This is a genomic window from Xanthomonas sp. LF06-19, from assembly GCF_034105425.1.
Taxonomy (GTDB): domain Bacteria; phylum Pseudomonadota; class Gammaproteobacteria; order Xanthomonadales; family Xanthomonadaceae; genus Xanthomonas_A; species Xanthomonas_A sontii.
On record NZ_JAXGGH010000002.1, the window covers coordinates 451,905 to 507,545 of the forward strand.

Annotated in this window: 51 protein-coding genes (2 of these 51 running past the window's edge); 20 read left to right on the forward strand and 31 right to left on the reverse strand. The window is 69.9% G+C overall.

The genetic code is table 11. The features are described 5' to 3' along the window. The 3 genes in view from SLW55_RS06005 to SLW55_RS06015 are tightly spaced (each overlapping or abutting the next) and all read left to right on the forward strand, a layout consistent with a single transcriptional unit that may run on beyond the window. Positions 1 to 924, forward strand: the 3' portion of a protein-coding gene (locus tag SLW55_RS06005; RefSeq protein ID WP_320744815.1) for an NAD(P)/FAD-dependent oxidoreductase. The gene continues 435 nt to the left of window position 1, outside the view; only the last 924 of its 1,359 coding nucleotides appear in the window; its start codon lies off the left edge, out of view; it ends in the stop codon at positions 922 to 924. After that, positions 921 to 1,937 carry a pteridine-dependent deoxygenase gene (locus SLW55_RS06010; RefSeq protein WP_017908313.1) on the forward strand — a complete coding sequence of 339 codons (1,017 nt, stop codon included), beginning with the start codon at positions 921 to 923 and terminating at the stop codon, positions 1,935 to 1,937. Before SLW55_RS06005 ends, SLW55_RS06010 begins: the two co-directional genes overlap by 4 nt. Further along, a complete protein-coding gene (locus tag SLW55_RS06015; protein WP_320744816.1) occupies positions 1,930 to 2,463 on the forward strand; it encodes an AAA family ATPase in 534 nt (177 codons plus the stop codon). Before SLW55_RS06010 ends, SLW55_RS06015 begins: the two co-directional genes overlap by 8 nt. A 235-nt stretch (positions 2,464 to 2,698) precedes the next feature. On the opposite strand, the gene SLW55_RS06020 is transcribed toward SLW55_RS06015, so the two are convergent. The 6 genes from SLW55_RS06020 to SLW55_RS06045 all read right to left on the reverse strand — a co-directional run bounded on the left by SLW55_RS06020 (position 2,699) and on the right by SLW55_RS06045 (position 9,491). Continuing rightward, positions 2,699 to 4,195, reverse strand: a complete 1,497-nt coding sequence (locus tag SLW55_RS06020; RefSeq protein ID WP_320744817.1) for an XVIPCD domain-containing protein — start codon at positions 4,193 to 4,195, stop codon at positions 2,699 to 2,701. 15 nt (positions 4,196 to 4,210) lie between these two features. Next, positions 4,211 to 4,780: a hypothetical protein gene (locus SLW55_RS06025; protein WP_295957773.1), complete on the reverse strand. Its 570-nt coding sequence runs from the start codon at positions 4,778 to 4,780 to the stop codon at positions 4,211 to 4,213. A 286-nt stretch (positions 4,781 to 5,066) separates the two neighbouring features. Next, entirely contained in the window at positions 5,067 to 6,431 is a 1,365-nt protein-coding gene (locus SLW55_RS06030; RefSeq protein WP_320744818.1) for an AMP-binding protein, read from the reverse strand. A 103-nt stretch (positions 6,432 to 6,534) separates the two neighbouring features. After that, positions 6,535 to 7,551 (reverse strand): cytochrome d ubiquinol oxidase subunit II, encoded by a 1,017-nt coding sequence (cydB, locus tag SLW55_RS06035; protein ID WP_320744819.1) that lies wholly within the window; start codon positions 7,549 to 7,551, stop codon positions 6,535 to 6,537. After that, on the reverse strand, positions 7,551 to 8,954 hold the full coding sequence (locus SLW55_RS06040) for a cytochrome ubiquinol oxidase subunit I (RefSeq protein ID WP_267086169.1): 1,404 nt from the start codon (positions 8,952 to 8,954) through the stop codon (positions 7,551 to 7,553). Before SLW55_RS06040 ends, cydB begins: the two co-directional genes overlap by 1 nt. 177 nt (positions 8,955 to 9,131) lie before the next feature. After that, a complete protein-coding gene (locus tag SLW55_RS06045; protein ID WP_043090522.1) occupies positions 9,132 to 9,491 on the reverse strand; it encodes a hypothetical protein in 360 nt (119 codons plus the stop codon). A gap of 267 nt (positions 9,492 to 9,758) precedes the next feature. Here SLW55_RS06045 and SLW55_RS06050 point away from each other — a divergent pair, with 267 nt between their 5' ends. The 4 genes from SLW55_RS06050 (at position 9,759) to SLW55_RS06065 (ending at position 14,469) form a co-directional block, all read left to right on the forward strand. Then, positions 9,759 to 12,143 carry a S9 family peptidase gene (locus SLW55_RS06050; RefSeq protein ID WP_267113566.1) on the forward strand — a complete coding sequence of 795 codons (2,385 nt, stop codon included), beginning with the start codon at positions 9,759 to 9,761 and terminating at the stop codon, positions 12,141 to 12,143. 527 nt (positions 12,144 to 12,670) lie between these two features. After that, positions 12,671 to 13,231 carry a hypothetical protein gene (locus SLW55_RS06055; RefSeq protein ID WP_320744820.1) on the forward strand — a complete coding sequence of 187 codons (561 nt, stop codon included), beginning with the start codon at positions 12,671 to 12,673 and terminating at the stop codon, positions 13,229 to 13,231. Between the two features lie 75 nt (positions 13,232 to 13,306). After that, the gene (gene hemF, locus SLW55_RS06060) at positions 13,307 to 14,206 is read left to right on the forward strand and encodes an oxygen-dependent coproporphyrinogen oxidase (RefSeq protein WP_017910342.1); all 900 of its coding nucleotides are present in this window, start codon (positions 13,307 to 13,309) and stop codon (positions 14,204 to 14,206) included. After that, positions 14,203 to 14,469 (forward strand): DUF2164 domain-containing protein, encoded by a 267-nt coding sequence (locus SLW55_RS06065; RefSeq protein WP_152237232.1) that lies wholly within the window; start codon positions 14,203 to 14,205, stop codon positions 14,467 to 14,469. The genes hemF and SLW55_RS06065 overlap by 4 nt, the downstream gene beginning before the upstream one ends. Positions 14,470 to 14,989: 520 nt before the next feature. Here the strand turns inward: SLW55_RS06065 and polA are convergent. Beyond that, entirely contained in the window at positions 14,990 to 17,761 is a 2,772-nt protein-coding gene (polA, locus tag SLW55_RS06070; protein WP_320744821.1) for a DNA polymerase I, read from the reverse strand. Between the two features lie 515 nt (positions 17,762 to 18,276). On the opposite strand from polA, the gene SLW55_RS06075 reads away from it, so the two are divergent. Then, the gene (locus tag SLW55_RS06075) at positions 18,277 to 18,570 is read left to right on the forward strand and encodes a DUF2782 domain-containing protein (RefSeq protein ID WP_017910345.1); all 294 of its coding nucleotides are present in this window, start codon (positions 18,277 to 18,279) and stop codon (positions 18,568 to 18,570) included. A gap of 246 nt (positions 18,571 to 18,816) precedes the next feature. Here SLW55_RS06075 and SLW55_RS06080 read toward each other — a convergent pair whose 3' ends face one another. After that, complete coding sequence (locus SLW55_RS06080; protein WP_148828883.1) at positions 18,817 to 19,263, reverse strand: universal stress protein; 447 nt, start codon at positions 19,261 to 19,263, stop codon at positions 18,817 to 18,819. Positions 19,264 to 19,347: 84 nt separating this feature from the next. After that, entirely contained in the window at positions 19,348 to 19,908 is a 561-nt protein-coding gene (locus SLW55_RS06085; protein WP_267093122.1) for a sugar O-acetyltransferase, read from the reverse strand. A gap of 248 nt (positions 19,909 to 20,156) precedes the next feature. On the opposite strand from SLW55_RS06085, the gene SLW55_RS06090 reads away from it, so the two are divergent. The 6 genes from SLW55_RS06090 (at position 20,157) to SLW55_RS06115 (ending at position 26,374) form a co-directional block, all read left to right on the forward strand. Then, entirely contained in the window at positions 20,157 to 20,426 is a 270-nt protein-coding gene (locus tag SLW55_RS06090) for a hypothetical protein (protein WP_295967481.1), read from the forward strand. 293 nt (positions 20,427 to 20,719) lie between these two features. Continuing rightward, positions 20,720 to 22,657 carry a peptidase M61 gene (locus SLW55_RS06095; protein ID WP_320744822.1) on the forward strand — a complete coding sequence of 646 codons (1,938 nt, stop codon included), beginning with the start codon at positions 20,720 to 20,722 and terminating at the stop codon, positions 22,655 to 22,657. Between the two features lie 118 nt (positions 22,658 to 22,775). Continuing rightward, positions 22,776 to 23,516, forward strand: coding sequence for an endonuclease/exonuclease/phosphatase family protein (locus tag SLW55_RS06100; protein ID WP_295932031.1), 741 nt, complete (start codon positions 22,776 to 22,778; stop codon positions 23,514 to 23,516). Continuing rightward, positions 23,513 to 24,718 carry a cardiolipin synthase ClsB gene (gene clsB, locus SLW55_RS06105; protein WP_152236933.1) on the forward strand — a complete coding sequence of 402 codons (1,206 nt, stop codon included), beginning with the start codon at positions 23,513 to 23,515 and terminating at the stop codon, positions 24,716 to 24,718. The genes SLW55_RS06100 and clsB overlap by 4 nt, the downstream gene beginning before the upstream one ends. Continuing rightward, a complete protein-coding gene (locus SLW55_RS06110) occupies positions 24,715 to 25,650 on the forward strand; it encodes a UPF0104 family protein (RefSeq protein WP_320744823.1) in 936 nt (311 codons plus the stop codon). The genes clsB and SLW55_RS06110 overlap by 4 nt, the downstream gene beginning before the upstream one ends. Before the next feature lie 217 nt (positions 25,651 to 25,867). Continuing rightward, positions 25,868 to 26,374: a hypothetical protein gene (locus tag SLW55_RS06115; protein ID WP_320744824.1), complete on the forward strand. Its 507-nt coding sequence runs from the start codon at positions 25,868 to 25,870 to the stop codon at positions 26,372 to 26,374. A gap of 218 nt (positions 26,375 to 26,592) precedes the next feature. Here the strand turns inward: SLW55_RS06115 and SLW55_RS06120 are convergent, their stop codons facing one another. The 4 genes from SLW55_RS06120 to SLW55_RS06135 all read right to left on the reverse strand — a co-directional run bounded on the left by SLW55_RS06120 (position 26,593) and on the right by SLW55_RS06135 (position 31,544). Beyond that, the gene (locus SLW55_RS06120) at positions 26,593 to 27,876 is read right to left on the reverse strand and encodes a HipA domain-containing protein (protein WP_320744825.1); all 1,284 of its coding nucleotides are present in this window, start codon (positions 27,874 to 27,876) and stop codon (positions 26,593 to 26,595) included. A 2-nt stretch (positions 27,877 to 27,878) separates the two neighbouring features. Then, the gene (locus tag SLW55_RS06125; protein WP_223875660.1) at positions 27,879 to 28,196 is read right to left on the reverse strand and encodes a helix-turn-helix transcriptional regulator; all 318 of its coding nucleotides are present in this window, start codon (positions 28,194 to 28,196) and stop codon (positions 27,879 to 27,881) included. A 194-nt stretch (positions 28,197 to 28,390) separates the two neighbouring features. Then, positions 28,391 to 30,592 carry a DNA helicase II gene (gene uvrD, locus SLW55_RS06130; protein WP_026144641.1) on the reverse strand — a complete coding sequence of 734 codons (2,202 nt, stop codon included), beginning with the start codon at positions 30,590 to 30,592 and terminating at the stop codon, positions 28,391 to 28,393. 70 nt (positions 30,593 to 30,662) lie between these two features. Further along, positions 30,663 to 31,544 (reverse strand): LysR substrate-binding domain-containing protein, encoded by an 882-nt coding sequence (locus SLW55_RS06135; protein ID WP_267121582.1) that lies wholly within the window; start codon positions 31,542 to 31,544, stop codon positions 30,663 to 30,665. A 115-nt stretch (positions 31,545 to 31,659) separates the two neighbouring features. On the opposite strand from SLW55_RS06135, the gene SLW55_RS06140 reads away from it, so the two are divergent. Continuing rightward, positions 31,660 to 33,177 carry an MFS transporter gene (locus tag SLW55_RS06140; RefSeq protein ID WP_267121583.1) on the forward strand — a complete coding sequence of 506 codons (1,518 nt, stop codon included), beginning with the start codon at positions 31,660 to 31,662 and terminating at the stop codon, positions 33,175 to 33,177. A gap of 188 nt (positions 33,178 to 33,365) precedes the next feature. Here SLW55_RS06140 and SLW55_RS06145 read toward each other — a convergent pair whose 3' ends face one another. The 4 genes from SLW55_RS06145 to rpmB all read right to left on the reverse strand — a co-directional run bounded on the left by SLW55_RS06145 (position 33,366) and on the right by rpmB (position 36,898). After that, the gene (locus SLW55_RS06145) at positions 33,366 to 34,793 is read right to left on the reverse strand and encodes an FAD/NAD(P)-binding protein (protein WP_267084003.1); all 1,428 of its coding nucleotides are present in this window, start codon (positions 34,791 to 34,793) and stop codon (positions 33,366 to 33,368) included. A gap of 111 nt (positions 34,794 to 34,904) precedes the next feature. Continuing rightward, positions 34,905 to 36,323: a cardiolipin synthase gene (gene cls / locus SLW55_RS06150; RefSeq protein WP_152239910.1), complete on the reverse strand. Its 1,419-nt coding sequence runs from the start codon at positions 36,321 to 36,323 to the stop codon at positions 34,905 to 34,907. A gap of 160 nt (positions 36,324 to 36,483) precedes the next feature. After that, positions 36,484 to 36,651, reverse strand: a complete 168-nt coding sequence (rpmG, locus tag SLW55_RS06155) for a 50S ribosomal protein L33 (RefSeq protein ID WP_169411268.1) — start codon at positions 36,649 to 36,651, stop codon at positions 36,484 to 36,486. A gap of 10 nt (positions 36,652 to 36,661) precedes the next feature. After that, positions 36,662 to 36,898, reverse strand: coding sequence for a 50S ribosomal protein L28 (gene rpmB, locus SLW55_RS06160; RefSeq protein ID WP_010342733.1), 237 nt, complete (start codon positions 36,896 to 36,898; stop codon positions 36,662 to 36,664). A 300-nt stretch (positions 36,899 to 37,198) separates the two neighbouring features. On the opposite strand from rpmB, the gene SLW55_RS06165 reads away from it, so the two are divergent. The 4 genes from SLW55_RS06165 to SLW55_RS06180 are packed head-to-tail and all read left to right on the forward strand — an operon-like array spanning position 37,199 to position 43,260. After that, complete coding sequence (locus tag SLW55_RS06165) at positions 37,199 to 37,537, forward strand: hypothetical protein (protein WP_017908581.1); 339 nt, start codon at positions 37,199 to 37,201, stop codon at positions 37,535 to 37,537. A gap of 56 nt (positions 37,538 to 37,593) precedes the next feature. Further along, on the forward strand, positions 37,594 to 38,847 hold the full coding sequence (locus SLW55_RS06170; RefSeq protein WP_267093134.1) for a TolC family protein: 1,254 nt from the start codon (positions 37,594 to 37,596) through the stop codon (positions 38,845 to 38,847). Further along, positions 38,844 to 40,040, forward strand: coding sequence for an efflux RND transporter periplasmic adaptor subunit (locus tag SLW55_RS06175; protein WP_267121584.1), 1,197 nt, complete (start codon positions 38,844 to 38,846; stop codon positions 40,038 to 40,040). The genes SLW55_RS06170 and SLW55_RS06175 overlap by 4 nt, the downstream gene beginning before the upstream one ends. A gap of 10 nt (positions 40,041 to 40,050) precedes the next feature. Further along, complete coding sequence (locus SLW55_RS06180; RefSeq protein WP_267121585.1) at positions 40,051 to 43,260, forward strand: CusA/CzcA family heavy metal efflux RND transporter; 3,210 nt, start codon at positions 40,051 to 40,053, stop codon at positions 43,258 to 43,260. A gap of 57 nt (positions 43,261 to 43,317) precedes the next feature. On the opposite strand, the gene SLW55_RS06185 is transcribed toward SLW55_RS06180, so the two are convergent. The 12 genes from SLW55_RS06185 to SLW55_RS06240 form a co-directional block, all read right to left on the reverse strand. Next, the gene (locus SLW55_RS06185) at positions 43,318 to 45,132 is read right to left on the reverse strand and encodes a DUF885 family protein (RefSeq protein ID WP_267121586.1); all 1,815 of its coding nucleotides are present in this window, start codon (positions 45,130 to 45,132) and stop codon (positions 43,318 to 43,320) included. Between the two features lie 372 nt (positions 45,133 to 45,504). Beyond that, complete coding sequence (locus tag SLW55_RS06190; RefSeq protein WP_267121587.1) at positions 45,505 to 46,065, reverse strand: transposase; 561 nt, start codon at positions 46,063 to 46,065, stop codon at positions 45,505 to 45,507. A gap of 216 nt (positions 46,066 to 46,281) precedes the next feature. Then, positions 46,282 to 46,623 carry a lipid-A-disaccharide synthase N-terminal domain-containing protein gene (locus tag SLW55_RS06195; protein ID WP_017908747.1) on the reverse strand — a complete coding sequence of 114 codons (342 nt, stop codon included), beginning with the start codon at positions 46,621 to 46,623 and terminating at the stop codon, positions 46,282 to 46,284. A gap of 1 nt (position 46,624) precedes the next feature. Beyond that, positions 46,625 to 47,347: a glycosyltransferase family 2 protein gene (locus SLW55_RS06200; protein WP_010342743.1), complete on the reverse strand. Its 723-nt coding sequence runs from the start codon at positions 47,345 to 47,347 to the stop codon at positions 46,625 to 46,627. An 86-nt stretch (positions 47,348 to 47,433) separates the two neighbouring features. After that, positions 47,434 to 48,399, reverse strand: coding sequence for an NAD-dependent epimerase/dehydratase family protein (locus SLW55_RS06205; RefSeq protein WP_267098858.1), 966 nt, complete (start codon positions 48,397 to 48,399; stop codon positions 47,434 to 47,436). 58 nt (positions 48,400 to 48,457) lie between these two features. Then, positions 48,458 to 49,183: a suppressor of fused domain protein gene (locus SLW55_RS06210; RefSeq protein ID WP_267098859.1), complete on the reverse strand. Its 726-nt coding sequence runs from the start codon at positions 49,181 to 49,183 to the stop codon at positions 48,458 to 48,460. A 40-nt stretch (positions 49,184 to 49,223) separates the two neighbouring features. Then, positions 49,224 to 49,532, reverse strand: a complete 309-nt coding sequence (locus SLW55_RS06215; protein ID WP_017908743.1) for a helix-hairpin-helix domain-containing protein — start codon at positions 49,530 to 49,532, stop codon at positions 49,224 to 49,226. A 36-nt stretch (positions 49,533 to 49,568) separates the two neighbouring features. Continuing rightward, complete coding sequence (locus SLW55_RS06220) at positions 49,569 to 50,489, reverse strand: ParB/RepB/Spo0J family partition protein (RefSeq protein WP_267098860.1); 921 nt, start codon at positions 50,487 to 50,489, stop codon at positions 49,569 to 49,571. Next, positions 50,489 to 51,286, reverse strand: a complete 798-nt coding sequence (locus SLW55_RS06225) for an AAA family ATPase (protein ID WP_017913880.1) — start codon at positions 51,284 to 51,286, stop codon at positions 50,489 to 50,491. Before SLW55_RS06225 ends, SLW55_RS06220 begins: the two co-directional genes overlap by 1 nt. An 89-nt stretch (positions 51,287 to 51,375) precedes the next feature. Then, positions 51,376 to 52,017: a 16S rRNA (guanine(527)-N(7))-methyltransferase RsmG gene (gene rsmG / locus SLW55_RS06230; protein ID WP_267084010.1), complete on the reverse strand. Its 642-nt coding sequence runs from the start codon at positions 52,015 to 52,017 to the stop codon at positions 51,376 to 51,378. An 88-nt stretch (positions 52,018 to 52,105) separates the two neighbouring features. Continuing rightward, positions 52,106 to 53,434: a Fic family protein gene (locus tag SLW55_RS06235; RefSeq protein WP_267084011.1), complete on the reverse strand. Its 1,329-nt coding sequence runs from the start codon at positions 53,432 to 53,434 to the stop codon at positions 52,106 to 52,108. Between the two features lie 121 nt (positions 53,435 to 53,555). Further along, positions 53,556 to 54,179 carry a 4'-phosphopantetheinyl transferase superfamily protein gene (locus SLW55_RS06240; protein WP_267098861.1) on the reverse strand — a complete coding sequence of 208 codons (624 nt, stop codon included), beginning with the start codon at positions 54,177 to 54,179 and terminating at the stop codon, positions 53,556 to 53,558. Positions 54,180 to 54,308: 129 nt separating this feature from the next. Between SLW55_RS06240 and SLW55_RS06245 the strand changes: the two genes are divergently transcribed. Further along, a complete protein-coding gene (locus SLW55_RS06245; RefSeq protein WP_017908994.1) occupies positions 54,309 to 54,560 on the forward strand; it encodes a GlsB/YeaQ/YmgE family stress response membrane protein in 252 nt (83 codons plus the stop codon). A gap of 64 nt (positions 54,561 to 54,624) precedes the next feature. On the opposite strand, the gene SLW55_RS06250 is transcribed toward SLW55_RS06245, so the two are convergent. Both SLW55_RS06250 and xth read right to left on the reverse strand, forming a co-directional pair. Beyond that, positions 54,625 to 55,056, reverse strand: coding sequence for a GFA family protein (locus SLW55_RS06250; protein ID WP_017911661.1), 432 nt, complete (start codon positions 55,054 to 55,056; stop codon positions 54,625 to 54,627). Continuing rightward, positions 55,053 to 55,641 carry the 3' portion of an exodeoxyribonuclease III gene (gene xth / locus SLW55_RS06255; protein ID WP_017915013.1) on the reverse strand. The gene runs 188 nt beyond the window's last position, so 589 of the gene's 777 nt are visible here — the last part of the coding sequence; the start codon falls outside the window, past its right edge; its stop codon occupies positions 55,053 to 55,055. The genes SLW55_RS06250 and xth overlap by 4 nt, the downstream gene beginning before the upstream one ends.

Sequence of the window (55,641 nt, forward strand, 5' to 3'; positions counted from 1 at the left end):
GCGGTGCAGCTGGACGGCGGGACGCCGACGGTGCAGGCGCGCGGCGCCGACGGCGTGCGCCACTACCGGCCGCGCTACCTGATCGACGCCAGCGGCCGCGACACCTTTCTCGGCAACACGCTCAAGCTCAAGCGCGCCAATCCGCGGCACCAGTCGGCGGCGCTGTTCAGCCATTTCCGCGGCGTGGCGCGGCGCCCCGGCGAGGACGCCGGCAACATCAGCATCTATCGCCATGCGCACGGCTGGATGTGGCTGATCCCGCTGCCCGACGACGTGATGAGCGTGGGCGCGGTGTGCGACCCGGAGTACATGAAGACCCGCAAGGGCTGCGACAGCGAGACGTTCCTGCTGCGCACGCTGGCGCTGAATCCGGACGTGGTGGCGCGCATGGCCGGCGCGCAGCGCGTGGCGCCGGTGCACGCCACCGGCAACTACGCCTACGAATGCACGCGCATGAGCGGGCCGCGCTGGCTGATGCTCGGCGACGCCTACGCCTTCGTCGACCCGATGTTCTCCTCCGGCGTGTACCTGGCCATGCACAGCGCCGAGCGCGGCGCGTCCGTGGTCGACGCGGCGCTGCGCGACCCGGCCAGCGAGGCGCGGCTGCAGCGACGCCTGGAGCGGCACTTGCGCGGCGGCCTGGACGAGTTCAAGTGGTTCATCTACCGCTTCACCTCGCCGACCATGCGCGAGCTGTTCGCGCAGCCGCGCAACGTGCTGCAGGTGGAACAGGCAGTGGTGGCGATGCTCGCCGGCGACGTCTTCGACAACCGTGCGGTGCTGCGCCGCCTGCGCGTGTTCCGCGCCATCTATGCGCTGTCCGCGGTGGCGATGCTGCCGCGGGCGTGGCGCGCCTGGCGCCACCGCCGCCGCCAGGCCCGCGAATCGTTCCACGGCGACACCTTGCACGGAGATACACCATGAGCCGCCCGCACCTGCAGTTTCCGCACCACACGCAGGGCCATCCGCAGTTGCAGGTGGACTACGTCGCCGAAACCGACCCCAGCCAGTGGCTGGCCGAGGATCGCGTCCTGGCGGTATTCGGCTTCGGCGAGACCGCGCCCTACCACGACGACCCGCGCTACCTGCGCGTGCCGCTGCAGCCGCACGGCCCGCGCATGCTCGAGGTGTGGCGCACCGACGCCCCGGTGCACAGCGGCCGCGACGGCGCCATCGCCTGGGCCAGCGACGGCCGCCTGCAGTTCGGCGTCATCGAGATCGACGAGCGCCAGGTCGACCTGGACATCGAGGAAGCCGCCGCGCTCGCCTACGCGCAGATCAGCGCCTTCGTCGCCGGCAGCGCCACCCCGCGCCTGCTGCGCATCTGGAACTACCTCGACGCGATCACCCTGGGCAGCGGCGACCGCGAGCGCTACCGGCGCTTCTGCGTCGGCCGCGCGCGCGGGCTGGGCGATTTCGACGCCACCCAGCTGCCGGCGGCGACCGCGGTCGGCCGCTGCGACGATGCGCGGGTGATGCAGATCTACTGGCTGGCCGCCGCGCAGGCCGGCACCCCGCTGGAGAACCCGCGCCAGGTCAGCGCCTACCGCTACCCGCGCCAGTACGGCCCGCAGCCGCCCAGCTTCGCCCGCGCCATGCTGCCGCCGGCCGGCAGCGACATGCCGCTGCTGCTGTCGGGCACCGCCAGCGTGGTCGGCCACGCCTCCATGCATCAGGGCCAGCTGCTGGCGCAGTTGGAGGAAACCTTCGCCAACTTCGACGCCCTGCTGGCGGCCGCGCGCGAACACGCCCCGGACCTGCCGCCGCAGTTCGGCGACGGCACCCGCCTCAAGGTCTATGTGCGCGAGCCCGGCGACCTGCCGCTGGTCGCCGCCGCCCTCGATACCCGCTTCGGCGACCGCGTCCCGCGCCTGCTGCTGCACGCGGTGATCTGCCGCGACGAACTGGCGGTGGAGATCGACGGCGTGCATGGTTGAACGGCGACGCAAGATCGTCCTGGTGTCCGGCGCCCCTGGCGCCGGCAAGACCACGCTGGCGGTCCCGCTGGCGGCGCACCTGGGCTTTCCGCTGTTCTGCAAGGATTTCATCAAGGAGACGCTGACCGACGCCCTGGGCGATGGCGGCGACGATCTCGCCGCGTCGCGCCGTCTCGGCGGCGCCGCGATGGAAGTCCTCTGGTCGCTGGCACAGCGCAGTCCGCACGCGGTGCTGGAAGCCAACTTCCGACCGCGCAGCGACTACGAGCGCGGCAGGATCGCCGCACTGGAGGCGAGGCTGGTGGAAGTCCATTGCCACTGCGGCCATGACGAGACCCTGCGCCGCTTCCGCGCGCGCGCCGCGACGGGCACGCAGCACGCGGCACACCCCCTGCGGGAACTGCCACCCGACCTGCTTGCCGACTATCCCGGTCCGATCGGCCTGGGGACGGTGATCGACGTGGACACCCGCATGCCGGTGGATCTGCCGCACCTGTTCGCGCAGGTCGCCGCCGCGCTTTCCTGAGCGGGTACCGGCACCGCCGCTGCCGCGCCGGTTCCGCCCTCGCGACGCGCTGTCCCTGGACATGCGCCCAAGTGCGGTCTGTGCGGGACGGATGCCGTGTCGCTGCTTGCCCGGCGCAAATCACGTAGGACGCCGGACGTGGCAGAGCGCACCGCAGCAAGCGCGTATGCGTCGATGTTTCGCGCCGCTGCCTTCCGACCATCCCACCTCGCCGGCCACGCAGTGGCGACATATACTAAAGCGTCGGCGCGGCCAGGTGACGGTCCAATTCCGGCTGTGTGGTGCGCTGTTGCTCCTGCCCCAGCGCCTGATTGGCCAGCGCCAGTTTCTGGTCCGACTGTTCCACCGGCGTGGCCAACGCCTGCTCCACCGGAACGACCGCGCGCTTCATCGCCGGGTCGTCCAGTGCGCCCTGCACGGCGATCAGGTTCCCGGTCTTCCCCAACACCACGTGGTCGACCCGCTCCAGCGCATTGCCCGACAACGAATAGCCGGCCGTGCCCGGATACATGTCGCGATTGTCCTTGCAGGCCGCCAGCAGGCTGCGGCTGAGCCGCTCGCTGTCGTGGTCGTAGGCCTTGCCCAGGTCTGCGTCGACCCTGCGCATGCCTGCTCGGATCTGTTCCAGCAACGCGTGATCCGGATGCCCCGGCAGCGACGGATCATCGCTCCGGTGCGCCTCGGCGCCTTGCGCGGGAAGCGTCGAAGGTTCGGGCAACCCGTTGGCCAGGGGCGACACGTGCCGATGGGTGTCGGCGGTGTGCTGCAGCAGTCCCGCGACCGGCGGCTGGGTGCTGGTGTCGAAGTACGGCAGAGGACGCCGGTCCCTGCCCAGATCCAGCCCGTTCTCTTCCAGCAGCGACTCGCGCAGATGCAGCCGCGACAGGTTCAGCGCGATCTGCGGGGTGTCGTTGCCGGGTTGTGGCGGATGGCTTGCTCGCTCCGCCTGTGCGATGAACGAGAGCGCATTGGCTGCGTAGTAGTTGGGATAGTCGGAGTTTCCGAGCGCGCCCAGGCCACCCGGGCTTCTAGGCAGCTTATCGAAGTAGTTCTGCCCCATTGCCTCCAGATTGCCCGGGGTCGAACTCAGCGTCAGATCGCTATTGATGCTCAAGTTCTGCTTCAGCTCATAGGACAAACCACGCGGCCCACTCTTGACCTCAATAAAGTCAGCCATTCGACCTGGCTGCTCGCGATAGATGTCTTGAAGCGATGGATGGGGATTGACTGCTTTCACCTTGCTTACGACAGCGTTCCATCCCGCAATTTCTGCTCCAGCCTCATCGCGCCGATGCTGAGACAACAAGGTATTGAGAGGCTCGGTATAGTCGCGAGGCTCTGACTGGTGCCGCGCAATGTGCTTCACCGCGTCATGGAAAGCTTCGCGCGCTTGCGCAGTGTCAGCGGCATTGAAACCGTGTTGCAGCTCGTGGCCCAACACGAATGTCAGCTCACCGGCAGCGGGCAACCTGCCTCCAGGCAGCGCAGTGAGTCGCGCCAAGGGGATCCGCATGGACTGCGTCTGAGGCTCGTACTCACCGCCAGCATTCGGATTGGTCAATGGCACGATCTGCTTGAGGTACTGTCGCTCAACTGCCGTGTTGAACTGATCTACCAATGCGGGAGAAGCATTGAGGATCGCCCGCAAATTATCCGCTTGCTCTCGAGTGACGCCAGGTTGGGTGGAAAATGCCGAAATGACAGTTTCAGCTTGTGGACTGAGCCCCGCCATGATGCTCTCCTGCGATCAAGTGACAACGATCGTCCTGACGCAGGAACGACCGCTGCCTGTGTCCGATGTCCACACATGCTCACCTTCGGGATAGACCTCCACATGCATTCCCGGACGATCAAAAGAGTCGTACAGAAGCCGACCATTCAGCAGGTTCGGCTGTCCTGGTGCCGGCTGCGGAGGCGAATCGAAATTACGCTGCCGGGCAAATCCCATTTCTTCCAACTGACGAGTGAATTGATCGAAGTCGAGTTGGCAGATATCCCCCATTTGCGGCGAAGCGCCTGAGACAACCGGATTGAATCCGAAGTCCAAACGGGGAGGAACGGCACGCATATCGACCTCAAAGCCATGAGCCCACTCCGGGCTTACCTGCTCGCCAAATCCATAACGTTCCACGCCGTTCTCCCCACGCTCCACCGCCACCCCCATCACCTCATGCAAGCGCTCCGGCGTGAAGTCGGCCACGCTCCTGCTGGTCCGGATCAAGGTCAGCAATCGGCTGAGCATCTGCTCGGCGCTCAGCTTGGGCGACACGGGCGCGGCGGCCTGATCGGCGGCGCCGGACGAGGGGGACGAGGTCATGGCGGGAGATTCCTTGGCAGGAGGCGCAACGGCAGGCGTCCGCGCGGGCGCATGGGTGCAGGCCCCGCACAGCAGCGAGGCGATCAGGACGAGAGAAGCCCGATGGGGCATGCGGCACATCCTTGCGGCGCGAAGCGAGGGCTGCAGTATACGAACACCAGCGTATGGGGTTGCAAGCCGCTCCCAGCCACACCGTGCGGCGGACGACAGCGCACTGCGCTGCGCAAATCTTGCCACGCTGGCGCCTCGTCGATGGGCGCCATCCCGGCGCCCTACCGGCAGAGCCTCAGTCCTCGCGACCCGCCGCCAGCAACGCCAGCAACCGATCGCGCGGCAGCTTGCCGGTCTCGTTGCGCGGCAGGGCGTCGAGCAGGCGCAGGCGGCGCGGCAGGAACACCGGATCCAGTTCGCGGCGCAGCGCGGCGAGGATCGCGGCCTCGTCGAGGGTCGGCGCCACCACCACCGCGGCGATGCGGCCCACCGCCTGGCCCGGTTCCGGATCCAGTTGCAGCATCGCGCCGTCGACCACGCCCGGCAGGGCCAGCAGGCGCCGGGTGAGGTCGGCCAGCGAGGCGCGCTTGCCGGCGATCTCCAGCAGGTCGGCCTGGCGCCCGCGCACCTGGAAACGGCCGTCGGCGTCCACTTCCATCAGGTCGGCCAGCAGCACCGGCTGCGGCAGGTGCGGCGCGTGCACCAGGGTGCCGTCCGGCTGCGGCGCCACGCGCACGCCGGGCAGCGGCGTCCACGGCACTTCGCAGGCGGTGCGGCGGCTGGCGAACACGCAGGTCTCGGTCGAGCCGAACATCTCGCGCACCTGCCCGCCGAAGCGCGCCTCGGCGGCGGCGGCCAGTTCCTGCGCCAGCGGCGCGGTGGCCGAGACGATGCCGGCCAGCGGCGGCAGGGCGACGCCGGATTCGACCAGCGCACGCAGATGCACCGGCGTGGTCACCAGCAGCCGGGGCGCCGGCAGCTGCGCCAACGCGCGGGCCACGTCCTCGGGAAAGAACGGCCGCCCGGCGTGCACCGCCAGCGGCGTCACCAGCGGCAGCAGGATCGACAGCTCCATGCCGTACATGTGCTGCGGCGGCACCGTCGCCACCACCTGCGGCACCGCCGTGTCCGGCCACAGCCCGACCAGCGCCAGCAGGTCCTGGCGGGTGCTGGTGAGGAAGCTGCCCCAGGTCTTGGGATTGGGCTTGGGCGCGCCGGTGCTGCCGGAGGTGAAGCCGATCGCCACCAGCGCGTCGTCGGCCAGCTGCGGCATCGGCCCGTCCAGCGACGGCAGCGCGTCCGGCAACTGCCAGTAGCGCGGCGGCGGCTCGGCCAGCGCCAGATCGCCCAGGCAGTAGCAGTCGGCATGGGTGCGCTGCACCTCGGCCACCACCGCCGGCGCGCGCGAGGACGGCAGCAGCGAGGTCTGCCCGCGCAGCGCCACCGCGCAGAACGCGACCATGAAGCGGTAGCGGTCCTCGCACAGGTTCAGCGCGTGCCGGCCGGCCGGCAGCACCGCGGCCAGGCCGCGCACGTGGCCAAGGAAGGTGGCCAGGTCGATGTGTTCGCCGTTGGCGAAGGCCAGCGGTCGCCGCGCGTCGCCGACGGCGAGCGGATGCAACAGGGGCGCGGCGGGAATCTCGGAGGAAACGGCGGACATGCGGGGCGGCGGCTCGGGCGGGCGATGACCCGCACGGCGCGGGAGCCGGTAGCTTGGCCGCCGCCGCCGCCGCTGGCAAGCCGGCCTGCCGCGGCGGCGGCCGTCAGTGGTGATAGCCGGTATCGGCGGTGATCTTGCCGCGGAACACCCGGTACGACCACGCGGTGTAGCCCAGGATCACCGGCAGCAGCACCGCCAGCCCGGCCAGCACGAAACCCTGCGAGGACGGCGGCGAGGCCGCTTCCCAGATGGTCAGCCCGGGCGGCACGATGTTCGGCCAGATGCCCAGCACCAGGCCGAAGAAGCCGAGCACGAAGAAGCACAGGGTCAGCACGAACGGACGCGCATCGCGGCCCTGCGCCATCGCCGCCCGCCACAGCGCCAGCGCGTTGACCAGCACCAGCAGCGGCACCGGCGACAGCCACCAGAAATTCCCGTCGTGGAACCAGCGCGCCATGATCCGCGAGTCCAGGAACGGCAGCCAGGCGCTGACCAGGCCCATGAACACCACCACCACCAGTACCAGCGGCGGGGTCAGGGTGCGGGCGATGCGCTGCATCGCGCCCTCGGTCTTGAGGATCAGCCAGCTGCCGCCGAGCAACGCATAGCCGAACACCACCGCCGCGCCGGTGAGCATCGAGAACGGGCTGAACCAGCCTAGCACCCCGCCCAGATACTTGCCGTCCTGCAGCGGCATGCCTTCCACCAGCGCGCCCAGGATCACCCCCTGCCAGAACGCCGCGCACAGCGAGCCCAGCGCGAACGCCCAGCCCCACAGATACTTGGAACTGCGCGCCTTGAAGCGGAACTCGAAGGCCACGCCGCGGAACACCAACGCGATCAGCATCAGCAGCACCGGCAGGTACAGCGCCGACAGCACGATCGCGTAGGCCTTGGGGAAGGCCGCCAGCAGGCCGGCGCCACCGAGCACCAGCCAGGTCTCGTTGCCGTCCCAGATCGGCGCGGCGGTATTCATCATAAGATCGAGCTGGTCCTCGTCCTCGGCGAACGGCGCCAGGATGCCGAGGCCGAGTACGAAGCCGTCCAGCAGCACGTACATCAGCACGCCGAAGCCGATCACGCCGAACCAGATCACCGGCAATACGGTCGCCATGTCCATCAGCGGGTCTCCTCGATGTCGTCGTCGGCCGCCGACAGCGGCCGCGCCGGGGTCTTGTCGCCTTCCTGCATGCGCGGCGCCGGCTCGTGCGGCAGCGGCCCATGGCGCAGCATGCGCAGGATGTACCAACTGCCGAAGCCGAACACCAGCGCGTAGGCGAGCACGTACACGCTCAGCGAGATCCACACCATCGCCGGACTGACCATCGGGCTGACCGCGTCGCGGGTATGCAGCAGGCCATAGATCACGTAGGGCTGGCGCCCGATCTCGGTGACGAACCAGCCGGCGACCAGGGCCACGAACCCGGCCGGCAGCATCGCGTTCCACGCCAGGTGCAGCGCGCGCCGGCGCAGCAAGGTGCCGCGCCACCAGAAGAACAGCGAGACCAGCGCCAGCAGCAGCATCGCCATGCCCAGCCCGACCATCACCCGGAACGCATAGAACACCGGCTTCACCGGCGGCCGCTCGTCCCGCGGCACCGCGGTCAGCGGGGTGATCTCGCCATCCAGCGTGTGGGTGAGGATCACGCTACCCAGGCGCGGGATGGTCACTTCGTAATCGTTGCGCTCGGCGGCCTCGTTGGGGACCGCGAACACCACCAGCGGTACGCCCTGCCCCTTCGCCTCGCCATGCCAGTGCCCCTCCATCGCCGCCACCTTGATCGGCTGGTGCTCGAGCGTGTTCAGGCCATGCGCATCGCCGGCGGCGATCTGCAACGGCAGCGCGATCGCGGCGAACGCCACCGCCAGCTTGAGCATGCGCCCGGCTGCATCCAGGTGCTCGCCGCGGCGCAGGTACCAGCCGCTGACCCCGCCGATCACGAAACAGGTGGTGATGAATGCGGCCAGCACCATGTGCGTGAGCCGGTACGGGAACGAGGGATTGAAGATCACCTCGCGCCAGTTGGCCGGGTGGAACACGCCTTCGACCACCGCATAGCCGGCAGGCGTCTGCAGCCAGCTATTGGCCGACAGGATCCAGAACGTGGAGATCAGCGTGCCGATGGCGACCAGGCAGGTGGCCAGGAAGTGCAGCTTCTCCGGCACCTTGTGCCAGCCGAACAGCATCACCCCCAGGAACGAGGCTTCCAGGAAGAACGCGGTCAGCACCTCGTAGCTGAGCAACGGACCGAGGATGTTGCCAGCACGTTCGCTGAGCACCGCCCAGTTGGTGCCGAACTGGAAGCTCATCACGATGCCGCTGACCACACCCATGCCGAAGGACACGGCGAAGATCTTCAGCCAGAAGAAGTACAGATCGCGCCACACCGTGTCGCGGGTGCGCAGCCAGCGCCACTCCAGGAACGCCAGCCAGCTCGACAGGCCGATGGTGAAGGCTGGGAACAGCACGTGGAAACTGATGACGAATCCGAACTGGATGCGCGACAGCAGCAGGGCGTCCATGGGTAGCGCCTGAGGCAGCGGAAACGATGCCTATTGTTGGTGCGGCGCGGCGAAATGGGATGTGACGGTTTGTCGCAGCGCCGCCATTGCCGCAGGGTTGGCGCAACCGCGATAGCGGAAAGAGGGCTCTGTTCGAGGCTCGGTTCATCGGGCCCCGTCTCAAGCCCGGCGCCTCCATCAATGAGACAACGCCAACTCCACCTTGACTTCCTTTTTGCATCGCATGCTCACCTCGGGAAACTTCCACTGTCCGACAGCATCAAGCACCGCTTCAGCGTATCCTGAATCGGGGAATCTCCTTCTCTCCAACTGCTTGATATCGACCCTCGATATTTCGGCAACCGATACGTCGCCGTTCCTTTCGATCACGATCGCGACGTAGATCGAGCCGATGAACTGGCTTCCCGTGCGCCCTGGCAGCGCTGGCTGAATGGTTTCGAGCGGGCGCAAGCTGGAGGCGCAGTCGGTCTTCGGCAAGTCGTGCGTTTGCGGTCCGCCAACTGTTGCAAGCGCCGCCCACACAAGCACACTTTTCATGGTTCCCCCAGCGTTTGCATGCTTGCTCAGTGGCGTGTCGACCCTGGCCTGCGTCATTCCAGGCCGTCGTGACCTGAAGCGACGCGCGGTGTGACAAGCAATCATGGCGCAGCCACCGCGTGCGCCGACTTACCCGATGCGGGTCCGCCAACACCCTCGCCAAGATTACAAGGCCTCCGCTCCCGGTGGCGCCCATGACCAACGGCGCAATCGCCGCCACCCTGGCGACTGCTACCCTTGCGGTTTGCCGTTCGCCCGGAATTCCAGATGCGTCGTCTCGCCCTGAGCGCTGTTGTGTTGCTGTCCCTGTCCTGCCTGCCGCCGCTGGCCGCGGCCCAGGAAGCCGCCGCCCCGCTGACCATCGAGCAGGCCATGGCCGATCCGGACTGGATCGGGCCGCCGGTCGAGGATGCGTGGTGGGCCTGGGACGGGCGCCAAGTGCAGTACCAGCTCAAGCGCACCGGCAGCCCGGTGCGCGACACCTACCGCCAGGGCGTCGACGGCGGCGCCGCGCAGCGGGTCGAGGACGCCCAGCGCAGCACCCTGGACGCGGCCAACCCGGTCTACGACGCACGCCGCCAGCGCATGCTGTTCGTGCGCAACGGCGACGTGTTCCTGCGCGACCTGCGCAGCGGCGCGCTGACCCAGCTGACCCGCAGCAACCAGGCTGCCGCGCGGCCGCAGTTCACCACCGATGGCGGCGCGCTGTGGCGGGTCGGCAACGACTGGTACCGCTGGAGCCCGGGCGGCGGCGTGCAGCAGGCCGCGGTGCTCAAGGCCGAGCGCGATCCCGATGCCGCGCCCAAGCCCGACGTGCTGCGCGAGCAGCAACTGCGCACGCTGGAGACCCTTGCCCGCGACCGCGCCCAGCGCGAGCTGCTGCGCCAGCAGGAGCAAGCCTGGCGCCGCGCCGACAGCAGCCGCGCGCCGGCACCGGTGTACCTGGGCGACGACGTGGTGGTCGACGACAGCGCGCTTTCGCCGGACGGCCGCCACCTGCTGGTGGTCACCCACGCCAAGGGCGCCGAGGAAGGCCGCGACAGCAAGATGCCCAAGTACGTGACCGAGTCCGGCTACGCCGAATTCCAGGAGGCGCGCACCCTGGTCGGACGCAATTCGCCGGTGGCGCAGACCCTGTGGCTGGTCGATGCGGTGGCCGGCAGCGCGCGCAAGCTCGACCTGTCGGTGCTGCCCGGCATCGGCACCGATCCGCTGGCGGCGCTGCGCAAGGCCGCCAAGCAGGAGCCGCTGCAGGGCCCGCGCGCGGTGCGCGTGGAAACCGACGGCGACGGCAGCGGCGCCTCGATGCACTGGAGCGAGGACGGCCGCAATGTCGCCGTGCTGCTGCGCGCGGTGGACAACAAGGATCGCTGGATCGCCAGCGTCGACCTGGACAAGGCGGTGCTGCAGCCGCGCCACCGCCTCACCGATCCGGCCTGGATCAACTGGAGCTTCAACGACTTCGGCTGGATGCCGGACAACCAGACGCTGTGGCTGCTGTCCGAGCAGTCCGGCTATTCGCACCTGTACACCCAGCGCGGCACCGAGAAGCCGCGCCAGCGCACCTCCGGCAAGTGGGAAGTGTCCGCGCCGGTGGTCAGCGCCGACGGCCAGGGCTTCCTGTTCCTGTGCAACCGCAAGTGGCCGGGCGACTACGAGGTGTGCAAGCTCGATCTGCGCAACGACAGCGTCGCCGAACTGACCTCGCTGGACGGCGTGGAGGACTTCGCGCTGTCGCCGGACGGCCAGCAGTTGCTGGTGCACTACTCCGGCCCGTACCTGCCGCCGCAACTGGCGGTGCTGCCGGCCGCCGGCGGCAACGCGCGCGTGCTCACCGACACCCGCAGCGCCGCGTTCAAGGCGCGCCAGTGGGTACAGCCGCAGTTCGTGCAGGTGCCGTCCAAGCACGGCGCCGGCACCGTCTGGGGCAAGTACTACGGTCCGGCGCAGCCGGAGCCGGGCAAGCGCTATCCGGTGGTGATGTTCGTGCACGGCGCCGGCTACCTGCAGAACGTGTCGGCGCGCTACACCCCGTACTTCCGCGAGCAGATGTTCCACAACCTGCTGGTGCAGAAGGGCTACATCGTGCTGGACCTGGACTACCGCGCCAGCGCCGGCTACGGCCGCGACTGGCGCACCGCGATCTACCGCGACATGGGCCATCCGGAGCTGGAGGACTACCTGGACGGCCTGGACTGGCTGGTCGACAGCAAGCAGGGCGACCGCAGCCGCGCCGGCATCTACGGCGGTTCCTACGGCGGCTTCATGACCTACATGGCGCTGTTCCGCAGCCCCGGCACGTTCAAGGCCGGCGCCGCGCTGCGCCCGGTGGCCGACTGGAGCCAGTACAACCACGAGTACACCTCCAACATCCTCAACACCCCGGACCTGGACCCGGAGGCCTACCGCACCTCCTCGCCGATCGAATACGCCAGCGGCCTGCGCGACCACCTGCTGATCGCCCACGGCATGGTCGACGACAACGTGTTCTTCAAGGACTCGGTCGACATGACCCAGAAGCTGATCGAGCTGCACAAGGACAACTGGGAGATCGCGCCGTACCCGCTGGAGAAGCACGGCTTCACCCGCGCCGATTCCTGGCTGGACGAGTACAAGCGCATCCTCAAGCTGTTCGAACGCGAGCTGCGCTGAGCCGGCCGCATACCGAGGCGCCTGCCGTCGACGTGCGGCAGGCGCAGCGCCCGCGGGGCGCCTTCGGGACAGCGCCAACCACCGGTGTCCGTCACGCATCGCGCCGTTCCGCAGGAGTCAACGGTCATGCATCCGCGACGCGCGACGTGGTGAGCCTTCCGATGGCGCAATGCGTCGGGACTGAAGTCCCTCCCACAGTGCACCCGGCGGGCTCGCCGCAAGCCCCTGTGGGAGCGACTTCAGTCGCGACGAGGCTTTCCCGGCAAGGCGCGTCGCGGCCGAAGCCGCTGCTACGCGGGCGCCCGCAGCTAGGCCGTCCGGACGCAGACGGCATCGGCACGACCTTGGCGTAGCCCCGCTCCTGGCGACACCGCATCGGCAGCGCCCTGACCAGAGGCCGCGCACCGGCATAGGCGCGCGCCCCCTCGCGCGCCACGCCGGCTTGCGCCCTGCTCCGCCATCCCTATCCTTGCCGGACTGCCGCCGGTGCGGCGCCGCCAGCGCCGCCCCGCCCCGAAGGACCGCCGATGCCGCCTCCGCCGCTGCCACGCACTGCCGCCCGCAACCAGAATATCGATGCGATGGCCAAGCTCTCGCTGCTGATCGGGGTGCTGTCGCTGCTGTACTCGCTGGGCCAGGCGCTGTTGCTGATGGCGTTGCCGGAAGGGGCGATCGAGGGCGTGCTGCGCGAGGCCGGGCTGCCGTTGCCGCCGCTGCTGCAGTGGTGCGTCGCCCATGCGCTGGCGCTGTCCTGGCTGTCGGCGCTGCTGTCGGCGGGCCTGTGCGCGGCGTCGTGGGCGCTGCTGCAGCGGCGCGACTGGGCGCGGCGGGCCTTCATCGTGTTCCTGGTGGTCACCGCCGCGGCCAACTTCGCGGTGCTGCCGCTGCTGTGGCAACTGTTCGATCTGCTGCAGGTCTGGGCGCCGCAGCACGCCTTCGACCCGCAACAGCTCCAGCACGATCTGGCGCTGGGCCGGATCACGCTCATGGTCAGCGGCGCGCTGACCGCCCTGGTCTTCGCCGGCCTGCACGGCTGGCTGGTCTACCAGCTGTGCCGCCCCGCGCTGCGCGCCGAGTTCCGCCGCTGACGCATGCCGACCGGCCCGCGCAGTCCGGGCAGCCCGCCGCAGACGCCTGACACAGCCAGCTTCTAGAATGGCGGCATGCATACCTTCGACCGCGTTCGCGACTATCTCACTGGCCTGCAAGACCGCATCTGTGCGGCGGTCGAGGCCGCCGACGGCCAGGCCCGTTTCGCCGAAGACCTGTGGCAGCGCGCGGAGGGCGGCGGCGGCCGCACCCGCATCCTGCGCGACGGCGCGCTGTTCGAGCAGGCCGGCATCGGCTTCTCCGACGTCGCCGGCACCCGCCTGCCGCCCTCGGCCAGCGCCAACCGCCCGGAACTGGCCGGCGCCTCGTGGCGCGCGGTCGGGGTGTCGCTGGTGTTCCACCCGCTCAGCCCGTACATCCCCACCACCCACGCCAACGTGCGCTACTTCGAGGCGCAGCGCGACGGCGCCACCGTGGCCTGGTGGTTCGGCGGCGGCTTCGACCTGACCCCGTACTACCCGTTCGACGAGGACGCCCGCCACTGGCACCAGACCGCGCACGACCTGTGCGCGCCGTTCGGCGAAGACCGCTATCCGGCGCACAAGCGCTGGTGCGACGAGTACTTCTTCCTCAAGCACCGCAACGAGACCCGCGGCGTCGGCGGCCTGTTCTTCGACGACCTGCATGCCGATTTCGAGCGCGACTTCGCCTACCAGCGCGCGGTCGGCGACGGCTTCCTCGACGCCTACCTGCCGATCGTGGAACGCCGCCGCGGCCTGCCCTGGGGCGAGCGCGAGCGCGAGTTCCAGCTGTACCGGCGCGGCCGCTACGTCGAGTTCAACCTGGTCTACGACCGCGGCACCCTGTTCGGCTTGCAGAGCGGCGGCCGCAGCGAGAGCATCCTGATGAGCCTGCCGCCGCGGGTGCGCTGGGAGTACGGCTTCCAGCCCGAACCGGGCAGCGCCGAGGCGCGCCTGGCCGAGTACCTGGTGCCGCGCGAATGGCTGGCATGAGCGCGCCGGCACGCACCGCCGTGCTGGGCCGCGAGGACAAGCGCGCCATCGCCGAACAGCTGCAGGCCTACCTGCGCACCGAGCTGCAGCAGCAGGTCGGTGCGTTCGAGGCCGAATTCCTGCTCGACTTCGTCGCCGAGCGCATCGGCCCGCACTATTACAACCGCGGCCTGGACGATGCCCGCGCGCTGCTGGCCACGCAGCTGGACACCCTGGACGACGCGCTCTACCAACTGCAACAGCCCACCGACGCGCGCCGCTGAGCCGGGTCGTGCGCGCCACAAACGCGGCATCACGAACGTGCGGGCATAAAAAAGCCCCGCGGACCAGGGGGAGGTCGGCGGGGCCAGGGAACGGAGACTTGGGGAGGAGTCGCCGTTCCTGGATCTGCTCCAGGGGATGGGAGGAGATCCGCGACAGGTATTGCGCCTGTCGAGGGATATAAGAACATTCCCCACCTTGCTCGTTCGTGAAGATTTAAGTTAAAAATTTGTCAGATTAAGGACGGATTCATTCCCGAAAATCCGTGCAAATAAACCGCGTCAAAATTCCGTTCAATCAAAGCGATCCTGCACGCCCCGGGGTGTGACGCCAGTAGGAATTTTGCGGCTTGTCGCGCCCGGCGGGGTCAAAAAACCAACGCGAATGGGAAAGCGAAAATCGCGGGCGGGATAATCCTTCGAAAAACCCTCTGCGATATCCGGCGTGCATGCGCATGCGATGTCTACGCAAGACACCGCAGCGCCAGGTCGGGCCCCGGGTGCATGCCCGGAACCCGGGCACTCAATGCGCCTCGTCCCAGTTGTCGCCCACCCCGCTGTCCACCACCAGCGGCACCTTCAGCTCCGCCGCGGCGGACATCCGCCCGGTCACTTCCGGCAGCAAGGTGTCGACGAAGTCGGCATCGGCTTCGAACACCAGTTCGTCGTGCACCTGCAGGATCATCAATGCGCGGTCGCGGTGGTCCTGCAGCCAGGCGTCCACGCCGACCATGGCGCGCTTGATGATGTCGGCGGCGGTGCCCTGCATCGGGGCGTTGATCGCCGCGCGCTCGGCACCGGCGCGCAGGCCCTGCTGGCGGGCGTTGATGTCGTTCAGGTACAGGCGGCGTCCGAACAGGGTCTCCACGTAGCCCTGGGTGCGCGCCTGCTCGCGCATGCGCTCCATGAAGTCGCGCACGCCCGGGTAGCGGCTGAAGTACAGCGCCACGTAGTCCTGGGCCTCGCCGCGGCCGATGCCCAGGTTGCGGGCCAGGCCGAACGCGCTCATGCCGTACATCAGGCCGAAGTTGATCGCCTTGGCGGCGCGACGCTCGTTGCCGGTGACCTCTTCGAGCTTGCGCCCGAACACCTCGGCGGCGGTGGCGCGGTGCACGTCCACGCCGCTGCCGAAGGCGCGCAACAGGCCCGGGTCCTCGGACAGGTGGGCCATGATCCGCAACTCGATCTGCGAATAGTCGCAGGCGATCAGCTTGCGCCCGGGCGGGGCGACGAAGGCGCGGCGGATGCGGCGGCCGTCGTCGGTGCGGATCGGAATGTTCTGCAGGTTGGGATCGGAGGAGGACAGCCGCCCGGTGGCGGCGCCGGCCTGGTGGTAGCTGGTGTGCACGCGACCGGTGTCGGGGTTGACCATCTCCGGCAGCTTGTCGGTGTAGGTGCTGCGCAGCTTGGCCAGGCCGCGGTACTCCAGGATCACCCGCGGCAGCTCGTGCTGGTCGGCGATCGCCTCCAGCGCCTCCTCGTTGGTGCTGGGCTGGCCCTTGGGGGTCTTCAGCACCGCCGGCAGCTTCAGCTCGTCGAACAGCACCGCCTGCAGCTGCTTGGGCGAGTCCATGTTGAAGCTGCGCCCGGCCAGCGCGGTGGCCTTCTGCTGCGCGGCCAGCATGCGCTGGCTCAGGTCCTGGCTCTGCTTGCGCAGCTCGGCGATGTCCACGCACACGCCGTTGGCCTCGACCCGCGCCAGCACCGGCACCAGCGGCATCTCGATCTCGCGGTAGACCCGCGCCAGCGCCGGCTCGGCGTCCAGTTGCGCCGACAACGTGCGGTGCAGGCGCAGGGTGATGTCGGCGTCCTCGGCGGCGTAGCCGGTGGCGTCGTCGATGGCCACCTGCGAGAACGCGATCTGCTTGGCGCCCTTGCCGGCCACGTCCTCGTACTTGACCGTGTCGTAGCCCAGGTAGCGCCGGGCCAGCGAGTCCATGTCGTGGCGGCTGGCGGTGGAGTTGAGCACGAAGCTCTCCAGCATGGTGTCGTCGGCGTAGCCGCGCACCTCCACGCCGTGGCGGCGCAGCACGTGCAGGTCGTACTTGCCGTGCTGGCCGACCTTGGCCTTGGCCGGGTCCTCCAGCAGCGGCTTGAGCATCTCCAGCGCCAGCGCGCGATCCAGTTGCACCGGCGCGCCGGGATAGTCGTGGCCCAGCGGCAGGTAGTCGGCGCGGCCCGGCTCGGTGGCGAAGCTGAGCCCGACCAGGTTGGCGCGCATTGCATCCAGCGCGTCGGTCTCGGTGTCGAAGGCGAAGCCGTCGGCGGCGCGCAGGCGCACCAGCAGAGCTTCGAACGCCTCGGGTGTGGTCACCGCGGTGTAGTCGCCCTTGGCGGCCAGTGCCGGGTCCAGCGCCGTATCGGCGGCCGGCGCGGCGGCCCGGGCATAGCCGGCGGCGGTGCCGCGCAGGCTGGGCGTGGCCTCGCTGGCGGCCTCCGGCGCGGGCACGCCGCCGTCCAGGTCGCGCAGCGCCTGGGTGAAGCCGTAGCGCTGGTACAGGCCGCGCAACTGCTCCGGCTCCTGTTCGCGCAGGCCCAGGGTGCGAGGGCCGCCGGGCAGCGCCACGTCGGTCTTGATGGTGACCAGTTCGCGGTTCAGCGGCAGCCGCTGCAGCGCCGCGCGCAGGTTGTCGCCGATCTTGCCCTTGATGGAGTCGGCATGGGCGATCACCCCGTCCAGCGAGCCATACTCGGCCAGCCACTTGGCCGCGGTCTTGGGCCCGCACTTCTCCACGCCCGGCACGTTGTCGATGGTGTCGCCCATCAGTGCCAGCAGGTCGACGATCTGGTGCGGCCACACCCCGAACTTCTCCATCACCGCCGCATCCGAATCCATGCGGCTGCCGCTCATGGTGTTGACCAGCTGCACGCCGGGGCGCACCAGCTGGGCGAAATCCTTGTCGCCGGTGGAGATGGTGACGTCCAGGCCGTCGCCGGCGCCCTGCAGGGCCAGCGTGCCGATCACGTCGTCGGCCTCGACCCCGTCCTCGCGCAGGATGGTGATGCCCAGCGCATGCACGATCTGGCACATCGGCTCGACCTGCGCGCGCAGCTCGTCGGGCATCGGCGGGCGGTTGGCCTTGTACTGCGGGTACAGGTCGTCGCGGAAGGTCTTGCCCGGCGCGTCGACCACGAAGGCCACGTACTCGGGGCGCTCCTTGAGGGTGGCGCGCAACATGTTGACCACGCCGAACAGCGCGCCGGTGGGCTCGCCGGCGGCATTGGTCAGCGGCGGAAGCGCGTGGAACGCGCGATACAGGTAACTGGACCCGTCGATCAGGACTAATCGGCTCATCGGCCAATTCTACGCTGCGGCGTGAGGGCGGCCCTGAAATGAATACCGCCCCAGGGCAGCGGTGCACGGGCGGTTAGCCCCTCTCCCACCGGGAGAGGGGTTGGGGTGAGGGTACGACGCGAAGCGACGCACTGATCTGGGTCCACGAGGCTGCGCACGTACCCTCATCCGCCCCTACGGGGCACCTTCTCCCGGAGGGAGAAGGGAACAGCCAGGAGCCCCTCTCCCACTGGGAGAGGGGTTGGGGTGAGGGTACGGCGCGCAGCGACGCGCTGACCTGGTTCACGCCGCTGCGCACGTACCCTCATCCGCCCCTGCGGGGCACCTTCTCCCGGCGGGAGAAGGGAACAGCCAGGAGCCCCTCTCCCACCGGGAGAGGGGTTGGGGTGAGGGTACGGTACGCAGCGACACGCCGACCTGATCCACTAAGCAGCCATCCGCCCGCACCATTCCCACACCGCATGCAGACACTCGGCGCATACTCTGCGCATGTCCTGCCCGTGGAGAACACCGCAATGAAAGCCCTGATCCTGGTCCCGCTGTTGCTGCTGGCGGGCTGCGCCTCCACCGGCCTCGGCCCGGACGGCGCGCCGATGGACGTGCGCGGCGCGGAAACGACCCAGCGCAAGATGGACAACGGCGATACCGTCGACGAGTACCGCGTGGGTGGCCAACTGCGCATGGTCAAGGTGACGCCGGCGCGCGGCCCGGCCTACTACCTGTACGACCGCAACGGCGACGGCCACATGGAAGTGGACGGCAGCAAGGACAATGTGTCGCCCGTGTACTGGAAGCTGTACAGCTGGTGATGGCGCGCCCGGCACGCCGCCCAACGGTGGCGGCGCGCAGGCGTGCTCGCGTCCCCGATCTGCCCAGACGGACGAATGCATGCACGTGCCGGATGCCGGCCCCCTGTCGCGGCGTCGCCTCCCGGCGCAGCCGCGTGACAGGCCGAAGCGTATCGGCAAAGCGATAGGTCGCTGCCGCCAGCGGCCGGATGCCGGCCTCGAACGTGTTCCGCACCGCGCCGACCCCGGCGCGGGCCGATCAGCGCCTCAGCGGATCACCAGCACCGGCACCTGGCTGTTGGCGAGCACTTCCGCGGTCTGGCTGCCGAGCAGGACCCGGCTCATGCCGCGGCGGCCGTGCGAGGTCATCACGATCAGATCGCTGTTGCAGGCCACGGCCATGTCGATGATGCCCTCGGCGGCGTAGCGGTCGAGCACGTGGCGACCGTGCGCGGTCACTCCGGTGGCCGCGGCGGCGGCCAGCGCCGGCGCCAGGATCTTCTGCGCGCCGGCTTCGCGGTCCTGGCGGTATTCGGGGCTGGCCTCGTAGCCCACGCTCCAGCCCATCGCGTCGTACATGCCCATTGCCCACGGCTCGGACACGGTGACGATATCCACGTCCGCGCCAAGCTCGGCGGCCAGCGCCAGCCCCTGCTGCAGACCCTTGGCGGACAACTCGGAACCATCGATGGCGATCAGGATGCGCTGGTACATGGGATGCTCCGGTGACGCCGCACACGGCGGCCTGGACAGCATTGCACACCCATTGCGCGGCGCCTGCCTTGACCCGGATCAAATTCAGTCGCTGTGCGGCTTCAGCAGGCGTGCTGGATTGCCGGCCACGCGCGCGCCGGCCGGCACGTCGCGGGTGACCACGCTGCCGGCGCCGACCACCGCGTCGTCGCCGATGGTCACACCGGGCAGTACGATCGCGCCGCCGCCGATCCAGACGTTGCGCCCGATCGTCACCGGCCGCCCCAACTCCAACCCCTCGGCGCGCTGCGCAGCATCGCGCGGATGATCGGCGGCATAGAGTTGCACCGCCGGCCCGATCTGGGTGCCGGCGCCGATGTGCACCGGTGCCACGTCCAGGATCACGCAGTTGAAGTTGAGGAACACGTCCTCGCCGAGATGGATGTTGTAGCCGTAGTCGCAATGGAACGGCGGCCGCACCACCGCGCCGCGTCCCACCGAACCCAGTCCTTCGACCAGCAGCGCGTGCCGCCGCGCCGGTGGCTCGGCCAGCGCCGCGTTGTAGCGCTGCATCCAGGCACTGGCCGCGTCCTGCTCGGCCCGAAGCTGTGCGTCGTTGGGGCGATACGGTTCGGCGGCCAGCATCTTCTCTTTCTCGCTTCGCATCCTTGCCCTCCCAGGCAGTGGTCGAACGCGAATGATCGCATCGCGCTGCGTCACGGCGCGTGTCCCTGGCGGTGACGCGCAAGCCGCAGCCACGGCGACGTCGTGACCAACAGACCACGTCGCATTCACCGTCCAGCAACGCCTACGCGTCCGATCATCGAACGCCCATGCCGGCACATTCCAGCCCGCGTGGACTCTCTCCCAGACAAAGGCGGTGCGCGATGTCCGAACGTGTGGAAGCAGGCCAGATGGTGTTCGTGGCCGATGGCGAGGTCGGTGTGGGGGCGGTGCGCGAGGTGCGCGACGGCGGCGCCACGTTCGTCGTCAATATCGAGAACGGCGGCGATTTCGTGGTGCCGGCGAGCGCGGTGCGCGACGTGCATTTCGGCAAGGTGATGCTGGCGGTCGAGCACCTGCCGGCGCCGCTGCGCGAGGCGTTGCGGCATCCGCATGATGCGGAGTTGCCAACCTCGACCTATGCCGCCAGCGATCCGGGCGACGGCGCATTGAAGGACTGAGGCGGCACACTTTCCGGCTGCAACGCCGCAGCTGCGATGCAGCCGTAGTCCAAGGGGTTGCGCGCTTGGCGGCCGTCCACAGCGGGACAGCGCTGGACGACCGCCGCTGCCGCCAGCCGCCGGAGGGACATCGCTGTCGCGCGGCCGTCCCGCGGTCACAGCCCGGGACCCGTGGCCCCCGGATGAACGGCATTGCCCGACACCTTCGTGACCGGGCTGGGCAAGTGCGACGACGACGGCGACAGGTGCTAACGTTCCGCGCTTCGCATCCCATCCCGCTCCCGGAGCCGCGCATGTCCGCCACCGCTTTTCCCGTCTCCCGTCGCGCCCGTCGGGCGCTGGTCCTCGGCATCGGCCTGGCGCTCACCGGCGCCGCGCAGGCACAGGTGGTGCGCACACCGGACGTGCCGGTGCCGCAGGACACGCCCTACCCCGGCACCCTGACCCTGCAGGTGGACGCCGGCGATGTGCGCCAGGGTATCTACCGGGTGCACGAGACCATCCCGGTCAGCGCCGGGCGGCTGACCCTGCAGTATCCGCAGTGGATTCCCGGCGACCATTCGCCGAGCGGGCCGGTGGCGATGCTGGCCGGCCTCACCCTCACCGCCAACGGCAAGCCGCTGCCGTGGCGCCGCGACACCTTCGACGTGTACAGCTTCCACGTCGACGTGCCGCAGGGCGTGAGCGCGATCGACGCCAGCTTCCAGTACCTGTCGCCGCGCGACGACGGCTTCGAGATGACCGACAAGATGCTGCAGCTGGAGTGGAACAAGGTGGCGCTGTACCCGGCCGGCCACGACACCCGCGGCATCACCGTGGCGCCGAGCGTGACCCTGCCGGCCGGCTGGGAGTTCGGCACCGCGCTGGAGACCGCCAGCCGCAACGGCGCCACCACCACCTTCAAGCCGGTGGACTTCACCACCCTGGTCGACTCGCCGATCTATGCCGGGCGCTACTTCAAGCGCGTGGACCTGACCCCGGCCGGCGGCGCGCCGGTGCACCTGGACGTGGTCGCCGACGCACCGCGGTTCCTGGACATCAGCGCCGAGCAGCTGCAGGCGCACCGCAATCTGCCGGTGCAGGCGATCAAGCTGTTCGGCTCGCATCACTATGCGCATTACGACTTCCTGTTCTCGCTGTCGGACGTGCTGGGCGGCAACGGCCTGGAGCATCACCAGTCCAGCGAGAACGGGCTGGCTGCCGACTACTTCAGCGCCTGGGACGAGAACGCGCCGGACCGCGACCTGCTGGCGCACGAGTACACGCACTCCTGGAACGGCAAGTTCCGGCGCCCGGCCGACCTGTGGACGCCGACCTTCAACGTGCCGATGGGCGACTCGCTGCTGTGGGTCTACGAGGGCCAGACCCAGTACTGGGGCTATGTGCTGACCGCGCGCGCCGGGATGTGGACGCCGCAGCAGTTCCGCGACGCGCTGGCGATGACCGCCGCCAACTACGACCGCAACCGCGCCGGCTTCCGCTGGCGCTCGCTGGAGGACACCACCAACGACCCCACCGCCGCGCACCGGTCCCCGCTGCCCTACCGCAGCTGGCAGATGAGCGAGGACTACTACAGCGGCGGGCAGATGGTGTGGCTGGCGGTGGATGCCAAGCTGCGCGCGATGAGCGGCGGGCGCAAGTCGCTGGACGACGTGGCCAAGGCGTTCTTCGGCGTCGACGACGGCAGTTTCGCGGTCAAGACCTACACCTTCGACGACGTCGTCGCCGCGCTCGACGGTGTGGTCCACTACGACTGGGCCGACTACATCAACCGGCGCGTGTACCAGGTGGATCCGCCGCTGCTGGAAGGCCTGCAGGCCAGCGGCTGGAAGCTGGTGTACACCGACCAGCCCAGCGCGTTCGAGAAGCAGTACGACGGCCGCCACCAATCGGCGCGGCACCGCTACAACTTCGCCTGGTCGATCGGCCTGGTGATGAACGACGACGCCAGCATCAACGACGTGCTGTGGGATGGCCCGGCGTTCAAGGCCGGGGTCAGCAGCGGCGCCACGGTGCTGGCGGTCAACGGCCAGGACTATTCGCGCGACACGCTCAAGCAGGCGATCGCCGACGCCAAGGGCGGCAGCGCGCCGATCGTGCTGACGCTCAAGTATCAGGGCGGCGTGCGCGACGTGCCGGTGAACTACCACGACGGCCTGCAGTATCCGCACCTGGTGCGGGTCGAGGGCACGCCGGACTACCTGAGCAAGATCATCGCCGCACGGCACTGAGCCGACACCGCCGCCGCTGCCAGCAACGCAGCGGCGGCACGTGCGCGACGCGGCACCGTCACGCGCCGCACGCGGACGCCGACGACAATGGCAGGCGTGGTTTCCGTCCTGTCCCGGCATGCCTGCGATCGAGTTGCTGACCATCAATGCGCACATGGGCTTCAGCGTGCTGAAGCAGCGCTTCATGCTGCCGGAACTGCGTGCGGCGATCCGCGCCCTGCCCGCGGACCTGGTGTTCCTGCAGGAGGTGCTGGGCGAGCATCAGCTGCACGCCGGCCGCCACGCCGACTGGCCGGCGCAGAGCCAGTACGAATTCCTCGCCGATACGCTGTGGCCGCAGTTCGCCTATGGCCGCAATGCGGTGTATCCGCATGGGCATCACGGCAACGCGCTGCTGTCGCGCTTCCCGATCGCCTCCTTCGTCAACCGCGACGTCTCCATCGCCGGCCACGAGCATCGCGGGCTGTTGCATGCGGTGCTGGAGATCCCTGGGCTTGCGGTGGCGGTGCATGCGATCTGCGTGCATCTGGGCCTGCGCGAGGCGCACCGGCGCCGGCAGATCGGCCTGCTCGGTGCGCTGATCGCCGAACTGCCGTCACAGTCGCCGCTGATCGTCGCCGGCGACTTCAACGACTGGCGCCAGCGCGGGCATCCGCTGCTGCAGCGGCATGGCCTGACCGAGGCCTTCGTGCACCTGCACGGACGCGTGGCGCGCAGCTTCCCGGCGCGCTGGCCGCTGTTGCCGCTGGACCGCATCTATGTGCGCAACGTGCGCATCGAGGCCGCAAGGGTGTTGACCGGCCGGCCGTGGTCGCACCTGTCCGACCACGCCCCGCTGCACGCCAGGATCGTGCTGTGAACCGGACCGCGAACCGCGACACGCGCTGGCGCCAGGGCCACCGCCTGGAGTTGCTGGAGAACGGCGATGCGTACTTCCGGTGCGCCTTCGCCGCGATCGACGCGGCCCGGCACGAGGTGCTGCTGGAGACCTTCATCTGGTTCGAGGACAAGGTCGGCCTGGCGCTGAAGGATCACTTGGTCGCCGCTGCGCGCCGCGGCGTGCGCGTGCACCTGCTGGTGGATGCGTTCGGCTCGCCGGATCTCTCGCCCGGCTTCGTGCGCGAACTGACCGAGGCCGGCGCCGAGCTGCGCCTGTACGACCAGCAGCCGACCCTGCTCGGCGTGCGTTTGAACGTGTTCCGGCGCATGCACCGCAAGCTGCTGGTGGTGGACGGGCGGATCGGCATGATCGGCGGCATCAACTGGTCGGCCGATCACCTGGCCGATTTCGGCCCGGAGGCGAAACAGGACTACGCGGTGGAGGTACAAGGCCCGGTGGTGGCGGACATGGTCGCGTTCGTGCGCCGGACCCTGGCCACCCACGGTACCGGTGCGGGTTGGGTGCCGCAGGAGAACGTCGATATGCCGCCCGCCGGCGCGGCCGAGGTGTGCTTCCTGCCACGCGACAACGCCGGCCGTTCACGCAGCATCGAGCGCGCCTACCGGCAGGCATTCCGCAACGCGCGGCACCAGATCGTGCTCGCCAACGCCTACTTCTTCCCCGGCTACGGCTTCCTGCGCGACCTGTGCGCCGCTGCGCGCCGCGGGGTGGCGGTGAAGCTGATCTTCCAGGGCCAGCCGGACACGCCGCTGGCGCTGTTCGCCGCACGCGCGCTGTACCGGCATCTGGTCGATGCCGGCGTGCAGATCTTCGAATACTGCGAGCGCCCGTTCCACGGCAAGGTCGCGGTGATCGACGGCCACTGGAGCACGGTGGGATCGAGCAACCTGGATCCGCTGAGCCTGGCGCTGAACCTGGAAGCCAACCTGATGATCCGAAATGCCGCCTTCGCGCGCGACCTGCACGGGCGCCTGCAGCGACTGATGCAACGGCACTGCCGCGAAGTCGTGCCGGCGCAGGTGCCACACGGACGCTTCTGGCAACCGCTGCTGCGGCCGCTGCTGTTCCATGTGCTGCGCAACGTGCCGCAGTGGGCCAGCCGCCTGCCCAAGCGCACGCCGCGCACCGCGGTGCTGCGGCGCAAGCGGCACGCGCCATGAACCATCCGCGCACGCGTTGGCGCATGCTGCGCCGCTTCGCCTATCTGGCCTTCCTGGTCCTGGTGGCGGTATTGCTGGTGCGCGCGGCGCGCACCGTGGACTGGGCGCAGGTCGGCACCACCCTGGCGGGCTACGGTGCCGGCGCCCTGGCCGCCGCCGCAGGCCTGAGCCTGGCCAGCTACGTGCTGTATGCCGGCTACGATCTGGCCGCGCGACGTTACGCGGCGCATGCGGTGCCGACGCCGCGGGTCATGGCGATCGCGGACATCGCCTACGCCTTCAGCCTGAATGTCGGTGCGCTGATCGGCGGCACTGCGATCCGCTACCGGCTGTACGGACGCGCCGGGCTGGGCCTGGCGACGATCAGCCGCGTGGTCGGCTTCGCCATCGCCACCAACTGGATGGGCTATCTGCTGCTGACCGGCGTGCTGCTGGTCAGCGGGCGCCTGCGCACGCCTGCGCAGTGGCCGCTGAGCGGCGCGGTGCTGCCATGGGTCGGCGCCGCCATGCTGGGCTTGGTGGTGGCCTACCTGATCGCCTGCCAGCGCGCGCACGGCCGCACGCTGCAGGTGCGCGGCCACGTCCTGCACCTGCCGCCATTGCCGCTGGCGCTGCTGCAACTCGGCCTGGGCACCGGCAACTGGGCGCTGATGGGCGCCCTGCTGTACGTGCTGATGCCGGCCGGCGTGGCCTATACCGCGGCGCTCGGCGCACTGCTGGCGGCGGCCGTGGCCACCGCCATCGCCCACGTGCCGGCCGGCATCGGCGTGCTCGAAGCGGTGGTGCTGCCGCTGCTGGGATCGCATGCACCGCAAGCGGAACTGCTGGCGGCGCTGCTGGCTTATCGCGCCTTCTACTACCTCGGCCCGCTGCTGCTGGCCTGTGCCGGCTATGCGCTGCTGGAAGCGCGGTGGCGGCGCGGCGCGGGCTGAGCGAGGCCGTGTGCGCGACGGACCCAGCCTCCTGACCACCGACCTGTTGCGCTGCGCCTGCGGTGCCAGCGTCGCAGCGCACGCGTCCTGGAGCAGGACGGTCATGCCGCCGCACGGATGCGCTCTTCGGCACCCCGGCACGGTCGACCGAGCGAACGCGCGCAGCGCACACCATTGGCTGTCCTCATCGCCGCACACACCATTCCCGGGAGGTCGCATGAAACTGCTGTTCGCCGTCGCGCTCGCGGCGCTGCTGTCGCCGTGTCTGTCCGCATCCGCCGCACCCGTTGCGCCCTCGCCCCTGCTCGGCAACTGGGCCGTGGACGTGGCGCGCCTGGATCGGGCACCCCAGGACCGGCCCAAGGCCGTCACCCTGCGCTTCAGCGAGCTGGGCAAGGGCAAGTGGGCGGTCAAGGTCGACATCGCCGAACAGGGCGGCGGCACCATGCATGCCGAAGGCGTCGCCGCGCTCGATGGCCGCGCCACGCCGGTGAAGAACAACTTCGAGGCCGATGTCTTCGCCCTGCGGATGCCCGCGCCCAACGTGCTGGTGATGATGCTGTCCAAGGACAGGAGCGTGGCCTCGACCCGCATCTACACCGTCGCCGCCGACGGACGCTCGATGACCGAGACGGTCTACGCGTTCGCGCCGGACGGCACGCCGACGATGCGCACCAACTACTTCACCCGCGTCGCGGCGTCTGCCACGCCGTCGTCGCGCTGACGCACGCGCCGGGCGCGGCATGTCAGACCGGTGCTGGCCTACGCAGCTCTCCAGCGAGGTGCAGGCCAGGAACCCAACCAGCTCGGTCATCGCCTGTCGTCCTGGCGCGGCCGCGGTCGCTGACGTAGGGACCATGAAGCATGACCATGGATGCTCCCTGCTTAGATGCCCGTCCTGCCCGGCCAGTCGCGCCAGCCCGCCGCGAGCGGCAGACCGCGTTACAGGAACCGGTTCACTTGCGCCAGGCCGATCTGCGATGGCCGCCGGAATGCGTTCTGCACCTTGTCGATCTGCGAACCAGGTACGCCTTGCGCCTCGAAGTGGCCTTTCCACTCGCGCACCACGCCCGCCACCTCATCGATCACCGCTGCCGCGGCCGCGGTGGTGAGGGCAAACCTCGCGCAGTGCGTGAGCGCGTTGTCGAGCGTGGACAGGCGCCCCTGTGCGCCGATCCCCAGGTGCAGGAAGCGCTCGCTGCCGCCGCTCGGCCTGGGAACCACGTCGTAGAGCGGACTCAGGCGCCAGCCCCCGACGTCGCCACGGTGCACAAGCGCGTGGTTGCGGAGATGGTCGTCGTCGTTGCAGACCAGAATGTTGAACACCATGCGCCGGAACAGTTCGTGGCGATCGGCAGTCACCTGTCCCGCCGCACCCAGCCGGCCCAGCGCGTCGGCGATGTCCGCATAGGCCATCTTCGGCGAATCCATTTCATGCACGCCCAGCGCCGTCAGCGCACTGACCATATGCCATTTGCGATAGCCCTCGGCCTCGGTGCCGCGATCGAAGCGCGCGATCATCATCACCGTCCCGCGACCTGGCACATCGATCAGCCGGGTGTCGGGAACATCCATCTTGGCAAGACGGGCCAGTTCCAGCGTGGCGTGCTCGATCAAGGGAATGTCGAACGGATCGCGCCGGGTCGGGAACTTGGCCAACCACTGCCGCCCCTGATCGACCAGCACCGCTTTGGGCCGCATGCCGCCGAGCGTGGGCGCCTCGCCCAGCAGCTCGAGCAAGTGTTGCGGAACGGACTCGCCCTCTTCGATTCGCTCGGCGGCATCGAGCAGGTGATCCAGATGCATCGGCCGCAGCAGACCGCTGTCGTGCGGCGCGTCTTCGGGACGGCGACGGAAATCGAGGGCACCGCTGCGGTTGGGACTGGAATTGTCGATCAGCACCCGGTCGTTGAGTTGGCCTTCCTGGATGCGCAGCGTGTTGGCAAGCACGCGCCGGCCCCAGGCATCGGGAAGGGCATCGCGGATGGCGCCGAACAGGGCGAGATCGCCCGGCGGCGCGACCTCGATACCGGGCGCTACTTCGTCCAGGCGCAGGCTGCGGGGATCGACGTCGATGGCGCCGGGGCGGCGGGAATAGCGCATGCCATAGGCAAACCGGCTACCGACTGATGCGGCGTGCGTTTCCACCAGCGTCAGCAGCCCTGCGGGCACGTCCTGATCGGCTCCCTCAAGGCGGATCATGACGTAACGTTCGTGGACAGGCATCGTCAGAAATCCAGTTTCTTGCGCAGATCGCGCTTGCGCACCCGGCGTCCATGCGCCGCATCCATGGCCTGCGCCACCGGATCGTGCAATGCCTGCAATGTGCCAAGCAGGCCCAGCACTTCCATGACGCTGACCCACGCCCAGATGGCGACGCCGGGATTGCCCGATTCGATCTTGAGGACGGTCAGACGGCTGACCCGGGCACGCTCGGCCAGTTCCTCCTGGGTCATCGTCCGGGCTCTACGGCCGCGACGAATGACGTCTCCCAGCGACGTGATGGCCGAGCTCGCCAATGGCGACAACCTGTCGTAAGCAGCCATGTCTTCAATCCGATATGCAAACAGCGTTTATGCAATTAATCGGATACATCATACCGCGGCAGACATCGGCCGCAAATCGAAAAATAGTCTTCAATTATGAATCTTATACAGCTTTAAGTCTTCTATTGAAGACATTTAGAACGTCGAGCATGTCGCCATCCCGCCGCGTCCGCAGACGGGACCGAAGAGCGCACCTACAACAGGGTCAGATTGGCGTACGCCATCACCAGCCACTTGGCGCCGGCCTCGTCGAACTGCACCTGTACGCGGGCGTGGGCGCCGCTGCCTTCGTAGTCGATGACCACGCCGCCGCCGAACTTGGGGTGCTGCACGTTGGCGCCGAGCTTGATCGCCGGGGCCTCGATCACGCTGTGCCCGAGGCTGCGCGGCGCACCCAGCGACGCGCTGCGCGACACCTGCACCTTCGGCCGCACTTCGTGCAGCAGTTCGCGCGGGATCTCGCGCAGGAAGCGCGAGGGCACGTTGTAGTTGTCCTGGCCGTGGATGCGCCGCGACTCGGCATAGCTCAGCACCAGCTTGTGGCGGGCGCGGGTGATGCCGACATAGGCCAGGCGCCGCTCTTCCTCCAGGCGCCCGCTCTCTTCCAGCGAACGCGCGCTGGGGAACAGGCCGTCTTCCATGCCGGCCAGGAACACGATCGGGAATTCCAGGCCCTTGGCCGAGTGCAGGGTCATCAGCTGCACGCCTTCCTCGCCGGCCTGGGCCTGGCCTTCGCCGGCCTCCAGCGAGGCGTAGGCCAGGAACGCGACCAGCTCAGTCATCGCCTGGCGGCCTTCGTCGGCGTCCTCGTCGCCGTCGGCGCGGACGAAGCGCGAGGCCACCGAGACCAGTTCGTCGAGGTTGTCGGTACGCGATTCCGAATCCAGCCCGCCGCGGCTTTCCTTGCCCCAGTGCTCGCGCAGGGTGGAGCGCGCCAGCACCTGGTCGATCTGTTCGGGCAGCGGCAGCCCGGCCACGTCCAGGGCCAGTTGCTCGATCAGGCCGAGGAACTGGCCCAGCGCGTTGCGCGCGCGTGCGGCCAGGTCGCCGCCCTGCTGCGCGGCCTGTTGCGCCGCCGCCCACAGCGACAGCGACTGCGCGCGCGCCAGGCGCCGCACCTCGTCGAGGGTGCGGTCGCCGATGCCGCGCGGCGGGGTGTTGACCGCGCGCTCGAACGCCGCATCGTCGGCGCGGTTGGCGACCAGGCGCAGGTAGGCCAGGGTGTCCTTGATTTCGGCGCGCTCGAAGAAGCGCATGCCGCCGTAGACGCGGTACGGCACCTGCTCGGCGATCAGCGCCTCTTCGAAGGCGCGCGACTGCGCGTTGCTGCGGTAGAGCACCGCCGCCTCGCTGTAGCTGCCGCCGTCGCGCACCCACTGGCGCACGCGCTCGACCACGTAGCGCGCCTCGTCCACCTCGTTGTAGGCGGCGTACAGGTCGATCGGCTCGCCATCGCCCGAATCGGTCCACAACTGCTTGCCGATGCGGTCGGGGTTGTGCGCGATCACCGCGTTGGCGGCGTTGAGGATGTTGGCGCTGGAGCGGTAGTTCTGCTCCAGGCGGATGGTCTGCGCGCTGGGGAAATCGGTGAGGAAGCGCTGCACGTTCTCGACCTTGGCGCCGCGCCAGCCATAGATCGCCTGGTCGTCGTCGCCGACCACGAACACGTGGCCGCTGTCGCCGGCGAGCACGCGCACGAACGCGTACTGGATGGCGTTGGTGTCCTGGAATTCGTCGACCAGGATCTCGCCGAAGCGGGCGCGGTAGTGCGCCAGCAGCGCCGGGGTGTCGCGCAACAATTCGTGTGCGCGCAGCAGCAGTTCGGCGAAGTCGACCAGGCCGGCGCGGTCGCAGCGCTCCTGGTACAGCGCGTAGGCGTTGCGCAGGGTGGTGACCCACTCATCGCGCGGTTCCGGCTGGATGTGCTGGGCGCGGCGGCCCTCGTCCTTCTGCTGGTTGATCCACCACACGATCTGCTTGGGCGGGTACTTGCCCTCGTCCAGCTCCAGCTGCTGCACCACGCGCTTGACCAGCCGCAGCTGGTCGTCGGCGTCGAGCACCTGGAAGCTCTCCGGCAGCTTCGCGTCCTGCCAGTGCAGGCGCAGCAGGCGGTGCGCCAGGCCGTGGAAGGTGCCGATCCACATGCCGCGGCTGCCGTTGCGCAGCTGCAGGTCGGCGCGGTGGCGCATCTCGCCCGCGGCCTTGTTGGTGAAAGTGACCGCCAGGATCCCGTGCACCGGCACGCCATGCACCTGGTGCAACCAGGCGATGCGATGGGTGAGCACGCGCGTCTTGCCGGAGCCGGCGCCGGCCAGGACCAGATAATGGCCGGGCGCGGCGGAAACGGCCTCGCGCTGGGCGGGGTTCAGATCGTCGAGCAAATGAGAGACATCCACCCGCGCATTTTAGCCGGTGCGGCGGCGCAGCGGCTGCGACAGCGCGCGTCGCCCGGCACACGACGTGGCGTCAATCGGTGCGGAACAGCCGTTCGGCGAGAAAATCCACGAACACGCGCAGCTTCGGCGACAGTTGCCGACGCGACGGCCACACCACGAAGAACGCGCCGCCGTCGGCCATGTGCGCGTCCAGCACCGGCTGCAGGCGGCCGTCGGCCAACGCGTCCTGCGCCAGGAACGCCGGCATGCAGGCGATGCCCAGGCCGGCGATCGCCGCGGCGCGCACCGCTTCCATGTTGTTGCAGGTGAGCACCGCCGGTGGCAGCGGCGCCGGTTCGGCCAGCGGCCAGTCCTGCGGCTTGCCGGTATCGGGAACGCGGAACAGCACGCCATCGTGCGCGGCCAGCTCCGCCGGGGTCTGCGGCACGCCGCGGCGGCGCAGGTAGTCCGGCGCCGCGCACAGGCAGAAGCGGAACGGCCCCAGGCGCCGCGCCAGCAGCCGCGAGTCGGCCTGCACGCCGCTGCGGATCACCGCATCCAGGCCGTGTTCGAGCAGATCGACCACGCGGTCGTCGAACTCCAGGTCCAGCGCCACGTCCGGATAGCGCTGGCGGAACTCCGGCAGCAGCGGCACCAGGAAGCGGTAGCCGATGGTCGGCAGGCCGACCCGCAGCCGCCCGCGCGGCGCCTGCCGGGTCTGCGCCAGCGCGTCCTCGGCCTCGCGCAGGTCGGCCAGCACGCGCTGGCAATGCTCCAGGAACAACGCGCCCTCGGCGGTCAGCGCGATGCGGCGGGTGGTCCGCTGCAGCAGGCGCACGCCGAGCGCGCGCTCCAGCGCGGCCACGCTCTTGCCCACCGCCGAGGCCGAGAGGCCGAGCACGCGGCCGGCGCCGACGAAGCTGCGCTGTTCGGCGGCCCGGACGAAGGCGACGATGCCGGTGAGGCGATCCATCTGGCGATATTAGAGCGTTCCATTCCGCAAAGCGCGGAGGATCGCGGCCTTTTTCGCGAATTGCCGCCCCGGTATCTCTAGTGGCCTTCCGACATCCGCCGCCAGAGCCGCTCCGATGACCTCCGCTTCGCCTCCCGATTCCACTCCCCTGCCGCGCCGCGGCGCCACCCTGGCCGCGGTGTGCCTGGCCGCCCTGGCGCTGCCGCTGAACTTCTCCGGCGGTGCCGTCGCCACCCCGGCGATCGGCGCGGCCCTGGGCGGCAACGCGCTGGCCCTGGCCTGGATCACCAACGCCTTCATGCTCAGCTTCGGCAGCCTGCTGCTGGCCGCCGGCGCGCTCGCCGATCGGCATGGGCGGCGCCGGGTGTTCCTCGGCGGCCTGGCGCTGTTCGCCAGCGCCAGCCTGGGCGTGGCTGTGGCCGGCTCGGTCGCGGCGATCGACCTGTGGCGGGCGCTGCAGGGCGTCGGTGCCGCCGCCGCGCTCGCCGCCGGCACCGCGGCGCTGGCCCAGCTGTACACCGGCGCGGCGCGCACGCGCGCGTTCAGCCTGCTTGGCACCACCTTCGGCACCGGCCTGGCGTTCGGCCCGCTGGCCGCGGGCGCGCTGAGCGAACGGCTGGGCTGGCGCGCGATCTTCTTCGGCGTAGCCGCGATCGCGGCGCTGGCGTGGGCCCTGGCCGCGCGCTGGCTGCCGGCCTCGCGCGATCCGGCCGCCGGCCCGCCGGATCGCGCCGGCGCGCTGTGTTTCAGCGCGGCGCTGGCGCTGTTCACCGCCGGCCTGATCCAGGGGCCGCACAGCGGCTGGGGCAGCGCCGCGACGCTGGCCCTGCTCGGTGCCGCCGCACTGCTGCTGCTCGGCTTCGTGTGGATCGAACGGCGCCGCCGCCATCCGCTGCTGGACCTGAGCCTGTTCCGCTACCGGCGCTTCGTCGGCGTGCAGCTGCTGCCGGTCGCCACCTGCACCGGCTACGTGGTGCTGCTGGTGCTGCTGCCGCTGCGCATGATCGGCGTGGATGGCACGCCGGCGGCCAGTGCCGGCCTGACGCTGCTGGCGTTGTCGGCACCGATGCTGCTGGTGCCGAGCCTGGCCGCGGTGCTGGCGCAGCGCATCGTCCCGGCCTGGCTGTCGGCAGCCGGGTTGGCGGCGGCCGCGGCCGGCCTGTGCTGGCTCGGCGCGCGGCCCCCGGCGCAGGCGCTGCCGGCATTGTTGTTGATCGGTGCCGGTACCGCCCTGCCCTGGGGCCTGATGGATGCACTGTCGGTGAGCGTGGTGCCGATCGAACGCGCCGGCATGGCCGCCGGCCTGTTCGGCACGCTGCGCGTGGCCGGCGAAGGCATCGCCCTGGCCAGCGTGGCGGCCCTGCTCGCGGCCTTGGTGCAGGTGCGGCTGGCCGCGGTCGCGCCGCTGCTGCCGCACGCGGCCCTGGCGGACACCGCGCAGCGGCTGGTCGCCGGCGATCTGTCCGCCTCCATGGCCGAGGGCGCGCTGTCCGCGACGCAACTACGGCTGGCCTACGCGGCGGCCTTCGGCACGCTCACCCGGGTGCTGGCGGCGATCACCGCGCTGGCGGCGATCGCGATCTGCCTGTTGCTCGGGCGCACGCCGCAAGACGCGGTGGATGAAAACCGCTGATGCCTGCGGGGAAGTCTCGTGCAGGAGCGGCTTCAGCCGCGATGGGCGTGACCGGCGAAGGCCTGTCGCGGCTGAAGCCGCTTCTACGCGGTCACACCTCGGTCCGCTGTGGCAATGAGCGCGATGGGAGGCCTTCGGATGTCACCAACGCGCCGACATACATCGTAGCGAGGCCTGTTCCGCGGTGTTCATTGCGCAGCGACGCGGGCCGACACGTCCAGCGCCAGCAGCGCCTGCGCGGTCTGCTGCGCCTGCACCCGCAGCTCGGGGATCGCCAGGCTTTCCCACAGGCTGCCGATGCGCAGACTGCCGAGCACGCGGATGCGCGGCGTGGCGTGGCCATCGGCGTCGAGCAGCGCACCATCGGCGGCGCTGCCCACGCCGATGCCGTGCGGCCCCGGCTGCGCATGGCCGCAGCCGAGTAATTGGTGCAGCAGCGGATTGCGCATGGTCTGGGCGCGCAGTTCTACGCCGGTGGCGTTGATCACGCAGTGCGCGTCGAGCTGCAGCGGCGCACCGTCGGCGCCCATGCCGTTGACCTGCACGCAGGCGCCGACCGGGAACACCGTGTCCAGCCGCGCGCGGTGCAGGCGCAACTGACCGACCCGGCGCATCGCCTGCAGTTGCACGAAGACCGGCGCGGCGATGCGATGCCGGTGCACGTCCCAGTAGCGCACCACGTGGCGCAGGAAGCGGCGCTGCTCGGTCACCGACAGCGATTGCCACAGCGCCTGGCTCAACGGGCGTATCCGGTCCATCACGCTCTGCCAGGGCCGGCCCTGCGCCTGTGCCGCGGCGGCGTGGCGACGCAGCGCGCGCACGCGCTGGCGCAGCGGCATCGCCAGCAACGCCTGCGCATCGAAATCGGCCGGCGCGCCATGCGCGGCGTGCGGCAGCGGCAGCAAGGCGTGCCGCGAGACCACGTGCACCGGGCCGCGGTGCGCATTGGCCAGCAGGGTCAGCACGCTGTCGGCCATGCTCAGCCCTGAGCCGACGATGCACACCGTGGCCTCGCGCGGAACCGCCTGCAGCTGCGCATAATCCCAGGCCTCGATCCGCGACGGCGCGTCGAGACTGGGGGCGCCGCGCGCCGGCAGCGGACGCAGGCTGTTGCCCAGCGCCAGCACGGTGGCGCCGGCGTGCAGCTGTCCACCGTCGTCTAATTGCAGAATCTGACCGCCGGTCGGCTGCGGATGCAGCGCCAGCACCCGCGCCTGGCGCCATTGCAGGCGCGCCGGCCCGGCGGTCTGCGCCTGCCACAGGCGTGCGCGCAGATAGGCGGCGTAATGGCGACGCTGCACATAGGCCTCGGCCAGCGCGGCGCGCGACAGCTGCGGATACAACGCCTGCTGCTGCAGCCAGTCGAGGAAGTCGTCGGGCGCCTCGGCGAAGGCGCTCATGCGCCCGGCCGTCACGTTCAACAGGTGTTCGGCGCAGGGCGTCGCATAGGCCACGCCCTGCGCCAGCGCCGGCTGCGATTCGATCAATTGCACGCGCAGCGCGGTACCGGCCTGGCGCAGCAACTGCAGCGCGACCAGCACGCCGGCCGCGCCGCCGCCGACGATGGCGATGTCGCAGTCGTCGTCGGCCGGTTCGCTGGGCACAAGCTCATTCATGCCGCGATTGTAAGGGAAGCCCCCACCGGCCCGGCCCGCGGCTGAGAACCGTGGTGCATGTGCCGGCACCGATCGCGCATGAGCGCGTCATGCGCCTGTCATCGGCATGCGTCACATCAGCGCATCGGCCAGGCGCGCGATGCCTTCGCGGCTGCGCCGCCAGGCCGGCCGCTTGCGCCAGTCCTGCAGCGTCAGCATCCGCGCGTCGGCCAGGTAGTCGGCCTCCACCGCACGCAGCCGCTGCACCACCGCGGCGCTGTAGCACAGCATGCCGACCTCGGCGTTCAATGCGAACGAGCGGATGTCCAGGTTGATCGAGCCGACCAGGGCGATGCCCTCGTCCACGCTCAGGTGCTTGGCGTGCAGGAAGCACGGCCGGTACAGCGCGATCTTGACCCCGCTGCGCAGCAGTTCGTCGTAATACGCCTCCTGCGCCCAGGCGGTGAGCCGCTGGTTGTTGCTCTCGGACAGGATCAACTGCACGTCCACCCCGGACAGCGCGGCGATGCGCAGCGCGCTGAGCGTGGCCTCGTCCGGCACGAAGTACGGCGTGACCATGACGATGCGCCGCCGCGCCAGATGGATCAGCGCGTTGACCGTGTCGCGGGCGTTCTCGAACGGGTACGCCGGCCCGCTGGGCAACAGCTGCGCGGCGACGCCGCCGCCGTGGATGGAGGCGGGCGCGACCACGCTCAGGCGCTGCCCGGTCTCGATGAACCAGTCGCTGGCGAACACCGCTTCCAGGTGCGCCACCACCGGCCCTTGCACCCGCGCCACCAGCTCGCGGTTGGGATGGCCGGGGACGAACTGCGGTTCGGCCAGGTTCTGCGAGCCGATGTAGCCGACGCGGTTGTCGATCACCGCGATCTTGCGGTGGTTGCGCAGGTCCATGCGGCCGCTGCGGCGCCAGCGTAGCCCGCCCGGCAGCAACGCCTGCACCTCGACCCCGGCCGCATGCAGGCGCTTGCGGTAGCGGCGCAGGCCGCGGCGGCCACCGCGCGCATCCAGCAACAGCCGGCACTGCACGCCGCGCGCGGCGGCGCGCAGCAGCGCCGCGCTCACCGCGTCGCCGACCGCGTCGTCGAACATCAGGTAATACAGCAGGTGCACACGCTCGACCGCCGCGTCGATGTCGTCGATCAGCGCCTGCAGCGAGGGCGCGTAGCGGTCGAGCAGCTCGACGCTGTTGCCGTGGGTCGGCATGAAGTCGCCCTGGCGCTCGACCAGCGGCACCACTTCGGCGACCACGGTATCGGCCGGCGGCGCCCAGCGCAGCGCGGTCAGCGGCACCTGCTGCTCGCGGATCACCTGCGAGGCCAGCGCCTGGCGGCGGACGCGCTCGCGCGACAGCCACGGGTGGCCGAGCAACAGGTACAGCGGCAGCCCCAGCAACGGCACGAAGCCCACCAGCAACAGCCAGCTGCGCGCCGCGCCCGGCGTGGTGCGGGTGGGGATCCACAACAGCGCCACCAGCCGGATCAGCCAGTCCAGCGCCAGCAGCCAAGTGCCTTCCAACCAGACCGGCAGCATCGCGATCCTCGCAACCCAGGTCGCCCGATTCTGCGGACTGCGCCGGCAAACGCAACCATGGCCGCAGCGGCGGTGCGCTTTTTCCTTGTTCCAGACGCACGAAACCCGCCTTGCGGCGGGTTCCGTGTGCAACGTGAGCAGCGATCCGAGGATCAGCCGATCACTTGATCTTGCCTTCCTTGTACAGGACGTGCTTGCGCACGACCGGATCGTACTTGAGGAATTCCATCTTCCCCGGGGTGTTCTTCTTGTTCTTGTCCGTGGTGTAGAAGTGGCCGGTACCGGCCGAGGAAATCATACGGACCTTATCGCGCTTGCCTGCCATGATGCTCTACTCCTCAGACCTTTTCGCCGCGCGCACGCAGCTCAGCCAGAACGGTGTCGATGCCGTTCTTGTCGATGGTGCGCAGCGCGTGCGCGGAAACCTTCAGCTTGACCCAGCGGTTCTCGCTGGCGACCCAGAAGCGACGCTCGTGCAGGTTGGGCAGGAAACGACGGCGGGTCTTGTTGTTGGCGTGGGAGACGTTGTTACCCGTCTGCACACGCTTGCCGGACACTTGGCATACGCGGGACATTGCGCACCTCGATAGTAGTTTGGTCGCCCATAGCCTGGGAGACGGCGGCCCCGGCAGCCCTGCGGCCACCACGCGACGTGGGAAATCAAGCGGTTACGCTGGGAAAGGCCGGCCGGAGATCGCGCATCCGGCCGCCGGCCCCGACCTCGTCGGGCACAGCGAGCCGCGCATTATGCAGGCGATCAAGGGCTTGTGCAAGTTGTCCACAGGACCAGGCGCCGCGCGCAGGTCCGGGCGGATGGACCAGGCGGGCGTTGCTATTGTATCCGGCGCAAGCCGCTTGCTAGCCTCGTCCAGACCATGCGCCGCCTGTTCCGTCCACTGCGTACCTCCCTGCTGATGCTGCTGCTGGCGGCGTTCGTGGTCGTGCCGGTGGCCGATGCGCTGGCCTGCGCGCTGGAGCCGGAATCGGCCGACGCGGTGCACGCGCCCGCCGCGGCGCATGCCGATGGCGAGGACAGCGACGGCAAGCATGCCGGCGCCTGCAGCCACAACCATTGCCACCACTCGAATCTGAGCCTGCCGGCGAGCGCCCTCGCCGTGTTCGGCGCGCCGCGACCGGCGCGCTGGATGCAGGCCGTCGACGCCTCCCCTGCAGGCGTCGTCCAGGACGGATTGAAGCGCCCACCCAGAGCGTGAGTTGAGCGTGTCCCGCGATCGCGGGTTTCCGTTTCCCTCACCTCTGGAATTTCCTCATGTCGACTCCGACACGTCGGCCGCCGCGCGCGGCCGGGCGGGTCGTCGCCGTGCTGCTGGGCCTGGCCCCGGCCGCGCTGGCGATGGCGCAGACCGCCCCTTCGTACGACACCTTGCTGCAACGTCTCGATCAACTGCCCGGCAGCCGCGTCGGCGCGGCGCTGACCGAGGCCGCCGATGCGCGCGCCGAACAGGCGCGGGCGTTGCCCAACCCGTCGCTGTCCTGGTCCACCGAAAACGCCTGGGGCAGCGGCACTTATGCGGGCACCGACCGGGCCGAAACCTCGCTGACCCTGTCGCAACCGCTGGAACTGTGGGGCCAACGCGGCGCGCGCATCCGCGCGGCCCGCGCCGACGCCGCCGCTGCGGCCCTGCGCGGCACGCAGAGCCGCAGCGAGGCCGCCGGCGAGGTGGCCTCGGCCTACGCGCTGGCCGAAAGCGCACTGCGCCGCTACGCGCTGGCCGAGGAAGCGCTGGGCCTGATCCGCGACGATGCGGCCGCCGTCGAGGCGATGGTCGCGCAGGGCCGCGAGCCGCGACTGCGCGCGGTGCAGGCGCGCAGCGAAGTGGCCGATGCCACCGCGGCGCTGGACGAAGCGCAGGCGTTCCGCGACGCGGCGCTGGCGCGCCTGGCGGCGATCGCCCTGCTGGAGACGCCGGCGCAGTCCCTCGATGGCAGCCTGCTCGACCGCACGCCGCCATCGCCGCGCGCGACCGAGGCAGCAGCGCTGCCAGTGCGCATCGCCGCTGCGGAAGCAGAGGCCGCCGATCGCCAGGTCGAGGTGGAGCGCAAGCGTGCCCTGCCCGAGCTGAGTCTGACCGCCGCGCAGACGCGGTTCCGCGAAGACCGCGCCCACGCCTACACGCTCGGCGTCAGCCTCAGCCTGCCGCTGTTCGATCGCAACCGCGGCGGCATCCGTGCCGCCAGCGCCGAACGGCGCGCGGCGGAGGCACGACTGGAGCGACAACGTCGCACCAGCGCCGCCGACCGCGTGTCCGCGCTCGCCACGCTGAAGGCCGCCGGCAGCCGCACACGCGCCGCCGACGACGGCGTGGCGGCGGCGCAGGAGGCCTACCGCCTGGCCCGCATCGGCGTCGACGCCGGTCGCATCACGCAACTGGAACTGCGCAGCACCCGCGCTGCGCTCATCGCCGCGCGCGGCATTGCCGTGGACGCGCGCCTGGCGCGCGTCGCGGCGGAAATCGAACTGGCCCGCCTGGAAGGGCGCGCGCCGTTCATGGAGGCCCAATGAACCTGTCCCGTCCGATCTCCCTTGCCGCCAGCCTGCTGCTGGCACTCCTGCTGGCCGCTTGCGCCGGCGACAGGCAGGCCGCCCTGGCGGCCGATGACGCGCACGACCGTGGCGCCGAGGGCAAGGACACAGCCCACGCACCGGTGGCCAAGACCGATGCCACTGCCCACGCGGATACCGAAACCGGCGACGTGGTGCGGCTGACGCCGCAACAGATCGCCGCCTCCGGCCTGGATGTGGTCGCGGTCGGCCGCGGCGGCGGCGCCTCGGTGCGCCTGGCCGGGCGGGTCGAACCGGCGGTGGGCGCGCGCGCCTCGGTCGCCTCGACGGTGACCGGCCGGGTCGAGCGCGTGCTGGTCGCGCCAGGCGACGTGGTGCAGGCGCAGCAGCCGCTGGCCATCGTGGTCAGCGGCGAGGCCGCGGTGTTCCGCGCCAATGCGCTGGCGGCCGCGGCCGAGGCCAAGGCGGCCGGCCTGGCGCATGCCCGCGACCGCGCCCTGGTCGAACAGGGCGTGGTCGCCCGCCAGGAGCTGGAAACCTCGCATGCGCGGGCGCTGGCGGCGCGGGCCCAGGCCGCCGCCGCGCAGGCGCAGGCCGCGGCCAGCGGGGCCCCCGATGCCAGCGGCCGTGTGCGCATCGTCAGCCCGGTGGCCGGCACCGTCGGCAGCGTGCAGGTCACGCCCGGCAGCGTGGTCGCGGCCGGCAGCGTGGTGGCCGAGGTCGCCGATCCGGCGATGAACGAGCTGGTGTTCAGCGCGCCGCCGGCGCTGGCGGCGCAGGTCGCGCCCGGCATGGCGCTGGAGGTGCGCGGGACGGGTGGCAGCTTCGCCGCCCGGGTCACGGCGGCGGCGGCCGACCTGCGCCAGCAGGGTGGCGCCGCGGTGATCCGCGCGATGCCGGTCGCTGCGCCCCTGCCGGCGGCCGGCTCGCCGGTCTCGGCGGTGCTGGTCACCGACGGCCAGGACAGCGCGCTCAGCGTCCCCGCCGATGCGGTGCAGACCGTCGAGGGCCGCAACGCGGTGTTCGTGGCGGTCGCGGGCGGCTTCAAGGCGCAGCCGGTGCTGGTCGGGCGGCGCGCCGGCGACCGCATCGAGATCCTCGGCGGACTGCGCGGCGACGAACGCATCGTCGGCGCCAACGCCTTCCTGCTCAAGGCCGAGCTGGCCAAGGGCGACGCCGACCACGGCCACTGAGGAGGCGACCATGTTCAAACTGATCATCGACACCGCCGTGCGCCATCGCTGGCTGGTGGTGGCGCTGGCCGCGCTGCTCGCCGCCGTGGGCCTGTTCCAGTTGGGCAGGCTGCCGATCGACGCGGTACCGGACATCACCAACCGCCAGGTGCAGCTCAACACGGTGGCGCCGGCCCTGACCCCGGAGCAGATCGAGCGGCAGGTGACCTACCCGCTGGAAACCGCGCTGGCCGGCATCCCCGGCCTGACCGCCACCCGCTCGCTGTCGCGTAACGGCTTTTCGCAGGTCACCGCGATCTTCACCGATGCGACCGACGTCTACTTCGCCCGCCAGCAGGTGGCCGAGCGCATGCGCGAGGCGGCCGAGGCGTTGCCCGACGGCGTGACGCCGCGGCTGTCGCCGGTGACCACCGGCCTGGGCGAGGTGCTGATGTGGACGGTGGACTTCACCGCGTTCGACCCGTCCCGGCTGGCACGACCGGGCGCGGCGGGCTGGCAGGCCGGCGCGGTCTACCGCACGCCGGAGGGCGAACTGCTGCGCACACCGCAGGAGCGCGCCACCTATCTGCGCACCGTGCAGGACTGGATCATCGCGCCGCAGATGCGCGCCAGCCCGGGCCTGGCCGGCGTCGATACGGTCGGCGGCTACGTCAAGGAATACGGCGTGCATCCGGACACTGCCAGGCTGGCCGCGCACGGCCTGGGCCTGGCCGACCTGGTCACCGCCCTGCAGCGCGCCAACGTGCAGGCCGGCGCCGGCTTCGTGCAGCGTGCCGGCGAAGGCCTGGTGGTGCGCGCAGACGGCCTGGCGCTGAGCGCCGACGATCTCGCGCAGGCGCCGGTGGCCATCCGCAACGGCATCGTGGTGCGCGTGGCCGACGTGGCCGAGGTCGCCTCCGGTCGCGCCCCGCGCCTGGGCGCGGCCAGCCGCAACGGCCACGAGGCGGTGCTGGGGACCGCGCTGATGCTCGCCGGCGGCAACAGCCGCACCGTGGCGCAGGCCGCGGCCGCGCGGCTGGCGCAGGTGAACGCGTCGCTGCCGCCTGACATCGTGGCGGCGCCGGTGCTGGACCGCAGCGTGCTGGTCAACGCGACCATCAGGACCGTGGCCAGGAACCTCACCGAGGGCGCGCTGCTGGTGGTGGTGATCCTGTTCCTGTTGCTGGGCAACCTGCGTGCGGCCGCGATCACCGCGCTGGTGATTCCCTTGTCGTTCCTGTTCGCGGTGATCGGCATGCACCGCTTCGGCATCAGCGGCAACCTGATGAGCCTGGGTGCGCTGGACTTCGGCATCCTGGTGGACGGGGCGGTGATCGTGATCGAAGCGACCCTGCTGTTGCTCGGCCAGCGCCGCGCCGCGCTGGGCCGTGCGTTGACCACCGCCGAGCGCCTGGGCGTGGCCGCCGAGGCGGCGCGCAAGATGGCGCGGCCGGCCGCCTTCGGTCAGTTGATCATCCTGCTGGTGTTCGCGCCGATCCTCACCCTGGAAGGCGTGGAGGGCAAGACGTTCCAGCCGATGGCGGCCACCTTCATGCTGGCCCTGGTCGGCGCGTTCCTGTTTTCCTTCACCTTCGTGCCGGCGATGGCCGCGCTGCTGGTGCGCGAGCCGACGCTGCAGGACGAGGCGGCGCATGCAACCGACGACGCGCACGAAACGCGGCTGCTCCGCGCACTGCGCACGCGCATCGCGCCGGTGATCCGCGCGGCCGTCGCGCATCCGCGCACGGTCGCCGGCGGTGCGGTGGCGATGCTGCTGGCGGGGGTCGGCGCGTTCGCGATGCTGGGCCGCGAATTCATGCCGACGCTGGACGAAGGCAATGTGGCGATGCAGGCCCTGCGCGTGCCATCCACCTCGCTGGAACAGTCGCTGGCGATGCAGCTGGCGCTTGAAAAGGCCATCGCCACGCAGCCGGAAGTGGCGACGGTGTTCTCGCGGACCGGCACCGCCGAGGCGGCGATCGACCCGATGCCGACCAACATCTCCGACAGCGTGATCGTGCTCAAGCCGCGCAAGGACTGGCCCGATCCGGCGCTGGACAAGGAGCGGCTGGTGGCCCGCCTGGAGGCGCTGGCGGGGCAGCAACTCGGCAACAGCTTCGAGTTCAGCCAGCCGATCGAACTACGCTTCAACGAACTGATCTCGGGCGTGCGCACCGACCTGGCGGTGATGATCTTCGGCGACGACTTCGGCCAGTTGCAGAAGGTGGCCGAGCAGATCGCATCGACGCTGCGCGCGGTGGAGGGCGCGGCCGACGTGCGGGTGGAGCAGATCTCCGGCCTGCCCACGCTCGACGTGACCATCGACCACATGGCGGCGGCGCAGGTCGGGCTGAGCGCGGCCGACGTGAGCGACGCGCTGGCCACCGGCATCGGCGGCCGCGCCGCCGGCAAGATCTTCGAGGGCGACCGCCGCTTCGACGTGGTGGTGCGGATGGACGATGCCGCGCGCAACGACCCGGATCAGTTGGCCGCGCTGCCGATCGCCACGCCGACCGGACAGGTGATTGCGCTGTCGTCGGTGGCGCGCATCGCCGTCAGCGAAGGGCCGAACCAGATCAGCCGCGACAACGGCAGCCGCCGCGTGGTGGTGCAGGCCAACGTGCGCGGCCGCGACCTGGGCGGCTTCGTCGGCGCGGCGCAGGCCGCGGTGGCCGACGTGCCGTTGCCGCCGGGTGCCTACCTGACCTGGGGCGGCCAGTTCGAGAACCTGCAGCGGGCCGAGCGGCGGCTGGCGACCGTGGTACCGGTGGTGTTCCTGCTGATCGGTGGCCTGCTGTTCATGGCCCTGCGCAGCGTCAAGGAAGCGGTGCTGGTGTTCAGTTGCGTGCCGCTGGCGCTGGTCGGCGGCCTGCTGGCCCTGCTGCTGCGCGGCATGCCGTTCTCGGTGTCGGCCGCGGTGGGCTTCATCGCCGTCTCCGGCGTGGCCACCTTGAATGGCCTGGTGCTGATGCAGGCGATCCGCGAGCGCCTGGAGGCCGGCGACCTGCCGCTGCAGGCGGCGATCGACGGCGCGGGCAGCCGCATCCGCGCGGTGTTGACCACCGCGCTGGTCGCGATCGTCGGCTTCATTCCGATGGCGATCGCCAGCGGCTCCGGTGCGGAGGTGCAGAAACCGCTGGCGACGGTGGTGATCGGCGGGCTGATCACCGCCACCGCCCTGACCCTGCTGGTGCTGCCGACCTTCGCCGCACGCGTGGCCGGGCCACGCCACGCCAGCTGATCCGCCGCAGGCCGGCGCCCTTCCCGCAGGAAGCGGCGCCGGCCTGCGCGGCAGCGATCAGGCCTTCTTCTTGCGCGCGGCGATGTAGGCGCGGATCTGCTGCTGCAGCACCGGCAGCGGCACCGAGCCCTGCTGCAGCACCGCGTCGTGAAAGGACTTGATGTCGAAGTCCGCGCCGAGTTCGCGCTCGGCCTCGGCGCGCAGGTCGAGGATGGTCAGTTCGCCGAGCTTGTAGCTCAGCGCCTGGCCCGGCCAGGAGATGTAGCGGTCGACCTCGGTGGTGACCTCGTGCTCGCTGAGCGCGGTGCGCTCGCGCAGGTAGGCCTGCGCCTGCGCGCGGGTCCAGCCCTTGTGGTGGATACCGGTGTCGATCACCAGGCGGCAGGCGCGCCACATCTCGTAGCTGAGCCGGCCGAAGTCCTCGTAGGGCGTGGCGTAGATGCCCATCTCCTTGCCCAGCTTCTCGGTGTACAGCGCCCAGCCCTCGCCGTAGGCGGAGATGTAGTTCTCGCGGCGGAACGCCGGCTGCGCGCCCTGCTCCTCGGCCAGCGCGCCCTGCAGCGAATGGCCCGGCGAAGACTCGTGCAGGGTCAGCGCCGGCAGGTTGTACAGCGGCCGCGACGGCAGGTCGTAGGTGTTGAGCCAGTAGGTGCCGACGCCGCCACGGCCGGCGGTCCAGAACGGGGCGATGTCCGCCGGCACCGGCACGATGGTGAAGCGCCCGCGCGGCAGCGTGCCGATGAACTTGCCGACCTCCCCGTCCACGCGCTTGGCGATCCACGCGGCGCGATCGAGCAGTTCCTGCGGCGTCTTCACGTAGAACTGCGGATCGGTGCGCAGGAACTGCAGGAATGCCGGGAAGGTCTTCTGCCCGGCCGGCGCGTGAAAGCCGACCTGCTGGATGATCGCGTCCATCTCCTTCTGGATCCGCGCCACTTCGCGCAGGCCGAGCTGATGGATCTGCTCGGGGTCCATGTCCAGCGTGGTGTACTCGCGGATCTGCTGCCGGTAGTAGGCCTTGCCGTCGGGCAGGGCTTCGGCCGCCAGCGTGGTGCGCGCCTGCGGCATGTACTCCTGGCGATAGAAGGTCAGCAGCTGCGCGTAGGCCGGGATCACCTTGTCGCGCAGCGTCGCCTGCGCCTGCGCGCGCAGTTGCGCCTGCTCGGCGGCGGGAATCTGCGCCGGCATCTGCTTGAACGGCGTGTACAGCACCGCGGCGGTCGGATCCTTCAGTTCGGCCACGGTGGCGATGGCGCCATCGCGGCCGTCGAGCACCGCGCGCGGCACGCTGAAGCCGCGCTTGAGCCCGGCGCGCATGTTGTCGGTCTGCTGCGCGAAGTAGCGCGGCACGTCCTCCAGCCGCGCGATGTAGGCGCGGTACTCGTCGGGCGTGCGCAGCGTGCGCCGGGCCATGAACGCCAGGTCCGACCAGAACGCGCTGTCGGAGTTGAACGGCATTTCGTAGGCGCGCAGGCGCACCGACGCGGCCAGGTTCTCCACCTGCGGCCGGTAGATCGCCAGGTTGACCTGGTTCTCCGGCGAGAGCTGGGTGGCGTCGAGCGTGTCCAGTTGCCGCAGCACGTCGTCCCATACCTTCAGGCGCGCGGCCTGCGCGGCCGCGCCGACGTCGGGCAGATGGGTGTTGTCGCCGCTGCTGTCGCTGTCCTCGTCGGCCTGGCCGAGCTGCGCCTGGCGCCAGGCCCACTCCTTCTCGTAGATGGCCTGGAACCGCGCATCGGCGGCGCTGGCATTGGCCGTGGCCGGTGTTGCACTGGACGCTGTCGACGCCGGCGGTGCGGCCAGTGCGGGTGTGGCCACGGCGAACGCGATCAGCAGGGAAATGGCCAGCGGGGTCTTGGCGAGCATCGGCATGGGCGGCACACGGCGGGAACGGATCGCCGATGATCGCACCACCACCCTGCCTGGCGGGTGGGCCGGAAGTCCTGTGTGGGGCGATGCAGGGAACGGAAACGCACCTCGCAGCGGTTGTACCGGGCTGCAACTCAGGAACTGCATCGCTGGCTTAGCTATAGCTGTAGCTCTGGCTGGCTGCCGCTGCCGCTGCCGCTGCCGCTGCCGCTGCGCAGGATGGCGTCCCATTGTGGGAGGGACTTCAGTCCCGACGCGCGGTCGCTCCGCCTGCGACAGCATCCAGCAGCAACTGCAGCCATTGCAGCGGTCGCAGGCCTGCTGGTGCCGACATCGACCATGCGACCGCAATCCTCAACGTCGGTCTGCGCGGCATCACGCCGTCGCACCTGCACCCGAGCATGATGCCGCGCACGGCGCGGTAGCGGCCGGACACAGCCAAACCGCATCCCAGTACGGGTAGTCGCCGACGCGGCGCACCAGACCGGCGCGCAACGGGTCGGCGACGAGGTAGCGCGCGGCCGGCAGCAACTGCCGCGCGTCGCGCAGTGCACGATCATGAAACCCCTCCATCCACACGGCGCCGCCGCGGCCCCGCGCATGATTGGCCGCCCTGGCGGCGCGGCTATTGGCGTCGCGCATGACGGTTGGCAGAGCAGCACCGCGCTCGAGCATGACCAGCCCATGCCAGTGATCGGGCATCAATACCCAGCACAGAAGCTGCGCGCCGGCCCAGGTATCGGCATGGCCCAGGCAGGACGCGGCTGCCCACGCGCAGCGCCAGTCCTCGAACAGGCGCTGGCGCTGCCAGGTCACTGTGGTGACCAGATAGATGCGTCCGGTCTCGCTCCCGCGTCCTGCACGCAGCGCGCGGTAACCTCGGGGAATTCTGCTGTGCATGACGCCAGGGTTGCAGGGCGGATCATGCAGGACCATCGGGAATCGACCGGTACAGGCGTGGGGAAACTCACAGGCGTGGCGTCAGAAAGCCGGTGCTCGCTGCTGTGTGAAGCAGTGGGCGGCACTACCGAGACCTGGAAGATTCACGCGTCGGGACTGAAGTCCCTCCCGCAGTGGCGGGTCGCGATCGGAGGGTGTTACGCGCCGCCTGCGATCATGCGCCGCCTGCAATCGCGCGCAGCGGCACCGCACTCAATGCGAGGCGCGGTCGCGGTGCCAGCCGCGGTGCTTGATGTCCAGGTACAGGCTGTAGAAGGCGGTGAAGGCGGGGAACAGGTTCTGCAGCACACCCACCGAGTCCTGCTTGGCCGAGAACATGAAGTAGCTCAGCGTCATCAGGCTGCCGATCACGCTCATGTACCAGAACAGGCGCGGGATCACCGGCTTGCCGGCGCGCTTGGAGGCGACGAACTGCACTAGCCAGCGGCCGCCGAACATCAGCGCGCCGACGTAGCCGATCAGCTTCCAGCCGGTGACGTGCAGCCCGGTCCAGTACAGCGCCTGGATCGGTTCGTTGAGGAAATGCGCGTCCATCTCAGCGCTCCTGCACCGCAGTGCGGCGGCTGCGCGCGATCAGCCAGGCCACGCCGCGCAGATCGCGGATGCCGACCAGGGCGCGGTTGAGATTGTTGTACTTGGACACGCCGGAGGTGCGGTGGCGGTGATTGACCGGCACGCTCAGGGTCTGCCAGCCGGCGCGCTGCATCAGCGCCGGCAGGTAGCGGTGCATGTGGTCGAAGTACGGCAGGTCCAGGAATGCCTCGCGCTCGAACAGCTTGATGCCGCAGCCGGTGTCCGGGGTGTCGTCGCGCAGCATGCGTGCGCGGATCGCGTTGGCCCACTTCGACGCCCAGCGCTTGCTGCCCGAATCCTGCCGCGACACCCGCCAGCCGGCGAACAGCTTGACCAGCGGCTCGGCTGCCTGGCGCGCGGCCAGCAGCTTGGGGATGTCGGCCGGATCGTTCTGGCCGTCGCCGTCCAGGGTGGCGATCCACAGCCCGCGCGCGGCCTTGACGCCGTTGCGCACCGCGGTGCTCTGCCCGCTCTGGCTGACATGGTGCAGCACGCGCAGCTCCGGCGTGGACGCCTTCAGCCCTTCGAGCACCGCCAGGGTGTCGTCGCGCGAATGGTCGTCGACGTAGACGATCTCGAAATCGATCGTGCCGCGCAGCGCGGCGACGATCTCGGCGACCAGCGGCGGCACGTTGTCGCGCTCGTTGAACACCGGGACGACGACGGAGAGGGAAAGCTGGCTCATGGATTTGGCAAGGCTGGGCGCGGGGCGCGCGTGGGGGAAAAAGCGGCAGGCATTGTGCCGCGGACCGATGATCCGCGGATGAAGCGTCAGGCGGCGGCGCCGAAATACTCCCGGCACCAGGCCACCACCTGCGGCAGGCCGACCTCGATCGGGGTGCTCGGATCGAAGCCGAACGCGGCCTGGGCCCGCGCAGTATCGGCCATCGTCTCGATCATGTCGCCCGGCTGCATCGGCCGATACTGTTTTTCGGCGCTGCGCCCGGCGGCGTCCTCGATCACCGCGATGAAGCGCTCCAGTTCCACCGGGGTGTGATTGCCGAGGTTGAACACGCGATGCGGCACCGCCTCGCTGGAGGGGTGATCGAGCGCGCCGAGCACGCCGGCGACGATGTCGGCGACGAAGGTGAAGTCGCGGCGCATGCGGCCGTGGTTGAACACCTCGATCGGGCGCCCGGCCAGCACCGCGCGGCTGAACAGCAGCGGCGCCATGTCCGGACGGCCCCAGGGGCCGTACACGGTGAAGAAGCGCAGCCCGGTGGCGCGCAGGCCGTACAGCTGCGCATAGGTGTGCGCCATCAGCTCGTTGGCGGCCTTGGTCGCCGCGTACAGCGAGCGCGGCTGGTCGATGCGCTGATCCTCGGAGAACGGCGGCGTCGCCGAATCGCCGTACACCGAGCTGCTGGAGGCATAGACCAGATGCTCCACGCCGCGGTGCCGGCACAGCTCCAGCATGTTGACGAAGCCGACCAGGTTGCTGTCGACGTAGGCGTACGGGTTCTGCAGCGAATAGCGCACCCCGGCCTGCGCGGCCAGGTGCACCACGCGGGTCGGCTGCACCTCGTCGAACAGCGCGGCCAGGCCGTCGCGGTCGGTCAGGTCCAGGGTGCGGATATCCGCGTTCGCGCACAGCGCGGCGACGCGGTCGCGCTTGAGCTGCGGGTCGTAGTAGTCGTTGTAGTTGTCCAGGCCCACCACCAGTTGCCCGGCGGCGCGCAGCGCACGGACGGTGTGGGCACCGATGAAGCCGGCGGCGCCGGTGACGAGGATGGGCATGGCGAAAGTCCTGGAAAGCGTGGAACAGCGTGCGCGGTGTGTGGATCGGAACGGCAGGTCAGAACAGCCCGAAGCGCTTGCGGGCGACATTGGGCCGGGCGGGATCGATCACGTCCTGCAGGCCCTTGGCGTCGAAGCGGTCCATCAGCGCCTCGGCGCCCTTCTTCAGCTTGAGCGCCATTTCTTCCGGATACAGCGGCACCAGGGTCATGAACACGATGGTCTTGTCGGCATCGACGACCAGTTCCCCAAACGCCTCGGGCGTGCTCACCGGCGGCAGCACGATCGCCCCGTCGAAGCCGATGCCGGGCGCGTACGGTTCGGCCGGGTGACCGTTGGGCACGGTGTGGCCGAAGCCCAGCCAGGTGTCGTACTTGTGCGGCAGCCGCGCCAGGGTCTTGAGCAGGCGCAGCGGCCAGTAATGGCGCTCATCCTGGAAATCGTCCTGGGTGATCGGCCAGTCGGGCGGCAGGGTCAGCATCAGCTCCATGAAGCGCGGTGCCCCCACGCCCTCGGGCACGGCCATCGGCAGGTCGCTCATCCCCGAGGTGACCAGCCGCAGATACGGCACCTCGTCGGTGGCGGGCACCACATGCACATCCAGGTGCACGGTGTCGGAGATGATCTCGTGCAGCACGCCGGCGACCGGCCCCAGGTGACGTTCGATGTGCGCGCCGATCTGCTCCAGGCAGGACTCGCCGCTCGCCGGTGCGAACGGTTTTTCCTCGCGGTGGTGCAGGATCGGGCTGCCGCCCGGGCTGATCTGCGTGTCCTCGTTGCTCATGCAATGCTCCGGTTGCTGGCCAGCGCCGCGGCGCGCGGCCTCAGCGCAGGGTCAGCGGCGCGTCCTTGGCCAGCGCCGCCTTGCGCTCCTTGCTGAACTCCCACCACGGACGTGGCGTCTCGCCCTGCATGAAGCGCACGATTGACAGGAACACGTCGATCACGCAGTGGTCGTGCACCACCCCGGTGCGCAGGCACAGCTGTGCGTACATGTCGTAGGGATCGCGGCCCTGCAGGTGCGCCGGCACGCGGATGCCGATCAGGCGCAGGTCCTTCTCGCAGGCCGGCCCGACGTTGGGCAGGTCGGTCAGGCGCAGCAGGTGGTGACGGTCGACCTTGCTGGGATGCATGGCGGGGACGGTCCTGGCGGACGCGGGCGGCGGCGCTCAGGCCTGCCGCGGGCGCAGTTTCTCGAGCACGCCGTCCAGCGTGTCCAGGTCGGTGTAGTGGATCACCAGCTTGCCCTTGCCGCCGCGGCCATGGGCGATGGACACCTTGGTCCCCAGCGACTCGGACAGCTCGGTTTCCAGCGAGGCGATGTCGGCCTGCGGCGCGGTGCGCGCCGGCTTGGCCTTGCGGTTGCTCGGCACCTTGCCGGCGGCGAACTGCTGGGCGCGGTGCTCGACCTCGCGCACCGACCAGCCCTGGTCGGCGGCGTCGGAGGCCAGGCGGCTGGCCAGCTCCGGCGACAGCGTCAGCAGCGCGCGCGCATGGCCCATCTCCAGGCGCCGCGCTTCCAGCAGCGCGCGGATCGCCGGCGGCAGTTCCAGCAGGCGCAGCAGGTTGGACACCGACGCGCGCGAGCGGCCCACCGCCTCGGCGGCCTCGGCGTGGGTCAGCGAGAACTCGTCGATCAGCCGCTGCAGCGCCTGCGCCTCTTCCAGCGGATTGAGGTCCTCGCGCTGGATGTTCTCGATCAGCGCCATGGCGATGACGGTGCGATCGTCCAGCTCGCGCACCACCACCGGCACCTCGCTGAGGCCGGCCAGCTGCGAGGCGCGCCAGCGGCGTTCGCCGGCGACGATCTCGAAACTGCCCGGCGCCAGTTCGCGGGCGACGATCGGCTGGATCACGCCCTGCGCCTTGATCGACTCGGCCAGCTCCTGCAGCTTGGCCTCGTCCATCTCCTGGCGCGGCTGGTACTTGCCCGGCTGCAGCTGCCCGACCGGCAGGCGGCGCAGGCTCTCGCCCGGCTGCAGCTCGGCGGTCGGCGCCGGCGCGGTCGCGCCCTTCGGCCCCAGCAGCGCTTCCAGGCCACGGCCGAGGCCGCGCTTCTTCGCTCCGAGGGCGGGGGGCTTGGCGCTCATCAGATGGTCTCCATGGCCGGCATCGGCCGATTGCGTTCGTTGCGGCGGCGCACGATCTCGCCGGCCAGTCCCAGGTAGGCGACGCCGCCGCGTGAGGTACGGTCGTAGCCGACGATGCTCTGGCCATGGCTGGGCGCCTCGGCCAGGCGCACGTTGCGCGGCACGATGGTGCGGAACACCTTGTCGCCGAAGTGGTTGGTCAGTTCCGCCGACACCGCGTTGGCCAGGTTGTTGCGCACGTCGAACATGGTGCGCAGCACGCCTTCGATCTCCAGCGCCGGGTTCAGCTCGGCGCGCAGCGCCTCGATGGTCTCCAGCAGTGCGGTCAGCCCTTCCAGCGCGTAGTACTCGCACTGCATCGGCACGATCACCGAGTCGGCGGCGGTCAACGCGTTCAGGGTCAGCAGCGACAGCGCCGGCGGGCAGTCGATCAGGATGAAGTCGTAGGCCTCGCGCAGCGGCGCCAATGCGGTCTTCAGCCGCTGCTCGCGCGCCGGCTGGTCCATCAGCTGGATCTCGGCGGCGGTGAGATCGATATTGCCCGGCAGCAGGTCGAAGCCTTCCGGCGCGGTCACCCGGATCTGTTCGGCGCTGCTCTCGCCGAGCAGCACGTCGCAGGTGGAGGCGGCCAGCTCGCGCTTGTCGATGCCGCTGCCCATCGTCGCATTGCCCTGCGAGTCCAGGTCCACCAGCAGCACGCGCTGCGACTGCCGCGCCAGCGACGCGGCCAGGTTGACCGCGGTGGTGGTCTTGCCGACGCCGCCCTTCTGGTTGGCGATGGCGATGATGCGGGCCATGCGGGAGCCTCGTCGGCGATGGGGTGGGACCGGGCATTATGCGGTCACAGCCCCCCCTGGCGGAAATCGGGGCCGGCCGCGGCCGCCGCTCAACCGCGCTCGACCACCACCAGGTGGCGGTCGGCGCCCAGGCCGGGAACCTGCAGCGGGTGCACCGTCGGCGCCACCCAGCCCGGCGGCAGCGCGGCGATCTCCTCGTCCGGGCGCACGCCCTTCATCGCCAGCAGGCGCCCGCCCGGGCGCAGCAGGTGGCCGCCGACGGCGACGATGCCGGCCAGGGTGTCCAGCGCGCGCGCAGTCAGCAGGTCGTAGGCGCCGGCCTCGTCCAGCGCCTCGGCGCGCGACTCGGCCACGCGCGCGTTGTCCAGGCGCAGCTGGCGCACCGCCTCGCGCAGGAACCGCGCCTTCTTGCCGTTGCTTTCGACCAGGGTCACCCGCAGCTGCGGCCGCGCGATCGCCAGCGGAATGCCGGGCAGCCCAGGACCGGTGCCCAGGTCGGCCAGCGCGCCCTCCTGGGCGAACGGCTGCATCGCCAGCGAATCCAGCAGATGGCGGGTCACCATCTCGTGCGGGTCGCGGATCGCGGTCAGGTTGTAGGTGCGGTTCCAGCGCGTCAGCAGCGCCAGATAGGCCAGCAGCGGCGGCGCCAGCGCGGCCACGTCCAGGCCTTGCGCGTGCAGGCCCTGCTCAAGCGCGACGCGGACGGAATCGGGAAGAGAGGCATCGGTCATCGGCGGATTATCGCAGGTGCCGCCGCTGCCGCACTCTGGCCGAGGCATTTCCCGGAACGCATAGAGGATCAGCACCCGCCTGGGGCGGTCAGGCTCCCAACATCCGTGCGAGGCCAGGTACCGGGTAGTATTCGAACGCCTTGCCGACCCGTTGCTTGTAGAGCAGGCCCGCGGCGACCAGGGAATTCAGGTCGCCCAGCGCTGTTGGATAGGTGATCGTGTGCGCCGACCGATGTCCGGCCACGGTGTATGGCCGGTCAGGATCCTTCAGTGCATTGGCCAGCAAGGCGCGCTGCCTGTGATTCAGCACAGCGTCGCCCACATGCGCCTTGCGCAGCACGTGACGCGCAAGCCGATCTTCCTGCTGCTTCTTCGCGATATACGTGTGCAACGCCTGGATGGACTGCTCGATCGCTTCCAACTGCTGCGAGACGAAATAGCTCAGATCGGCGCCATCGCTCTCGGTGTAGAGATACGCCCGCATGTATTTCCCGGGCGACTTCTTCAATACGCTCGAAATCGACAGATATTCGGTCAACCAGTAACCGGAGTTCATCATGCTCCAGTAGAAGAGCGCCCTGGCCGTCCGTCCGTTCCCATCAACGAATGGATGGTCGTAGCCGATCTGGAAGTGAATTGCGATGGCGCGCACGACAGGATGGATGAAGGTTTCGCTCGCCGTGTCGTTCGCGAACGCGCAAAGCCGTCTCATCCTGTCCGCCACTTGGATTGCAGGCGGCGGGACATGCAGCAGCGTCGGCGGGGAACCTCGGTCGTAGATGACGACATTGTCTCCCACCGAACGATATCGACCAGAATATTCCGCGCTTTCCAGCGTCCCGTCCGTCAGGATGCTATGCAGCTCCAGCACCTCCTCGGGCGTGATTGGCCGCTTCCCCCTGTCGCGAATCATGTTCATCGCGAGGTAGTTGTTGTAGATCATTCGCTCCGACTGATCGCGCGGCAGTCTGCCAGTCGATAGCATCTCTTTTGCAACCGCGCGGGTGGTAGCGGCTCCCTCAAGCTGGGACGACGTCATGGCCTCCTCGATCAGCGAACGGATCAGAAATCTATTCTGCCCACCGCTGCTCTCCATTCCTTTGATCGCCCCAGCCGCCTCGCGATCAATGTAGTGAAGTCTGCGCTGCATCGAATCGGTAATGGAAACGACGAAGTTCTCGTCGTCTTTGTCCACCAGATCAAGTTCGCGTGCCAGCGCTTGACGGCTCCACTTGATGCCAGCCCACCATTCTTCTGTGGTGAGGCCGTCTGGCGCGACTCTATGCCTGAGTTTGTCCCAGTGTTCGTAGCTTCCAGCCACCTCGGGACCGATCTTCGACCTGAACACCCTCATCATGCGTTCAGGTTCATTAACAAGAAGACGCCAGCTGGCTGGGGGCGGCACAGGGAGCTTCATCGCGTTTTCCTATAAAAAACGTATATCTTTTTACATCAAATTACACCAAAGCACGACCTGCCCAGCCAACGAGGTCGACATCGGAATCACAGGGCTGCAACACGATCCAGAGGCATGGAACCTAGGGCAGCCCTGGCCACCAGGCCAGCGCCGCCCGGTAGCCGGGCGCGGCCTCCCATTCGTGCAGGTGCCAGGCCTCGGCCGTGCCCAGGCCCGGGTCGCACCAGACCAGGCGCAGCGCGCCGCCGGCGTCCTCGGCGAAGCGCAGCCGGTGCAGGCCGAAGGCGATGCCGTGACCATGCGCCTTGAGTAGCGCTTCCTTGGCGCACCACAGGCGGAAGAACAGCGCCTCGCGCGCCGGCACCGCCAGCGCGGCCAGCAGCGCGACCTCGTCCGGGTGGAAGAAGCGCTGCGCCAGTTCCAGCAGGCGCGGCCGTGGCCGCTGGCGCTCGATGTCCACCCCCAGCCGCGCGTGCGCGGCCACCGCCACCAGCAGGTAGTCGCCGCTGTGGCTCCAACCGGTGTCCACGTGCGCCAGCGGTGCATGCAGGCCGGGCCGGCCGCGGGCGTCGCGGCGCAGCGGCAATTGCGCCGCCGGCACCGCCAGTTCGCCGGCCAGCAGGCGCCGCGCCTGCGCCTCGCCGGAGGTCCGCGGCGGATGCGGGCGCAGCCACAGTGCCACCGGGCCGAGGCGCCAGTCCGGCGGCTCGGCGCCGTCGGCCACGGGCGGCGTCGGCGCGCTCACGCCGCGCCCACAAAGCGCAATGACCGCTGCGCGGCGGGGCCGACGCTATACGGCCGCTTCACGGCGGCGCTTCTTAAATGACGCGCACCCCACCGCTCCTGGTGCGGGCCGAACCGAGGAGTCTGACGCATGGGCATCATCATCTGGTTGATCGTCGGCGGCATCGTGGGCTGGCTGGCCAGCATCATCATGCGCCGTGACGCACAGCAGGGCATCATTCTGAACATCGTGGTCGGCATCGTCGGCGCGCTGATCGCCGGCTGGCTGTTCGGCGGCGGCATCAACCAGGCGATCACCCTGTGGACGTTCCTGTACTCGTTGATCGGCGCCATCATCCTGCTGGCGATCGTCAACCTGTTCACCCGCGGCCGCGCGCGCTGACACAGCGCCCTCGCCGCTTGCGCAAACGCCCGGTTCGCCGGGCGTTTTGCGTTTGCGGCCCCGCTCACGGCGCAGCGCGGTCGGCCGGATGGCGCACGCCGTCCTCGACCGGCACCGCAATGGCCAGCGCATACGGATCCACGCCCTCCAGGCAACCGACGTTGTAGCCGTACAGGCTGGGATCGGAGCGGCGCCGATGATGCGTGTAGATCCCGCAGGTGCCGCAGAAATAATGCTGCGCGGTATGCGTGTGGAACTGGTACAGGCGCAGCGCCTGCTCGCCCTGGCGGACATGCAGGGCCGCCAGCGGCACCGAGGCGACGATGGCGCCGCGGCGCCGGCACAGCGAGCAGTTGCAGCGGCGCGGGTCGACGATGCCCTGCGGCAGCTCCAGGTCGATCTGCACCGCACCGCAGTGGCAGCTGAGCCGGTGCAGCGGCGCGATCGCGGTATCGCCGACCTTGTCGATGCAGCGCCGCACGTGGCGCTCGCTCATGCCGCCGGCTCCAGCTCGACCCAGGCCGGCGCGTGATCGCTGGGGCGGTCCCAGCTGCGCGGTTCGCGGTCGATGCCGGCACCGCGGGTGCGCGCCTTCAGCGCCTCGGACACCAGGGTCAGGTCGATGCGCAGCCCCAGGTCGCGGCGGAAGCCGGCCTGGCGGTAGTCCCACCAACTGAAGATGCCGCCGTCAGCATGGTGCAGGCGGAAGCCGTCGTGCAGGCCCAGGCCGAGCAGCTTGTGCAGGGCGCCGCGCTCGGCGGTGGAAGTGAGGATGTGGTTGTCGCTCCACACCAGCGGGTCGTGCACGTCGCGCGCGTCCGGGGCGATGTTGAAGTCGCCCAGCACCACCAGCCGCGGATGCCGCTGCAGCTCGTCGGCCAGCCAGGCGTGCACCGCCTCCAGCCAGCGCAGCTTGTAGGCGTACTTGTCGGTGCCCACGTCCTGGCCGTTGACCACGTACAGATTGACGATGCGCAGGTCGCCGATGGTGGCGGCGATGGCGCGCTTCTGCTCGTCCTCCAGGCCCGGCACGCCGATCTGCACGTCGCCGATCGGCAGGCGCGACAGGATCGCCACGCCG

Excerpts from the sequence above, each read along its gene's own strand:
- SLW55_RS06050 (WP_267113566.1), top strand. The coding sequence starts at position 9,759 with ATGCGTCGTCTCGCCCTGAGCGCTGTTGTGTTGCTGTCCCTGTCCTGC.
- rsmG (WP_267084010.1), bottom strand. The coding sequence starts at position 52,017 with ATGACCGATGCCTCTCTTCCCGATTCCGTCCGCGTCGCGCTTGAGCAG.
- SLW55_RS06030 (WP_320744818.1), bottom strand. The coding sequence starts at position 6,431 with ATGTCCGCCGTTTCCTCCGAGATTCCCGCCGCGCCCCTGTTGCATCCG.
- SLW55_RS06085 (WP_267093122.1), bottom strand. The coding sequence starts at position 19,908 with ATGCGAAGCGAGAAAGAGAAGATGCTGGCCGCCGAACCGTATCGCCCC.
- hemF (WP_017910342.1), top strand. The coding sequence starts at position 13,307 with ATGCATACCTTCGACCGCGTTCGCGACTATCTCACTGGCCTGCAAGAC.
- cls (WP_152239910.1), bottom strand. The coding sequence starts at position 36,323 with ATGCTGCCGGTCTGGTTGGAAGGCACTTGGCTGCTGGCGCTGGACTGG.
- SLW55_RS06120 (WP_320744825.1), bottom strand. The coding sequence starts at position 27,876 with ATGCCTGTCCACGAACGTTACGTCATGATCCGCCTTGAGGGAGCCGAT.
- SLW55_RS06095 (WP_320744822.1), top strand. The coding sequence starts at position 20,720 with ATGTCCGCCACCGCTTTTCCCGTCTCCCGTCGCGCCCGTCGGGCGCTG.
- SLW55_RS06140 (WP_267121583.1), top strand. The coding sequence starts at position 31,660 with ATGACCTCCGCTTCGCCTCCCGATTCCACTCCCCTGCCGCGCCGCGGC.
- SLW55_RS06185 (WP_267121586.1), bottom strand. The coding sequence starts at position 45,132 with ATGCCGATGCTCGCCAAGACCCCGCTGGCCATTTCCCTGCTGATCGCG.
- SLW55_RS06115 (WP_320744824.1), top strand. The coding sequence starts at position 25,868 with ATGAAACTGCTGTTCGCCGTCGCGCTCGCGGCGCTGCTGTCGCCGTGT.
- SLW55_RS06250 (WP_017911661.1), bottom strand. The coding sequence starts at position 55,056 with ATGAGCGAGCGCCACGTGCGGCGCTGCATCGACAAGGTCGGCGATACC.
- SLW55_RS06055 (WP_320744820.1), top strand. The coding sequence starts at position 12,671 with ATGCCGCCTCCGCCGCTGCCACGCACTGCCGCCCGCAACCAGAATATC.
- SLW55_RS06200 (WP_010342743.1), bottom strand. The coding sequence starts at position 47,347 with ATGAGCCAGCTTTCCCTCTCCGTCGTCGTCCCGGTGTTCAACGAGCGC.
- SLW55_RS06020 (WP_320744817.1), bottom strand. The coding sequence starts at position 4,195 with ATGGCGGGGCTCAGTCCACAAGCTGAAACTGTCATTTCGGCATTTTCC.
- SLW55_RS06170 (WP_267093134.1), top strand. The coding sequence starts at position 37,594 with ATGTCGACTCCGACACGTCGGCCGCCGCGCGCGGCCGGGCGGGTCGTC.
- SLW55_RS06220 (WP_267098860.1), bottom strand. The coding sequence starts at position 50,489 with ATGAGCGCCAAGCCCCCCGCCCTCGGAGCGAAGAAGCGCGGCCTCGGC.
- SLW55_RS06040 (WP_267086169.1), bottom strand. The coding sequence starts at position 8,954 with ATGGACGCCCTGCTGCTGTCGCGCATCCAGTTCGGATTCGTCATCAGT.
- SLW55_RS06125 (WP_223875660.1), bottom strand. The coding sequence starts at position 28,196 with ATGGCTGCTTACGACAGGTTGTCGCCATTGGCGAGCTCGGCCATCACG.
- SLW55_RS06210 (WP_267098859.1), bottom strand. The coding sequence starts at position 49,183 with ATGAGCAACGAGGACACGCAGATCAGCCCGGGCGGCAGCCCGATCCTG.
- SLW55_RS06165 (WP_017908581.1), top strand. The coding sequence starts at position 37,199 with ATGCGCCGCCTGTTCCGTCCACTGCGTACCTCCCTGCTGATGCTGCTG.
- SLW55_RS06025 (WP_295957773.1), bottom strand. The coding sequence starts at position 4,780 with ATGACCTCGTCCCCCTCGTCCGGCGCCGCCGATCAGGCCGCCGCGCCC.
- SLW55_RS06090 (WP_295967481.1), top strand. The coding sequence starts at position 20,157 with ATGGTGTTCGTGGCCGATGGCGAGGTCGGTGTGGGGGCGGTGCGCGAG.
- SLW55_RS06215 (WP_017908743.1), bottom strand. The coding sequence starts at position 49,532 with ATGCATCCCAGCAAGGTCGACCGTCACCACCTGCTGCGCCTGACCGAC.
- SLW55_RS06205 (WP_267098858.1), bottom strand. The coding sequence starts at position 48,399 with ATGCCCATCCTCGTCACCGGCGCCGCCGGCTTCATCGGTGCCCACACC.
- SLW55_RS06135 (WP_267121582.1), bottom strand. The coding sequence starts at position 31,544 with ATGGATCGCCTCACCGGCATCGTCGCCTTCGTCCGGGCCGCCGAACAG.
- SLW55_RS06075 (WP_017910345.1), top strand. The coding sequence starts at position 18,277 with ATGAAAGCCCTGATCCTGGTCCCGCTGTTGCTGCTGGCGGGCTGCGCC.
- SLW55_RS06245 (WP_017908994.1), top strand. The coding sequence starts at position 54,309 with ATGGGCATCATCATCTGGTTGATCGTCGGCGGCATCGTGGGCTGGCTG.
- SLW55_RS06195 (WP_017908747.1), bottom strand. The coding sequence starts at position 46,623 with ATGGACGCGCATTTCCTCAACGAACCGATCCAGGCGCTGTACTGGACC.
- SLW55_RS06100 (WP_295932031.1), top strand. The coding sequence starts at position 22,776 with ATGCCTGCGATCGAGTTGCTGACCATCAATGCGCACATGGGCTTCAGC.
- SLW55_RS06010 (WP_017908313.1), top strand. The coding sequence starts at position 921 with ATGAGCCGCCCGCACCTGCAGTTTCCGCACCACACGCAGGGCCATCCG.
- SLW55_RS06065 (WP_152237232.1), top strand. The coding sequence starts at position 14,203 with ATGAGCGCGCCGGCACGCACCGCCGTGCTGGGCCGCGAGGACAAGCGC.
- SLW55_RS06175 (WP_267121584.1), top strand. The coding sequence starts at position 38,844 with ATGAACCTGTCCCGTCCGATCTCCCTTGCCGCCAGCCTGCTGCTGGCA.
- SLW55_RS06190 (WP_267121587.1), bottom strand. The coding sequence starts at position 46,065 with ATGGTCCTGCATGATCCGCCCTGCAACCCTGGCGTCATGCACAGCAGA.
- SLW55_RS06110 (WP_320744823.1), top strand. The coding sequence starts at position 24,715 with ATGAACCATCCGCGCACGCGTTGGCGCATGCTGCGCCGCTTCGCCTAT.
- SLW55_RS06045 (WP_043090522.1), bottom strand. The coding sequence starts at position 9,491 with ATGAAAAGTGTGCTTGTGTGGGCGGCGCTTGCAACAGTTGGCGGACCG.
- SLW55_RS06180 (WP_267121585.1), top strand. The coding sequence starts at position 40,051 with ATGTTCAAACTGATCATCGACACCGCCGTGCGCCATCGCTGGCTGGTG.
- SLW55_RS06145 (WP_267084003.1), bottom strand. The coding sequence starts at position 34,793 with ATGAATGAGCTTGTGCCCAGCGAACCGGCCGACGACGACTGCGACATC.
- SLW55_RS06015 (WP_320744816.1), top strand. The coding sequence starts at position 1,930 with ATGGTTGAACGGCGACGCAAGATCGTCCTGGTGTCCGGCGCCCCTGGC.
- rpmB (WP_010342733.1), bottom strand. The coding sequence starts at position 36,898 with ATGTCCCGCGTATGCCAAGTGTCCGGCAAGCGTGTGCAGACGGGTAAC.
- SLW55_RS06235 (WP_267084011.1), bottom strand. The coding sequence starts at position 53,434 with ATGAAGCTCCCTGTGCCGCCCCCAGCCAGCTGGCGTCTTCTTGTTAAT.
- cydB (WP_320744819.1), bottom strand. The coding sequence starts at position 7,551 with ATGGACATGGCGACCGTATTGCCGGTGATCTGGTTCGGCGTGATCGGC.
- SLW55_RS06080 (WP_148828883.1), bottom strand. The coding sequence starts at position 19,263 with ATGTACCAGCGCATCCTGATCGCCATCGATGGTTCCGAGTTGTCCGCC.
- polA (WP_320744821.1), bottom strand. The coding sequence starts at position 17,761 with ATGAGCCGATTAGTCCTGATCGACGGGTCCAGTTACCTGTATCGCGCG.
- SLW55_RS06225 (WP_017913880.1), bottom strand. The coding sequence starts at position 51,286 with ATGGCCCGCATCATCGCCATCGCCAACCAGAAGGGCGGCGTCGGCAAG.